This is a genomic window from Streptomyces hokutonensis (genome assembly GCF_042751305.1).
GTDB classification, from domain to species: Bacteria; Actinomycetota; Actinomycetes; order Streptomycetales; family Streptomycetaceae; genus Streptomyces; species Streptomyces hokutonensis_A.
In genome coordinates this window covers 94,328-138,218 of the sequence record NZ_JBHYWD010000004.1, presented here as the reverse complement: position 1 = coordinate 138,218, position 43,891 = coordinate 94,328, and the positions used below count along the sequence as shown (strand labels likewise).

Here is a 43,891-nt window from a genome sequence, read left to right as displayed (position 1 = left end):
CGCCCCCCCCTCCCCACCACCCCCGCGCCCCCCCCCCCCCCCGCCGTTTTTTTTGGTTGGTTGTGCGGGGGGGGGGCGGGGGGGGGGCGCGCCCCCCCCCCCCCCCCCCACGTCTGTTGCTCAGCCGGCCAGGCAGGCCGGGCCTAGCAGCACCTTCAAGTCGCCGAACAGCGCCGGGTCCGGCTTCACCCGGTGCCGGTCCAGACGCAGCACCGTGGTCTTGGTCGGGCCCTGGAGCCTGATGCGGACCTCGCTGTCGCCGCGGTGGTGGCTGAGGATCTCACCGAGCCTGCTCACCATCGGCGGGGTGACCCTGGTCGCCGGGATGGTGAGGATCACGGGCGCGTTGGTGCCCGCGTTCGACAGGTCCGGGACCTGCATCTCCATCGCGACCAGACGGGGCACGTCCTCGCGCTTGTCGAGGCGCCCCTTGACGAACACGATGGTGTCCTCGACGAGTTGGGTCGAGATGAGCTGGTAGGTCGCCGGGAAGAACATGCACTCGATGGAGCCCGCGAGGTCCTCGACGGTGGCGATCGCCCAGGCGTTGCCCTGCTTGGTCATCTTGCGCTGGAGGCCCGAGATGATGCCGCCGATGGTGACGACCGCGCCGTCCGCGTGCTCGCCTCCGGTGAGCTGGGCGATGCCCGCGTCGGCCTTGTCGGTCAGCACGTGCTCCAGGCCGAACAGCGGGTGGTCGGAGACGTAGAGACCGAGCATCTCCCGCTCCTGGGCGAGGAGATACGTCTTCTCCCACTCGTCGGTGGTGAACTCCACGTCGAGTCCGAAGCCGGGCTCGCTGGTGTCCTCGTCGCCCATGCCGCCGAAGAGGTCGAACTGCCCCTCGGCCTCCTTGCGCTTGACCGCCACCACGTTGTCGATCATCGGCTCGAAGTGCGCGGTGAGGCCCTTGCGGGTGTGCCCCAGGGTGTCGAACGCGCCTGCCTTGATGAGGGATTCGGTGGTGCGCTTGTTGCAGGCGGCGGCCTCGACCTTGTCCAGGTAGTCGGGGAAGGAGGCGTACTTCCCCTTCGCCTTGCGGGACCTGATGATCGAGTCGACCACGTTCGTACCGACGTTGCGCACGGCCTCCAGGCCGAAGAGGATCACGTCGTCGCCCTGGGCGGCGAAGTTGTGCACCGACTCGTTGACGTTCGGCGGGAGCACCTTGATCTTCATGCGCCGGCACTCGTTCAGGTAGATCGCGGACTTGTCCTTGTCGTCCTTGACCGAGGTGAGCAGCGCCGCCATGTACTCGGCCGGGTAGTTGGCCTTGAGGTAGGCGGTCCAGTACGAGACCAGGCCGTACGCGGCGGAGTGCGCCTTGTTGAACGCGTAGCCGGCGAAGGGGACCAGGACGTCCCACAGGCCCTGGATCGCCTCGTCGCTGTAGCCGTTCTTCCGGGCGCCCTCCTGGAAGATGGTGAAGTTCTTCGCCAGCTCGTCGGGCTTCTTCTTGCCCATCACGCGGCGCAGGATGTCGGCCTCGCCGAGCGAGTAGCCGGCCACGATCTGGGCGGCCTTCTGCACCTGCTCCTGGTACACGATCAGGCCGTAGGTGACCGCGAGGACCTCTTCGAGGGGCTCCGCGAGTTCCTTGTGGATCGGGGTGATCTCCTGGCGGCCGTTCTTGCGCTCGGCGTAGTTGATGTGCGAGTTCATGCCCATCGGGCCGGGCCGGTACAGGGCCGAGACTGCGGAGATGTCCTCGAAGTTGTCGGGCTGCATCTGGCGCAGCAGCGAACGCATCGGGCCGCCGTCGAACTGGAACACGCCCAACGTGTCGCCGCGGCACAGCAGTTCATAGGTCTTGGGGTCGTCCAGCGCGACGTCCAGGAGCTGGAGCTTGACGCCCTTGTTGCTCTCCACCATCTTGACGGCGTCGTCCATGATGGTGAGGTTGCGCAGGCCCAGGAAGTCCATCTTGATCAGGCCGAGCGACTCGCACTGCGGGTAGTCCCACTGTGTGATGGTCACGCCGTCCGTGTGCCGCACCCAGATCGGGGCGTGGTCGACGATGGGCTCGCTGGACATGATGACGCCGGCCGCGTGCACACCCATCTGCCGGACCAGGCCCTCGACGCCCTTGGCGGTGTCGATGACCTTCTTGACGTCCGGCTCGTTCTCGTACATCCCGCGGATCTCGCCCGCCTCGCCGTAGCGGGGGTGCGAGGGGTTGGTGATGCCGTCGAGGTCGATGCCCTTGCCGAGGACGTCGGCGGGCATCGCCTTGGTGAGGCGGTCGCCCATCGCGTACGGGTAACCCAGCACGCGCGCGGAGTCCTTGATGGCGTTCTTGGCCTTGATCTTGCCGTAGGTGCCGATCATGGCGACCTTGTCGGCGCCGTACTTCTCCGTCACGTACCTGATCACCTCGACGCGCCGACGCTCGTCGAAGTCGATGTCGACATCGGGCATGGAGACGCGCTCGGGGTTGAGGAACCGCTCGAAGATCAGGCCGTGCGGGATCGGGTCGAGGTCGGTGATGCCCAGGGCGTACGCGACGATCGAGCCGGCCGCGGAGCCTCGGCCGGGGCCGACCGCGATGCCGTTGTTCTTGGCCCACATGATGAAGTCGGCGACCACGAGGAAGTAGCCCGGGAACCCCATCTGGATGATGACGTCCAGCTCGTACTCGACCTGCTTCTGACGGTCCTCGGGGACACCGCCCGGGAAGCGGCGCTCCATGCCCAGGCGCACCTCCTCCTTGAACCAGGTGACCTCGGTGTAGCCCTCGGGGATGTCGAACTTCGGCATGAGGTTCTTGGCCTCGAACATGCCGGTGGTGTCGATCTGTTCGGCGACCAGGAGGGTGTTGCGGCAGCCCTCCTGCCAGGCGTCCGAGGAGTCCACGGCGTACATCTCGTCCGTCGACTTCAGGTAGTAGCCGGTGCCGTCGAACCGGAAGCGGTCCGGGTCGGAGAGGTTCTTGCCGGTCTGGATGCACAGCAGGGCGTCGTGGGCGGTCGCCTCGTGCGCGTACGTGTAGTGCGAGTCGTTCGTCACCAGGGGCGGGATGCCGAGCTTGCGACCGATGTCCAACAGGCCGTCACGGACCCGGCGTTCGATCTCGATGCCGTGGTCCATCAGCTCCAGGAAGTAGCGGTCCTTGCCGAAGATGTCCTGGTACTCGGCCGCCGCCTTCAGGGCCTCCTCCTCCTGCCCGAGGCGCAGCCGGGTCTGCAGCTCGCCCGAGGGGCAGCCGGTGGAGGCGATGAGCCCCTCGGACCACTGGGAGATGGTCTCCTTGTCCATGCGCGGCCACTTCTGGAGCCAGCCCTCGGCATACGCGTCCGAGGACAGCTTGAAGAGGTTGTGCAGGCCCGTCTTGTTCGCCGCCCAGATCGTCTTGTGGGTGTAACCACCGGAACCGGACACGTCGTCGCGCTTCTGGTGCGGCTGGCCCCACTGGATCTTGCGCTTGTTGCGCCGGGACTCGGGGGCGACGTACGCCTCGATGCCGATGATCGGGGTGACGCCCGCCTTCTTCGCTGTGTGGAAGAAGTCGTAGGCACCGTGGAGGTTGCCGTGGTCGGACATCGCGATGTGGGTCATGCCCATCTCGTTGCACGCGTTGAACATGTCCTTGAGCCGCGCGGCACCGTCCAGCAGCGAGTACTGGGTGTGGACGTGCAGGTGCGTGAACGGCGGCTTTGACACGGCTTGGCCTCCAGGGGAAACGATCGACAAAGTGCGGCGGACGGTCTGGGGGGACGAGACCGAATCCTATGCCTCGGGACTGACATCTGAGATGAGTACTGTGACGCGGAGCGTCTCGTTGGGGGGTGGTGGCCGGGTGACGGGTGGGCGGGCACTCCCACGTACCTTCGAGCGTTGGAAGGTGACGACAGACCCGTCACATGTCACGCACCACCCGTACCAGGAGGCACAGAGCGATGTCGGTTCCGCAGCTCAACGACGAGCACCGCGGCGAGGAGATCCTCGCTGTCTTCGACACCGCCTTCGGCGAGCTCCTGGCCGCCGACCCGGCCGCGTTCCGCGTGAAGTTCCGGAAGATGGCGGCCTCCGCCTTCGCCTTCTACCGGGGCACGGCGGCCCTCTTCTACCACGACCTCGACGCGGAGAAGCGGGGCGGCCCCTACCTGGACGACCGCACCTCGCGCGTGTGGATCCACGGCGACCTGCACGCCGAGAACTTCGGCACGTACATGGACTCCAACGGCCGCCTGGTCTTCAACGTCAACGACTTCGACGAGGCCTACGTCGGCCCGTTCACGTGGGACCTGAAGCGCTTCGCCGGCTCGGTCGCGCTCCTCGGGTACGCGAAGGCGCTCAGTGACGAGCAGATCACCGAGCTGGTGAAGATCTACGCGGGCGCCTACCGCGAGCGGGTGCACGCGCTGGCGACCGGCGCGAAGAGCGACGAGGTGCCGCCGTTCACGCTGGACACCGCCGACGGCCCGCTCCTGGGCGCGCTGCGCACGGCCCGCTCGCTGACCCGCTTCGAGCTGCTGGACTCGATGACGGAGATCCGGGACTTCGAGCGCCGGTTCGCGTCGGGCGGCGGCTCCATCGAGCTGGACGCGGCCACCCGCTACAAGGTCCTCGCGGCCTTCGACGGCTACCTGGAGACGCTCCCGGAGTCCTCCCTCGACCGCCCCGACTCGTACCGCGTGAAGGACGTCGTCGGCCGCCGCGGGATCGGCATCGGCTCGGCCGGGCTGCCGTCGTACAACATCCTTCTCGAGGGCAACAGTGATGCCCTGGAGAACGACGTGGTGATCTACATCAAGCAGGCCCAGACACCGGCCGTCTCCCGCCACATCACGGATCCGGCGATCCGGGACTACTTCCAGCACGAGGGCCACCGCACGGTGATCTCGCAGCGGGCCCTCCAGGCGCACGCGGACCCGTGGCTGGGCTGGACCGAGCTGGACGGCTCGGGGCAGCTGGTCGCCGAGGTGTCGCCGTACGCGGTGGACCTGGACTGGAGCGACATCGACGACCCGGAGGAGATCGCCGCCGTGGTCGCCGACCTGGGCAGGGCCACGGCCACCATGCACGCGGCGGCCGACGACCAGTCCGGCGAGTCCCTGGTGCCGTTCTCCACCGAGCGGGCCATCGACGCGGCGATCGCGGCCGACGAGGACGGCTTCGCGGGCGTGCTCGTCGACTTCGCGCACGACTACGGCGCACGCGCGCGTGCCGACCACCAGATCTTCGTCGACCTGTTCCGCAACGGCCGGATTCCGGGTCTGTAACCATCCGTACGCTCACAGGAACCCTTTAGGGGTCCCTTACCGGAGCACATGACAGACTCACCTCCGCTATGGACATATCCGGGATCCAGCTCAGGGCCGTACGCGCGGCGCTGTTCACGGCACTGGTCGTGACGCTCAGCACCGCGTCGCACGTGCTGCTGTCCCGGGTCCCCCTTCCGTTCGGCACGGTGGCCGCGATCGCGGCCACCGTGTTCGTCCTCGCGTACGCGCTGGCGGGCCGCGAGCGCGGCTTCGGCCGGATCGCCGCCCTGCTGATCCCGCTGGAACTGGCCGCCGACACGGTCTTCACCACCGGCCAGCACGCCTGCTACGGCAGGGCGGGCGGCCCGGTCGCCGGACCGCTGCGCGCGGTCGGCCTGGACGTGCTGTGCAGCGGCGGCAGCGTGGGCACCCCGCTGGCCCGGATGACCGACAACCCCCAGCAGGCGGCGGCGCTGCTCGCGCACACCGACGCCACCGCCGCCTGGCTGCTGCTCGGCGCGCACATCGGCGTGGGACTGCTGGCCGCCGCGTATCTCCGCCGCGGCGAGCGCGCGCTGACCGAACTGCTGCGCGCGGCGACGGCGGTGGGCTTCCGGCCGCTGCTGGTCGCCGTCACCGCGATGACGGGCCGGCGCACCCCGACGGTCGGCCGGCTGCCGCGCACCATCCACCGCAGCGCCGGCGCCCGTGAGCGCCTGCTGGTGCACTCCCTGGGACGGCGTGGACCGCCGTGCTCGGTCCTCCTCGCGGTCTGAACACGACCGCGCGCCTGCACCTGAGCACCCCGAAGCAGTCAGTCCCCCCATACGTATTCCGCGCACGACACGTGCGCGTCCCTGATGGAGAACACCACCATGAGCAAGCGGAACAGCGCGGCGGCGAAGACGGCGGCCCGTGAGCGGCTGCGTGCCGAGCGCGAGCGCCAGGCCAAGCGCGCGAAGGTCAGGCGGCAGCTCATAGTCGCCGGTTCGGTCGTCGGCGTCCTCGCGATAGCCGGCGGCATCGGCTACGCGGTCGTGCAGGGCAGCAAGCCCGGCTACTGGGAGGCGGCGAAGGACGACAAGCTCGTCAAGCCGGCCAACACCACCGGCACCAACGGCACCACCGTCGTCCTCGGCAAGAGCACCGCCAAGAAGACCCTCGTCATGTACGAGGACCCGCGCTGCCCGATCTGCGCCCAGTTCGAGCAGACCGTCGGCTCGACCGTGAAGAGCGACTTCGACGCCGGCAAGTTCAAGATCCAGTACGTCGGCGCCACCTTCATCGACAACAAGGACAACGGCGAGGGCTCCAAGAACGCGCTGAGCGCCATGGGCGCCGCGCTGAACGTCAGCCCCGAGGCCTTCCTCGAGTACAAGACCGCGCTCTACTCGACGAAGTACCACCCGGACGAGACGACCGACAAGTTCAAGGACGACGCGTACCTGATCAAGGTCGCGAACACGGTCCCCGCCCTGAAGAACAACGCGGCCTTCCAGAAGGCCGTGAAGGACGGCACCTATGACAAGTGGGCGCTGGACATGTCCGCCACCTTCGACAAGAGCGGGGTCACCGGCACCCCGACCCTGAAGATGGACGGCAAGACGCTGACCGGCTCGGACGGCACGAACGCGCCGATGACGGTGGCCGACTTCACCACGGCGATCACGGCGGCCCTCAAGGCCTGAGCCTTGTTGTAGGACGCCGCCGCAAGACGCGCGGCCGAAGAGCGGGCGAACTTTTACGAGTTCGCCCGCTCTCGTTAATACCGATCAGTAACCTGTTCGCTCGTGACCAGTCGATACAGAGCAACCGAGAGCGTCAACTCGCCCTCCCCGCGCCGCCGTACGGTCGTCAAGGCCGCGGCCGCCACCGCCGTTCTGGCCGGCCCGCTCGTCGCCGCGCTGCCCGCCGGGGCCGCCACCGAGACCCCCGCCTTCCTGCACGGGGTCGCCTCCGGGGACCCGCTGCCGGACGGCGTCCTGCTGTGGACCCGGGTGACACCCACCGCCGAGGCGGTCCCGGGTTCGGGGCTCGGCCCGGACACCGAGGTGAGCTGGACCGTCGCCACCGACAAGGCGTTCACCAACATCGTCTCCAGGGGCTCGCTCACCGCGACCGCCGCCTCCGACCACACCGTCAAGGCCGACATCCGCGGCCTGGCCCCGGCCACCGACTACTTCTTCCGCTTCTCGGCCGGCGGCACCGACTCCCCGGCGGCGCGCACCCGCACCGCGCCGGCGGCGGACGCCAACGTGACCGGCCTCCGCTTCGGTGTCGTCACCTGCGCCAACTGGGAGGCGGGCTACTTCTCCTCGTACCGCCACCTCGCGGCCCGGGGCGACCTCGACGCCTGGCTGCACCTCGGGGACTACATCTACGAGTACAAGTCCGGCGAGTACGCGGCGCGCGGCACGGTCGTACGGCAGCACGCGCCGACGAACGAGATCATCACGCTCGCCGACTACCGCACCCGGCACGGCAAGTACAAGACCGACCCCGACCTCCAGGCGCTGCACAGCAAGGCGCCGGTCATCGCGATCTGGGACGACCACGAGTTCGCGGACAACGCCTGGTCGGGCGGCGCGGTCAACCACACCGAAGGCGCCGAAGGCACCTGGACGGCGCGCCAAGCAGCCGCGAAACAGGCGTACTTCGAGTGGATGCCGGTCCGCCCGGCCATCGAAGGCACCACCTACCGCCGCCTCCGCTTCGGCAAACTGGCGGACCTCTCCCTCCTCGACCTGCGCTCCTTCCGTTCGCAGCAGGCGAGTTCGGGCAGCGGTGCGGTCGACGACCCGGACCGTACGATCACGGGACGTGCCCAACTCGACTGGCTTAAGGCCGGGTTGAAGGCGTCGGACACCAAGTGGCGCCTTGTCGGCAACTCGGTGATGATCGCGCCGTTCGTCATCGGCTCGCTCACAGCGGACCTCCTCAAGCCGCTCGCCAAGCTGCTGGACCTGCCGCAGGACGGCATCGGCGTCAACACCGACCAGTGGGACGGCTACACCGACGACCGCCGCGAACTCCTCGCCCATCTGCGCTCGAACGCGATCGGCAACACGGTCTTCCTCACCGGCGACATCCACATGTCCTGGGCCAACGACGTGCCCGTGGACGCCGGCACATACCCGCTCTCGGCGTCCGCGGCAACGGAGTTCGTGATCACCTCGGTGACCTCCGACAACCTCGACGACATAGTCAAGGTGCCCGAGGGCACGGTCTCCGCCCTCGCCGCACCGCTCATCCAGCTCGCCAACCGGCACGTCCACTGGGTCGACACGGACCGCCACGGCTACGGCGTCCTCGACATCACGGCCGACCGGGCGCAGATGGACTACTACGTCCTGTCCGACCGCACCTCGGCCACCGCGACCTCGTCCTGGGAGCGCTCGTACCGCACGCGCAGCGGCACGCAGAAGGTCGAGCGGACGTACGACCCCGTGTAGTTACAGCGTTTCGAGGAAGCCGAAGGCCACCCGCCAGGTGGCCTCGGCGGCCTCCTCGTCGTAGTCCGGGAGGCCGGGGTCGGTGTACAGGTGGCCGGCTCCGGCGTACCGGTAGATCTCCACATCCGCACCCGCCCTGCCCATCTGCAGATACCAGGAACTGAGCCAGTCGTCGGTCTCGAACTGGTCCGGCTCGGCGACATGCAGCTGCACCGGGAGGTCGTCGACGGTGGCGGTGGCCGCGATGTCCGAGGTTCCGTGCAGGAGCAGCAGCCCGCGCGCCTTCTCGTCGCCGAGGGCGAGGGTCTGGGCGATGGAGGCGCCGAGCGAGAACCCGGCGTAGACGAGCCCGCGCTCGGAGTAGGGGGCGGCGGCCAGCACGGCCCGCTTCAGCAACTCGTCCTTGCCGATCCCGTCATTGAAGGCCATGCCCTCCTCGACCGTCTCGAACGTATGCCCCTCGAAGAGGTCCGGCGTCCACACCTCGTGGCCCGCGGCGCGCAGCCGGTCTGCGGCCTCGCGGACCGCCGGCCGGAGTCCGTACGTGGAGTGGAAGAGCATGATGTTCATGAAGCCATCGTGCCAGTACGGTCGGACACATGGAGAACGTACTGCGCCCGCTGATCGTCATCGGCGGCTCCGTCGTCCTCACGCTGCTCATCGGCTGGGTCACCGACCTGCTGCTGCGCAAGGCGGACGCCCGGCACGACGACACCACCCTGTGGGGCCTGCTGCGCCGAGGCCGTGTCCCCTACCAACTCCTGCTCTGCGCGGCCTTCCTCAGAGGCTCCTACGACCAGGCGCAACTCCTTGAGGAACACCGGGTCGGCATCGGCCAGGCCCTGACCCTGGTGCTGATCGGCGCCACCGCCTGGCTGATGATCCGGGTCGCGGCGGCGATCGTGGAGTCGTCGTACGCGCGCTACGCCCGCGCCTCCCGCGACGCGGCCCGGGTCCGCCGGGTGCGGACCCAGGTGACGTTGATCACGCGGGTGGTGGCCGCGATCGTGGGTGTGGTGGCGGTCGCCGCGATGCTGCTGACGTTCCCGGCGATGCGCGCGGCCGGCGCCTCGCTGCTGGCCTCGGCGGGTGTCCTCGGCATCGTCGCCGGTGTGGCGGCGCAGTCCACGCTCGCCAACCTCTTCGCGGGGCTCCAGATCGCGTTCGGCGACATGGTCCGCATCGGCGACACCGTCGTCGTGGACGGGGAGTGGGGCACGATCGAGGAGATCACCCTGACCTTCCTCACGGTGCGGACCTGGGACGAGCGCCGGATCACCATGCCGGTGTCGTACTTCACGTCCAAACCCTTCGAGAACTGGTCGCGCGGCACCCCGCAGATGACCGGCATCGTCTACTTCCAGGTCGACCACTCGGCCCCGGTCGACGCGATGCGCGAGCAGTTGCGGGAAATCCTCCGCGCCTGCCCGGCCTGGGACGGCCGCAGCTACGGCCTGGTCGTCACCGACACCACCCCCAACACCATGGAGGTCCGGGCCCTGGTCACGGCCAAGGACGCCGACGACATCTGGACGGTACGGGTCACGGTCCGCGAGCAGATGATCCGCTGGCTGTACGTGGAACACCCTTACGCGCTGCCCCGCGTCAACACGGCGGACGCGGCGCCGGTGCCGGGCGAGGACCCCTCTCCGAACGGCGGAGGCCCGCGCCACCCTCAAGGACCATCGGGCCCGAACCGGGACGGCACCCACTCCTCCCAGGAACCCTCGGGCCCCAACCGCGGCTGAACGACTCCGGCTCCGGGGCCCTCAACGCCCCCGCTCGGCCCCGCCGTTGACCTGGATCACCTGCGAGGTGACATGCCCCGCGGCCGGTGAGGCGAGCCAGTGCAAGGTACCGGCGACATCCCCGGGGGTCCCGGCCCGCCCGGTCGAGGTGTCGCGGATCATCCGCTCCCGCCGGGACTCCGCGATCTCGGGCCCGAAGAACTCGGTGTCCTCGATGTACCCGGGCGCGACCACGTTCACGGTGATGCCGCGCGGCCCGAGATCCCGGGCCAGATCATGGGCGTACGGGTGCAACGCGGCCTTGGCCCCGCCGTACGCCCCGCTCCCCGACCCCCGGTACGCGGCGATGGAACTGACGAACAGCACCCGCCCGCCCGGCTCCGCGAGCCGCGACTTCAGGGCCTCGGTCAGGAGCGCGGCGCTCAGGGTGTTGATGCGGAAGTTGACGGTCCAGTCGTGCGCGACGGCGTCCAGCGCGTCGCCGCTGCCGCTCGCCGGTTCCAGGCTCCCGTTGCCACCCGCGCTGTGCACCAGCACATCCACGGTGCCGAACTCCTCGGCCACGAACCGCGCGACGCCGCGCACCACCTCGGGCTCACTCAGATCCCCGGCATACGTCAGCGCTCCGGGCACCCCGGCCTTCTCCAGCACCTCACGGCGCCGCCCGAGCAGCAGCACCCGATCCCCGCCGGCCGCGAAGGCATACGCCGCGGCGAGCCCAATTCCCGTACCACCACCACTGATTACGACATTGCGAGTCATGAAACGACCCTACAAAGACGGCAAGGCCGAGCGCGCGGCAATTCGACCGGCAGCCGCCGACGGCGCCCGGCCCCCACGGGAAACGCCCGCCTCTTGGCCGACAGTAAACGGGGGGTGCGTGGGCGGGCAATCATCGCAAACTACGCACGTCCAGATGCCGAAGCACCCGGTCCACGATCTCCGGATCCGCCCCCGGCTCACTCCGCGCCGCCAGCACCTCGTGCCGCGCCGCGCTCATCATCTCGCCCTGGATCCGCCGCATCCGCTTCACCCGCTGCACCCGCTTCTCGTACGCCTCCCGCCGCTCCCCGTCCCCCACCTCGGGAGAGATCCGCACCCCGATGTCGAACGCCCGCCGCAGCAACTGCTCGGACACCTCCTCCGGCAGCTCCTCCACGTCCTCGATCTCCCGCAGCCGCCGCTTCGCGGCCTTCGCCGCCCGCACCGCGAGCTCCTTCTCGAACGCCTTCTCGCTGTCGGTGTCGGCCCGTACCCCGAGCTTCTTCACCAGCCACGGCAGCGTGAGCCCCTGGATCACCAGCGTCGCCATGATCACCCCGAACGCGATGAACACGATCTCGTCCCGGTCGGGGAAGGCCGACCCGTCGTCCATCGTGAGCGGAATCGCCAGCGCCAGGGCGACGGACGCCACCCCGCGCATCCCCGACCACCACATGATCACGGTCTCCCGCCAGGAGGTCGGGATCTCCTCGTCGTAGTCCCGCTTGGCGTGCAGCCGCTTGGTCAGCCAGGTCGCCGGCATCAGCCACGCCAGCCGTACGACCACGACCACGCCGACGATCGCGCCGGCCCAGCCGAGCATCTCGCCCCACCGCCCGGACGCCGTACGGATCGCGTTGTGCAGTTCCAGCCCGATGAGCCCGAACGCGACCCCGGTGACCAGCGTGTCCACCACGTCCCACACGGTCGCCCCGGCGAGCCGGGTCAGGACGTCGTCGGCGCCGAGGGCGTACTCGGCCAGGAACAGCGCGGTGGTGAGCACGGCGAGCACCCCGGAGCCGTGCAGTTCGTCGGCCAGGACGTACGAGGCGTACGGGACCAGCAGCGTCAGCCCGATCTGCAGGGTGGCGTCGTCGAGCAGTGACATCAGCTTGTTGGCGGCCCAGCCCAGGGCCAGTCCGACCGCCACGGCGACGACGGCGGACAGCACGAAGTCGAGCCCCGCGCGCCAGGCGTTGAAGGAGCCGCTCACGGCCGCGGCGATCGCCACGTGGTACAGCACGATGGCCGTGACGTCGTTGAAGAGACCCTCGCCCTCCAGGATCGACACCAGCCGCCGCGGCAGCCCGAGTTGCCCGGCGACGGCGGTCGCGGCGACCGGGTCGGGCGGTGCCACCAGCGCGCCGAGCGCCACGGCGGCGGCGATCGGCAGCCCGGGCACGATCGCGCTCGCGACGGCGGCCACGGCGAGGGTGGTGACGAACACCAGCGCCACGGCCAGCAGGAAGATGGGCCGGATGTTGGCGGTGAACTGCCGCCAGGAGGTGCGCCGTACGGCCGCGTACAGCAGCGGTGGCAGCAGCAGGGGCAGGATCAGGTCGGGCGGGACGTTCACGTTCGGCACGAAGTCGGCGATCGCGAGGGCCATCCCGAGGAGCGTCATGAGCACCGGCGCCGGCAGACCGAGCCGGTCCCCCAGCGGGACGCTCACCACGGCCCCGAGCAACAGGACGAAAAGCAGGGCCAATTGATCCACGGTCAGTGCTCCGGCGGGATCTAGACGTTCGGTTCACACGGCGGATGCCCCAGCCTGCCACGCCGCCCGCCGGACCAGCCTTTTCGACGCCCTACGGCCGCAGGACGCGCCGCACTACAGGGCGCGCCGCATCGCCCGGTGCGGGATGCCCGCGTCCGGGAACTCCGGGCCGTACGCCTCGTAGCCGAGCCGTTCGTAGAACCCGAGCGCGTGGGTCTGGGCGTGCAGGTCGACCGCGGCCAGTCCACGCGCGCGTGCCGCGTCCTCGATGGCCCGCACCAGCGCGACCCCGACCCCGAGCCCCCGCGCCTCCTTGGTGACGGCAAGCCGTCCCAGGGAGCCCACCGTGAGATCCCCGTCGGTCTTGGCCGCAGCCGCCTCGCCGTACAGCAGCCGCCCGGTACCGAGCGGCATCCCGTCGTCCCGCACGGCGAGCACATGCGTCGCCACGGCGTCGTAGTCGTCGTACTCGATCTCCTGGGGCACGCCCTGCTCGACGACGAAGACCTCCTTGCGCACGGCGAAGCAGGCCTCCTGGTCGGCCGGGTCCTCGGCGACGCGCACCGCGTAGGGCGTGGGACTCATGCGTACGTCTCCTCGCGCACCAGGTCCAGGGCCTGCTGGAGGTCGTCCGGGTAGGTGCTCTCGAACTCGACCCACTGGCCGTCGGCGGGGTGCTCGAAGCCGAGCCGTACGGCGTGCAGCCACTGGCGGGTCAGGCGCAGCCGCTTGGCGAGCGTCGGGTCGGCGCCATAGGTCAGGTCGCCGACGCACGGGTGCCGGTGGGCGGCCATGTGCACGCGGATCTGGTGGGTGCGGCCGGTCTCCAGCTTCACATCGAGCAGGGAGGCCGCGCGGAAGGCCTCGATGAGGTCGTAGTGCGTGACCGACGGTTTGCCCTCGGCGGTGACCGCCCACTTGTAGTCGTGGTTCGGGTGGCGGCCGATGGGGGCGTCGATGGTGCCGCTGGTCGGATCGGGGTGGCCCTGGACCAGCGTGTGGTAGCGCTTGTCGACCGTGCGCTCCTTGAACTGGCGCTTCAGCGAGGTGTACGCGCGCTCCGACTTGGCTACCACCATCAGGCCGGAGGTGCCCACGTCGAGGCGGTGCACGATGCCCTGGCGCTCGGCGGCACCGGAGGTGGAGATGCGGTACCCGGCGGCGGCCAGCCCGCCGATGACGGTCGTGCCGGTCCAGCCGGGGCTGGGGTGGGCGGCGACGCCGACCGGCTTGACGATCACGATCACATCGTCGTCGTCGTAGACGATCTCCATGCCCTCGACCGGCTCGGCGACGATCTGCACGGGCGCGGGCGCCTGCGGCATCTCGACCTCCAGCCAGGCCCCGCCGTGCACGCGCTCGGACTTCCCGACCACCGAGCCGTCGACCGTGACCTTCCCCGCCGCGGCCAGCTCGGCGGCCTTCGTACGGGAGAAGCCGAACATGCGGGAGATGGCGGCGTCGACACGCTCGCCCTCCAGGCCGTCGGGCACGGGCAGGTTTCGGATCTCGGGAACTGTGCTCACTCGGTCGAGTATGCCGGACGGGTCCGACACCGCCTTACCTCAGCCCGCGGGCTCAGTCCTTGTGGACCGTGCCGTCCGGGTCGAGGCCGCGGAAGGAGAGCAGCACGATCAGGATGCCGCCGCAGACGATCGCCGAGTCGGCGAGGTTGAAGACGGCGAAGCCCTTGGGCGCGATGAAGTCGACGACCTCGCCCTGGAAGATGCCGGGCGAGCGGAAGATCCGGTCGGTCAGGTTGCCGAGGGCGCCGCCCAGCAGCATGCCGAGCGCGATCGCCCAGGGCAGGCTGTAGAGCTTGCGGGCCAGCCGGGCGATCACCACGATCACGGCGGCGGCGATCATCGTGAAGATGACCGTGAAGGCCGCGCCGAACCCGAAGGCCGCCCCGGGGTTGCGGATCGCGTGGAACTCCAGCCAGTCCCCGAAGACCTCGATCGGCGCGTGGTGCTCCAGCCTGGCCACCACGAGCAGCTTGCTGACCAGGTCGAGGGTGTACGCGAACGCGGCCACCGCGAACAGCACGGCGATCCGGCGCTTTCCCCTGGGGCGCGCGGTCTCGCCCCGCTCCGGCTCGGCCCCCGCCGCCTCTGGGGTATCCGGCGTACCGATGATGCGCTCCGCCTCTGCCACGTGAGTCCCTCGAACCTAGGTACCTGACTGAGGAAGAGGGTACGGCACACCTCTCGGCACCCTCTGTACCGGCGTTCAGTACCGGCGTTCCTGCTTCTGCTTGCACTCGACGCACAGGGTGGCCCGCGGGAAGGCCTGCATGCGCGCCTTGCCGATCGGGTTGCCGCAGTTCTCGCACAGGCCGTAGGTGCCCGCGTCCAGCTTCCCGAGGGCGCGCTCGGTCTGGATCAGCATCTCGCGCGCGTTGGCGGCCAGCGCCATCTCGCTCTCCCGCGTGATGTTCTTGGTTCCGGTGTCGGCCTGGTCGTCGCCGGCGCCGTCCCCGGAGTCCCGCATCAGGCCGGCCAGCGCCCGCTCGGTGGACGTGATCTCCTCGCTCAGCCGCTCGGCGTCGGCCTGCAGCTCGGTGCGGGCCTCCTCGACCTCCTGAGGCGTCCAGGGATCCTCGCCCGGGCGGACCGCCAGCTCGCCCGGCCCGGCCGCCGCGGCGAGCCGTGCCTTGGGAACCGGTGTCTTCGCCGCCGTGGCCGTGCCAGGAGTCTTCTTCGCAACCACCGTCGTGGCTCCCGTCTGCTCCGCGGCCCGCGCCGCGCCCGCCGTTGCCTTCTTGGCCGCACTCTTCGTGCGCTTCGCGCTGTTCGTCGTCTTGGCGGTCGCCGTCGACCCGGCCGTCGACTTCGCGGCCGACTTCTTCGCAGCCGGCTTCTTCTCGGTCGATTTCGTGGCCGTCCTCGTGGCGGTGCCCTTCGGGGACTCGTTCAGGGCGACGGCCGCCTTCGGGGTCGCCGTCTTCTTCACGGCCCCTTTCTTCACGGCCGTCTTCTTCGTGTTCGCGGCCGTCGTCTCCGCGGCCGTTCTCCTCGCTGCCGTTCTCTTCACGGTCGTCTTCTTCGAGCCGGTCACCTTCTCGGAACCGGTCGCTTTCTCAGAACCGGTGGTCCTCTTCGCGCCGGTCGCCTTCTCCGAACCAGTGGCTTTCTCCGAACCGGTAGTCCTCTTCGCGCCGGTCGTCCTCGAACCGGTCGTCTTCTCCGAAGAAGCCGCCTTCGTAGCGACCGCCTTCTTCGCCGCGGTCTTCTTCGTTGCGGTCTTCTTCGCCACCATGGCCGCGGCCCCTTCACATTTTGTGATCACGCACGCGAATCGTGCTGGGACGATAAATCGACTTGAGTCCCGCGGCAACGGGGCACGCCGCCCGATTCGTCCACCCCTCCGGCCACGCGCGGCGAGCCTTCATGCGTTGTGCCCAGCTCCCCGCCGGGTAATCCGCCGAGCTCGGCGCCCTGGACCTCGAACGCGCGTTCAGCGCCATTCGGGTCATACGGTGGGCCGGGAAGCCCCGGGCCGAGGCGCCCGCAAAACCGGTCGGCCGCTGTCGGCGCGGGCCCGTACACTGGGCGGAGCGAGAAGCGTGGATGGGGACGAGTAGCGGCGTACGCAGCCCAGAGCGACCCGGGGACGGTGGAAGCCCGGGGGCGAGCGCGACGTGAAGATCACCCCGGAGCCGCCGGAAGAAAGCCGCAGCACACCCGCCGCGGCGAGTAGACCCGGTATCGCGACCCCAATGAGGGGGCTCATTGGTGCGCAGGATGCACCGGGGAGCCAAGGAGGGTGGTACCGCGGGAGCGCGCCGCATACGGCGTACGGAAATTCGTAGCTCTCGTCCCTCCGGACGGAAGGCAGAAAGTCCGCCGGAGGAAGCTCGCTGATGACAACGCCGACGTACCGCCAGGTGCCCGCCCAGGTCGACCTGCCCGCGCTCGAGCACGCCGTGCTCGACTTCTGGCGCGAGCAGAAGATCTTCGCCAAGACCCTGGACCAGTCCGAGGGGCGCCCCGAGTGGGTGTTCTACGAGGGCCCGCCCACGGCCAACGGCATGCCGGGCGCCCACCACATCGAGGCGCGGGTCTTCAAGGACGTCTTCCCCCGCTTCCGCACCATGCGCGGCTACCACGTGGGCCGCAAGGCCGGCTGGGACTGCCACGGCCTCCCGGTGGAGCTGGCGGTCGAGAAGGAGCTGGGCTTCACCGGCAAGCAGGACATCGAGGCGTACGGCATCGCCGAGTTCAACGACAAGTGCCGCGCGTCCGTGACCCGGCACACCGACGCCTTCACCGAGCTGACGAACCGCATGGGGTACTGGGTCGACCTCGACGACGCCTACCGGACCATGGACCCGGAGTACATCGAGTCGGTCTGGTGGTCCCTCAAGGAGATCTTCAACAAGGGCCTGCTGGTCCAGGACTACCGCGTCGCCCCGTGGTGCCCGCGCGACGAGACGGGCCTCTCGGACCACGAGCTGGCGCAGGGCTACGAGACCGTCGTCGACCCCTCCGTATACGTCCGTTTCCCGCTCACCTCCGGTCCGCTGGCCGGTCGTGCCGCGCTCCTGGTCTGGACGACGACGCCCTGGACGCTGGTGTCCAACACCGCCGTCGCCGCCCACCCCGAGGTCACCTACGTCGTCGCGACGAACGGCGAGGAACAGCTCGTCGTCGCCGAGCCGCTGCTCGCCAAGGCCCTCGGCGAGGGCTGGGAGACCACCGGCGAGACCTTCACCGGCGCCGAGATGGAGCACTGGACCTATCAACGTCCGTTCGAGCTGGTGGAGTTCCCGGAGCCGGCCCACTACGTGGTGAAGGCCGAGTACGTCACGACCGAGGACGGTACGGGTCTGGTCCACCAGTCCCCCGCCTTCGGCGAGGAGGACCTCAAGGTCTGCCGCGCGTACGGCCTCCCGGTCGTGAACCCGGTCCGTCCCAACGGCACCTTCGCCGAGGACGTACCGCTGGTAGGCGGTGTCTTCTTCAAGAAGGCCGACGAAAAGCTCACCGAGGATCTCAAGGACCGCGGTCTGCTCTTCAAGCACGTGCCGTACGAGCACAGTTACCCGCACTGCTGGCGCTGCCACACCGCGCTCCTGTACTACGCGCAGCCCTCCTGGTACATCCGCACCACGGCGGTCAAGGACCGTCTCCTCGAGGAGAACGAGAACACCAACTGGTTCCCGGACACCGTCAAGCACGGCCGGTACGGCGACTGGCTGAACAACAACATCGACTGGGCGCTGTCCCGCAGCCGCTACTGGGGCACCCCGCTGCCGATCTGGCGCTGCGCGGACGACCACCTCACGGTCGTCGGCTCCCGCGCGGAGCTGACCGAGCTGACCGGCACCGACCAGTCGAACCTCGACCCGCACCGCCCGTTCATCGACGCGGTCACCTTCGCCTGCCCCCAGTGCGGCGAGAGCGCCACGCGCGTGCCGGAGGTCATCGACGCCTGGTACGACTCGGGTTCGATGCCGTTCGCGCAGTGGGGCTACCCGTACAAGAACAAGGAGATGTTCGAGTCCCGCTACCCGGCGCAGTTCATCTCCGAGGCGATCGACCAGACCCGCGGCTGGTTCTACACGCTGATGGCCATCGGCACGCTGGTCTTCGACAAGTCGTCGTACGAGAACGTCGTGTGCCTCGGCCACATCCTCGCCGAGGACGGCCGCAAGATGTCCAAGCACCTGGGCAACATCCTGCAGCCGATCCCGCTGATGGACCAGCACGGCGCGGACGCGGTGCGGTGGTTCATGGCGGCGGGCGGTTCCCCGTGGGCGGCACGCCGGGTGGGCCACGGCACCATCCAGGAGGTCGTCCGCAAGACCCTCCTGACGTACTGGAACACGGTCGCCTTCCAGGCCCTGTACGCGCGCACGTCCGACTGGGCGCCGAGCGCGGCGGACCCGGCCCCGGCCGACCGCCCGGTCCTGGACCGCTGGCTGCTGTCCGAACTCCACGCGCTCACCGACCAGGTGACGCAGGCTCTGGAGTCCTACGACACCCAGCGCGCCGGCAAGCTCCTGTCGGCGTTCGTCGACGACCTGTCCAACTGGTACGTCCGCCGCTCCCGTCGCCGCTTCTGGCAGGGCGACAAGGCCGCGCTGCGCACCCTGCACGAGGTCGTCGAGACGGTCACCAAGCTGATGGCCCCGCTGACCCCGTTCATCACCGAGCGGGTCTGGCAGGACCTCATCGTCCCGGTGACCCCGGGCGCCCCGGAGTCCGTCCACCTGTCCTCGTGGCCGGAGACGGACCTGTCCGTCATCGACCCGGAGCTGTCCCAGCAGATGGTCCTCGTACGGCGGCTGGTGGAGCTGGGCCGGGCCACGCGCGCGGAGTCGGGCGTCAAGACGCGCCAGCCGCTGTCCCGCGCGCTGATCGCGGCGACGGGCTTCGCCGCCCTGGACCGCGAACTGCACGCGCAGATCACGGAGGAGCTGAACGTGGAGGGGCTCGCCTCGCTGAGCGAGGTCGGCGGCTCGCTGGTCGACACCACGGCGAAGGCCAATTTCCGAGCCCTGGGCAAGCGGTTCGGCAAGCGCGTCCAGGATGTGGCGAAGGCCGTCGCGAACGCCGACGCGGCTGCCCTGTCCCTCGCCCTGCGCGAGGGCACGGCGACCGTCGAGGTGGACGGCGAGACCATCACGCTGGCTCCGGATGAGGTGATCATCACAGAGACCCCGCGTGAGGGCTGGTCCGTGGCCTCCGACTCGGGTGCGACGGTCGCCCTCGACCTGGAGATCACAGAGGAGCTGCGGCAGGCGGGCCTGGCCCGTGACGCGATCCGGCTGATCCAGGAGGCCCGCAAGAACAGCGGCCTGGACGTGGCCGACCGGATCGCGCTGCGCTGGACGTCGACCGACCCGGAGGTCATCTCGGCGCTGGCCGAGCACGCGGGGCTGATCGCCGACGAGGTTCTCGCCACGGACTTCGCCCAGGGTGAGGCGGACGACAGCTACGGCGACCCGTTCACGGACGAGGGGCTGTCGCTGGTGTTCCGCCTGCGTAAGGCGTAAGCACCACTGGTGTGAGAGAGGGCCCGGTCTCCATGGAGGAGGCCGGGCCCTGTCTCATGCCTTCAGGTAGGGGCGGAAGCCGTGAGCGGTTCCCCGCGCCCCCAAAGAAAAGGGCGGGACCCCCGGATGATCCGGGGGCCCCGCCCTTTGAACGCTGCCGACGCCTGAGGCGTACTACAGGCCGATCAGTTGTCGTCCTCGTCGATCAGGAAGCCGCGCATCGGCGAGGGTGCCTGGCCCATCGGGGACGGGCCCTGCGGGCGTACCGGAGCCATCGGCTGGGTCATCGCCGGGGACATCTGCTGCTGGCCGCCGTAGGACGGACCGGCCGGGGCCGGGCCTCCCATGCCACCCATGCCCTGCGGGCCGCCGTACGACGGGGCGCTCGCGCCGGCCGGAGCCATCGAGGGCGCCGGGGACGGCGGAAGCGACGCGGCGGCCGGAGCGCGCGGCGGGGCCAGCGAGTCGTCGGCCTGGGTCTCCAACTGGCGCAGCTGGGACTCCAGGTAGGACTTCAGACGCGTGCGGTACTCGCGCTCGAAGCCGCGCAGGTCCTCGACCTTGCGCTCCAGCGTGGCGCGGGCGGACTCCAGGGAGCCCATCGCGACGCGGTGCTTCTCCTGCGCGTCCCGCTCCAGGGCGTCGGCCTTGGCACGGGCGTCCCGCTCGAGACCCTCGGCGCGGCTGCGGGCCTCGCCGACGATCTTGTTGGCCTCGGAACGGGCCTCGGCGATCGCCTGGTCGGCGGTCTGCTGGGCCAGCGAGAGGACACGGGCGGCACTGTCGCCACCGGGGCCCTGCTGCGGCATGCCGCCGCCCATCGGTCCGCCCATGCCCATCTGCTGCTGCATGGGGGGCTGGCCCATCTGACCCTGCATCGGGCCCTGGCCCATCTGCTGCATCTGGCCCTGCATGGGCCCCTGGCCCATCTGCCCCTGCATCGGACCCTGGCCCATGGGGCCCTGGCCCATCGGACCCTGGCCCTGCGGGCCACCCTGGCCGGGGCCGGGCGGCAGCTGCGGGGCACCGCTCGGCAGCTGGGGCGGGCCGCCCATGGGGCCGCCCATCTGCTGCTGCGGCGGGCCCGATATGCCGGCGGGCACCGGGGCGCCCGGACCGCGCATGCCCTGCTGCGGCATGCCTTGCGGGGGCATGCCCTGCTGGGGCATCCCCTGTTGCTGCATGCCGCCCTGCTGCTGGTCCTGGTCCGGGGGCTTGCGCATGTTCTGCTGGTTCTGGGCAGCGGCACGCGTGGCCGCGGCCAGTTTGGCGCGCAGGTCCTCGTTCTCGCGGAGCAAGCGCGTCAGTTCGGCTTCGACCTCGTCGAGGAAGGCATCAACCTCGTCCTCGTCATAGCCTTCTCGGAGGCGGACGGTCGTGAACTGCTTGTTCCGCACGTCCTCGGGGGTCAACGGCATCTCTTCACCTCAACGTAGTCATCGGCAGTCGGCAAGACCGTATCGTCCACTGTCACCCCGCGAGATTGCCCACGATAGAGATCAAGATGTAGACGATGATCATCAGGACGAAGAAGGACAGGTCGAGCGCCACGCCCCCGAGACGCAACGGCGGAATGAACCGCCGTAGAAGCTTCAACGGTGGATCGGTGACAGTGTAGGCGGCCTCCAGAACGACCACCATCGCCTTGCCGGGTTGCCATGAGCGGGCGAACTGGAAGACGTAGTCCATGACCAACCGGAAGATGAGCACGATGAGGAACACCATCAGCGCGATGTAGATCACCTGCGCGAACACGCTCATGGTCTGTCTTTCCCTCTCCCCTGTTCCGTGCTTCCTAGCGGCTGTCTGTCTCAGCTCTGATTGAAGAACCCGCCCTCTGCGATGCGGGCCTTGTCCTCCGCCGTGACATCGACGTTAGCAGGCGACAACAGGAACACCTTCTGCGTCACCCGCTCGATGCTGCCGTGAAGACCAAACACCAAACCGGCCGCAAAGTCGACAAGTCGCTTCGCGTCTGTGTCATCCATCTCAGTCAGATTCATGATCACCGGGGTGCCTTCACGGAAGTGTTCCCCGATGGTACGGGCCTCGTTGTAGGTCCGGGGGTGAAGTGTGGTGATCCGGTAAGGCTCTCGTTCGGACACGACCTTGGGCATGATCACCGGTGCGTTCTTCTCCAGGGACTGGCGTTCTTGTGTGATGGATGCCACGGGCGCGATGCGCGCCGGACGCCCTGATTCCGCACCCAGTGAAGCGGAATGGGACACCGGGTCGCGAGGGGCCGGAGGCTGCACCACTCGTACCGGTTCGTCCCTTTGGGACTGATGTGAACTGTGCGCCTGGTGCGACGGCTCGTGCCGCCGCCGGTCCCGCTCGGGCTCCGGGTCCAGTTCGGGTTCGAAGTCGTCATCGGGGTCGAAACCCCGGCCGTCGTACCCATCGTCCTCCACGAGGCCGAGGTAGACCGCCATCTTGCGCATCGCGCCGGCCATTCTCTGAGTCCTCCGCTCTGTGGTGGATCGGCTGACGACTGCCAAGTGCCCGCGATCCACGAGGTCGTTACGCCCGCCTTCGGCGGCAATGACCATATTTTCTGCTGTGGTCCGACTTCCTGGCGACGTTACCCGAGCCCGGGGCGGACGCCGAGTACCGCAGTGCCGACGCGTACATGTGTCGCTCCGGCTGCCACGGCCTGTTCGAGGTCCGCACTCATCCCTGCCGACACCATGTTCGCAGCCGGATGGGCTCGGCGCAGGTCAGTCGACAAATCCATCAACCGCCCGAACGCCTCCAGTTGGCGTCCCGCGTACTCCCCGGTGAGCGGGGCGACGGTCATCAGACCGTCGAGCCGCAGCCCCGGGGAGGCGGCCACCAGGTCGGCCAACTCCCCTACGCCGCCCGGCCCCACGCCACCGCGCTCGCCCCGCCCGCTCACTCCCGCGTCGAGCGCGACCTGGATGAGACAGCCCAGTTCGCGCCCGGACCGCTCGGCCTCCTTCGACAGCGCGGTCACCAGCCGGGCCCGGTCGACCGACTGCACGACATCGGCGTAACCGACCACGGATCGCACCTTGTTGGTCTGCAACTGGCCGACGAAGTGCCAACTCAGCGCCAGATCCGCGCATTCGGCCGCCTTGGGGGCGGCGTCCTGGTCCCGGTTCTCGGCGACATGACGCACACCGAGTTCGGCCAACGTTCTTACGTCGCTCGCCGGATAGGTCTTGGTGACCACGATCAGGGTCACCTCGTCGCGCTTCCGCCCGGCCGCGGCACAGGCGGCGGCGATGCGCTCCTCGACTCTCGCCAGATTCACGGCGATTTCTTGCCTACGGTCCGTCATGCCCGATCAGTCCAGCCACACATAGCTCGCGAGCCGCCCGGTCGTGCGGTCGCGGCGGTACGAGAAGTGGTCGCCCGATTCACGGGTGCACACCGGCGACTGCTCCCGGTCGTACACCCCGAGGCGGTCGAGCTGCGCGAGCGCTCCGGCGGTCACGTCGACCGCGGGAGTGCCCCAGCTCGTCTCGGCGTACGCCGCGGGTTCCACGGCGGCGACGTCGGCGCGCATGTCCGCGGGCACTTCGTAGCACCGGCCGCAGACGGCGGGTCCGGTGCGGGCGACGATCCGGGCGGGATCGGCGCCGAGTTCCGTCATGGCCCGTACGACGGCGGGTACGACCCCCGCCACCATGCCCGGGCGTCCGGCGTGGGCCGCGCCCGCGATCCCGGCGACCGGGTCGGCGAGCAGGACCGGGGTGCAGTCGGCGGTCAGGACCGCGAGGGCGAGTCCGCGCCGGGCGGTGACGAGCGCGTCCACGGACGGGATGCCGTCGGCGCCCCAGGGCGCGTCGACGACCGCCACGTCAGCGCCGTGCACCTGGTTCATCCAGACCACCAGCGCCGGGTCCAAGCCCAGTGATTTGGCGGCCAGTTCGCGATTTGTACGGACCGCTCCGGGGTCGTCGCCGACCGCGCCGCCGAGGTTGAGCTCCTCGTACGGAACGGCGCTCACCCCGCCCCACCTGTCGGTGAAGGCGAAGTGCGCGCCGCTCACGGTGTCGAACTGTCCTATCACTTCAGGAAGTCCGGTACGTCCAGCTCCTCGGCGGCGCTGTCCGAGTACGTCCGCGACGGCGGGACCGGCGGGGCCACCGGGAGGTCGGCGACCGGCTCCTGGGCGGGCTCCGGCTCCTCCTTGGGCTTGACGCTGCCGAGCGAGCCGAAGGACGGACGGCTCTCGTTCTGCCGTACCGGAGTCGGCTCGTCGCGGCGGGCCGAGGACGAACCCATGGTCGACTCGCGGCGGGTCGGCGGCTGGCCGCCGTCGAATCCGGCCGCGATCACGGTGACCCGGACCTCGTCGCCAAGGGCGTCGTCGATGACCGCGCCGAAGATGATGTTGGCCTCGGGGTGGGCCGCCTCGCTGACCAGTTGGGCCGCTTCGTTGATCTCGAACAGGCCGAGGTCGGAGCCGCCGGAGATGGAGAGCAGGACGCCGCGGGCGCCGTCGATGGAGGCCTCGAGGAGCGGCGAGGAGATCGCCATCTCGGCCGCCGCCACCGCGCGGTCGTCGCCGCGGGCCGAGCCGATGCCCATGAGGGCCGAACCGGCCTCGGACATCACGGACTTGACGTCGGCGAAGTCGAGGTTGATCAGGCCGGGCGTGGTGATGAGGTCGGTGATGCCCTGGACGCCGGAGAGCAGGACCTGGTCCGCCGACTTGAAGGCGTCGAGGACCGAGACCTGGCGGTCCGAGATGGACAGCAACCGGTCGTTCGGGATGACGATGAGGGTGTCGACCTCTTCGCGGAGTTCGGCGATGCCGTCCTCGGCCTGGTTGGCCCTGCGCCGTCCTTCGAAGGTGAAGGGGCGGGTGACCACGCCGATGGTGAGGGCGCCGAGGGAGCGGGCGATGTTGGCCACGACGGGGGCGCCGCCGGTGCCGGTGCCGCCGCCCTCGCCGGCCGTCACGAAGACCATGTCGGCCCCCTTGAGGACCTCCTCGATCTCCTCGCGGTGATCCTCGGCGGCCTTGCGGCCGACGGCCGGGTTGGCGCCGGCGCCGAGTCCGCGGGTGAGTTCGCGGCCGACGTCGAGTTTGACGTCGGCGTCGCTCATCAACAGCGCCTGCGCGTCGGTGTTGATGGCGATGAACTCGACGCCCTTGAGACCGACCTCGATCATCCGGTTGATGGCATTGACACCACCGCCGCCGACACCGATGACTTTGATGACTGCGAGGTAGTTCTGCGGTGCTGCCACGTCGAAGGCCTCTCGCCTCGAGTTACGTGTCGTCGATCGCGGTGTTCCGCGACCCGACGACGGATGCCGAATGGGACGGTCCGTAGCGCCGACCCGAACCCTAACGTTGAAGTTTAGGGTTACCAGTGTGTCCGTTCCTTGAAGTCTTCTGAACAGGACACTAAGTCGACAAGTGGCGCACGTTCAACGAACACGCCGAACCTCCCGTTTTTCTTTTCACCCTATGTGATCAGCCATAGCGCTGCCCAACCAGGGTGCTGGCCTGCGCGAATGTGCGTCAACTCCCGGCTGACGCAGGGGCGGTGGGCACACTTACGTCGAAGTGCCGGGCTCCGGAAGCTGCTTTCATGAGAGCGGTGAGCGTACGCGCCTTCGCCGCGCCCTTGTCGCCACTTCCCCAGGAGACGGTCCGGCCGCCGCTCAACTCCAGTGAGATGTCGTCGTAGGAACGGACCTTGACGACCTGTGTGTCGCGCGCGACCGCGGCCGGAATGTCACCCGTGACGCGCACCGCCTCGCGGATGAGTCGGTCCTCGCCGAAACGGCGCAGGCCGGCCGCGGAGGAAGCCGTGGGAGAGAGCGCCAATTCGAGGGTGGGGATGGACTTCGGTTGCGTGGAAACGGTGGCGAATCGCACGCCCTCGTCGTCCACTTCGATGAAGTTTCCGCCCTTTTTCACCACCAGGACCGGGCTGCGTTCGGTCACTTTCAGCCCGATTCCATGAGGCCAGGAACGCACTACGTCAACGGTGTCAATTCGGGGCAATTTACTGCGAAGTCGGGCTTCGATCGCATCGGTGTCGACGGAAATGAGCGGTCCGCCGACCGGAACTCCGGCGGCTTCGCGCACCTGCTCCGGCGTCAGGACCTTGGTACCGGAGACCGACACCTTCTCGACCCGGAGCCACTGCGAGCCGTAGAGCAGCCAGACCGTGGCGGCGCCCAACAGGGCTGCGGCGAGGGCGAGTACGACAATCAGACGAAGGCGTCGGGGCCCCAGGCGCCGGACAAGGGGCGGGCCGGACGACTCCTGTTGGCGTTCACCGCGTTCGGCGGTGCTCGGTCCGGCCACGCTCCCCTGCCTCTCTCACATATGACTAGCGATGCCGCGAGGCGATCGCCTCGTACACCATGCCGACGAGCAGGTCGTCGGCGTCCCGGCGGCCGAACTCGCTTGCCGCGCGCGACATCTCGTACAGCCGGTGCGGGTCGGCGAGCACGGGCAGGACGTTGCCCTGGACCCACTCGGGCGTCAGTTCCGCGTCGTCGACCAGGAGTCCGCCGCCGGCCTTGACCACCGGCTGGGCGTTCAGCCGCTGTTCGCCGTTGCCGATGGGCAGCGGGACGTAGGCGGCCGGGAGTCCGACGGCGGAGAGTTCGGCGACGGTCATCGCGCCCGCGCGGCAGAGCATCATGTCGGCCGCGGCGTACGCGAGGTCCATCCGGTCCACGTACGGTACCGGGATGTAGGGGGGCATCCCCGGCATCTGGTGCACCTGCGGCAGTTCGTTCTTCGGGCCGACCGCGTGCAGGATCTGGATTCCGGCCTGTTGGAGGTAGGGCGCGACCCGCTCGATCACCTCGTTGAGGTGCCGGGCGCCCTGCGAGCCGCCGGAGACCAGCAGCGTCGGCAGGTTCGGGTCGAGGCCGAACGCGGCCCGGGCCTGGGGCCGTACGGCCGCGCGGTCCAGGAGGGCGATGGAGCGGCGCAGCGGGATGCCGATGTAACGGGCGCCCCGCAGCTTGCTGTCCGGGGTGGAGACGGCGACCTGGGCCGCGTAGCGCGAGCCGATCTTGTTGGCCAACCCGGGCCTGGCGTTGGCCTCGTGGATCACGATCGGCACCCCGAGGCGCTTGGCCGCGAGATAGCCGGGCAGTGCCACATAGCCGCCGAAGCCGACGACACAGTCCGCCTTGGTGCGCTCCAGGATCTGCTCGGCGGCCTTGATCGTGCCGCGCAGCCGGCCCGGCACGGTGATCAGTTCCGGGGTGGGCTTGCGGGGCAGCGGTACGGCGGGGATCAGCGCGAGTTCGTAGCCCCGCTCGGGTACGAGGCGGGTCTCAAGGCCGCGTTCCGTGCCCAGGGCCGTGATCCCCACGGTGGGGTCCTGCCTGCGCAGTGCGTCCGCGAGGGCGAGCGCGGGCTCGATGTGGCCGGCGGTCCCCCCACCGGCGAGTACGACATGCACCGAAATTCACCGCTCTCCGGACGGACGCGCCGCCGAGGCACGCCGTCTCATCGTGTTCCATCTCCGGGGACTCCGGCCGGAACCGGGTCCCCTGCCCCCACGCTTTCTACCAAAGCGGGGTTGCCGCATCGCAAGCGCCGCCCGCGCAGCGGGGTCGTCGCGCGCGAAGGCGATCAGCAACCCGATGGCGAACATGGTCGGCAGCAGGGCGGAACCCCCGTAGGAGAACAGCGGGAGCGGGACGCCGGCGATCGGCAGCAGGCCGAGCACCGCACCGATGTTGATCACCGCCTGAGCGGTGATCCAGGTGGTCACGCCTCCCGCGGCATACCTCACGAAGGGGTCCTCCGTGCGTCCGGCCACGCGGATACCCGCATAGCCTAGAGCCGCGAAGAGGGCGAGGACCGACAGCGTGCCCGCGAGGCCCAGTTCCTCACCGGTGACGGCGAAGATGAAGTCGGTGTGGGCTTCGGGGAGTTGACCCCATTTCTCCACACTCGCGCCGAGCCCGGAGCCGAAGATCCCGCCGGACGCGAGCGCGTAGATCCCGTGCACGGCCTGCCAGCAGTCGGCGACCCCGGTCTTGGGCTCGGTGGCGCCGATGCAGGCGAGCCGGGCCATGCGGTTGGGGCTGGTCTTGATGAGGATCACACCGATCACGCCCGCGATCGACAGCACGCCGGCGAAGAGCCGGGTCGGCGCTCCGGCCAGCCAGAGCAGGCCGAACAGGATCGCGGTGAGGATGATCGCCGTGCCCATGTCGCCGCCGAGCATGATCAGTCCGAGCAGCATGAACGCGACCGGCACCAGCGGCACCAGCATGTGCTTCCACTGGGACAGCATCGCCTTGTCCTGCTTGCGGGCGAGCAGGTCGGCCCCCCACAGGACGAGGGCCAGCTTGCCGAACTCGCTCGGCTGGATCTGGAACGAGCCGCCGAGGGAGATCCAGTTGCGGTTGCCGTTGACCGACATCCCTATCCCCGGCAGCTGCACCAGCGCCATCATGAAGACGGCGCCCGCGAGGATCGGATAGGCCAGCGCCCGGTGCAACTTGACCGGCATCCGCGAGGCGGCCAGCGCCAGCACCCCGCCGATACAGGCGGCGAGGAACTGTTTGCGGAAGAAGTACGAGCCGGGCAGCGACAGTTGGAGCGCCGTGATCTGGGAGGCCGAGTAGACCATCACCAGACCGAGCACGGTGATCAGCACGCTGCCGCCGGCGATCAGGTAGTAGGCGGTCAGCGGCCGGTCCCAGGCCCGCCGCGCGTTGGCGTACAGCCGGCGTACGGGGTTGTCCCGTACGGTCCGTGCGGCGGCGGGACGTCTGGGGGGCCGCTGCTGCACGGGCGGCCGGCCGGTACGGCTACTGGGCATCAGCGCCTCCGCTCACGTCGGTCAGGCGCCGAGTTCGCGAACCGCCTGGGCGAACGCGTCACCGCGCTTGTTGTAGTTGGCGAACATGTCCATGGAGGCGCAGGCCGGGGCGAGCAGCACCGTGTCGCCGGCGGCGGCGAGCCGCTGTGCCTCCTGGACAGCCGCGAGCATCGCCCCAGTGTCGGTCCGGGCGAGGTCGACGACGGGTACTTCCGGGGCGTGTCGCGCGAGGGCTTCCCGGATGAGCGCCCGATCGGCGCCGATCAGCACCACGCCCCGAAGTCGCTTTGCCGACTTGGCGACGAGTTCGTCGAAGGTGGCGCCCTTCGCGAGTCCGCCCGCGATCCACACGATCGACTCGTAGGCCGCCAACGAGGCTTCCGCCGCATGGGTGTTGGTGGCCTTGGAGTCGTCGATGTACGCGACGCCGTCCACATCGGCCACGTGCGCGATGCGGTGCGCGTCGGGCGTGAAGGCCCGCAGCCCGTCCCGTACGGCCTTGGCGGGCACCCCGAAGGCGCGCGCGAGGGCGGCGGCGGCAAGGGCGTTGGCGATGTTGTGCGGGGCGGGCGGGTTGACGTCCGAGACCTCGGCGAGCTCCTGCGCGTTCCGCTGCCGGTCCTCGACGAAGGCGCGGTCGACCAGGATGCCGTCCACGACGCCGAGTTGGGACGGCCCGGGGCTGCCCAGTGTGAACCCGATGGCCCGGCACCCCTCCTCGACGTCGGCCTCGCGGACGAGGTCCTCGGTGGCCTTGTCGGCGACGTTGTAGACGCAGGCGACCCGATTGCCTTCGTAGATACGGCCCTTGTCGGCGGCGTACGCCTCCATGGAGCCGTGCCAGTCGAGGTGATCGGGCGCCAGGTTCAGGACGGCGGCGGAGTGGGCACGCACCGAAGGTGCCCAGTGGAGCTGATAGCTCGACAGTTCGACGGCGAGGACGTCGTACTGCTCGTCCCCGAGTACGGCGTCCAGGACCGAGACGCCGATGTTGCCGACGGCCGCCGTGCGCAGGCCGCCCGCCTTCAGGATGGAGGCGAGCATCTGGACGGTGGTGGTCTTGCCGTTGGTGCCGGTGACGGCGAGCCAGGGGGCCGCGTCGGGGCCGCGCAGGCGCCAGGCCAGCTCCACGTCGCCCCACACCTCGACGCCCGCCTCACGGGCCGCCGTGAACAGCGGCTTGTCGGGCTTCCAGCCGGGGGTGGTGACGATCAGTTCGGTGCCTTCGGGCAGGGTCGCGCCGTCGCCGAGGCGCACGGTGATGCCGAGTGCCTCCAGGTCGGCCGCCTGGGCCCGGGAGCGCTCGTCGTCGCCGTCGTTGACGACCGTGACGAGCGCGCCGAGGCCGTGCAGGACCTTGGCCGCCGGGATGCCGGAGACTCCGAGTCCGGCGACGGTGACGTGCTTGCCCTCCCAGGAGAGCCCCTGCCCATCGGTCACTTTTCCGCTGCCCATCCCGCGTAGAAGAGGCCCAGGCCGACGATCACGCAGATGCCCTGGATGATCCAGAAGCGGACCACCACGAGCACTTCGGACCAGCCCTTGAGTTCGAAGTGGTGCTGGAGCGGGGCCATTCGGAAGACCCGCTTGCCGGTGAGCTTGAAGGAGCCGACCTGGATGACCACCGACATGGTGATGAGGACGAAGAGGCCGCCCATGATGGCGACGAGCAGCTCGGTGCGGGAGAGGATCGCCAGACCGGTGAGGACACCGCCGAGGGCCAGCGAACCGGTGTCCCCCATGAAGATCTTGGCCGGCGAGGTGTTCCACCACAGGAAGCCCAGGCAGGCGCCCATCAGCGCGGAGGCGATGACCGCGAGGTCGAGCGGATCGCGCACTTCGTAGCAGGCGTTCGGGTTGGTCAGGGTCGTCGCGTTGGCGCAGGACTCCTGGAACTGCCAGACACCGATGAAGGTGTAGGCGCCGAAGACCAGGACGGATGCGCCGGTGGCGAGGCCGTCCAGACCGTCCGTCAGGTTCACGCCGTTCGACATCGCGAGGATCATGAACAGCGCCCAGATCACGAACAGGATCGGGCCGATCTTCCAGCCGAAGTCCGTGATGAACGACAGCTTCGTCGAGGCCGGGGTGTTGCCGCGGGCGTCCTGGAACTGCAGGGCGAGCACCGCGAAGCTGATGCCGACGATCAGCTGGCCGGCCATCTTCGCCTTGGCCCGCAGGCCCAGCGAACGCCGCTTGACGATCTTGATGTAGTCGTCGAGGAAGCCGACCAGGCCCATGCCGACCATCAGACCGAGCACCAGCAGACCCGAATAGGTCGGCGCGTAGCCGGTGATGACCTTGGACAGGAAGTACGCGGCGACCGTTGCGAAGATGAAGGCGATACCGCCCATCGTCGGCGTACCGCGCTTGCTGGCGTGCTCGCGCGGGCCGTCGTCGCGGATGTACTGGCCGTAGCCCTTGCGGGCCAGCAGCTTGATCAGCAGCGGGGTGCCCACCAGGGTCAGGAACAGGCCGATGACTCCTGAGAACAGGATCTGCTTCATCATCGGACGGCAACCTCACCCTCGGTACCGGCCTCGACGAGCGCCTGCGCCACGCTCTCCAGACCGACCGACCGGGACGCCTTCACGAGAACGACGTCTCCCGGGCGCAACTCGCTGCGCAACAGGTCGACCGCCGCCTGTGCGTCGGACACGTGCACCGACTCCTCACCCCACGAACCCTCGTTATATGCGCCCAGTTGCAGCCAGGACGCTTCCCTGCCCCCGACCGCGACGAGCTTGCCGACATTGAGCCGGACGGCCAGCCGTCCGACCGCGTCGTGCTCGGCGAGCGCCTCGTCCCCCAGCTCGGCCATCTTGCCGAGCACCGCCCAGGTCCTGCGTCCCTTGCCCATGGCCGCGAGCGCGCGCAAGGCGGCTCGCATGGACTCGGGGTTCGCGTTGTAGGCGTCGTTGACGATGGTCACGCCGTCCGGTCGCTCGGTGACCTCCATCCGCCAGCGGGAGAGGGAGCCCGCCTCGGAGAGCGCGGTGGCGATCTCGTCTGCGGACATGCCCAGCTCATGGGCGACGGCGGCCGCGGCGAGCGCGTTCGACACGTGGTGCTCACCGTACAGGCGCATGGTCACTTCGCTGCACCCGGAGGGTGTGTGGAGGCTGAAGGCGGGCTGTCCGCTGTCCGTGAGTCTCACGTTCTCGGCCCGTACGTCCGCTTCGCCGGACTCTCCGAAAAGGATCACCTTCGCCTTCGTACGGGATGCCATGGCCCGTACGAGCGGATCGTCGGCGTTGAGGACCGCGACACCGCCGTCCTCAACTGAAGGGAGTGCCTCTACGAGTTCGCCCTTTGCCTGCGCGATCTGCTCCCGGCCGCCGAACTCCCCGATGTGGGCGGTGCCGACGTTGAGGACGAGGCCGATCTGCGGGGGCGTCAGCTCCGTGAGGTAGCGGATGTGACCGATCCCGCGGGCGCCCATCTCCAGGACGAGGAACCTCGTCTCTTCGGTGGCGCTCAGCGCGGTCAGCGGCAGCCCGATCTCATTGTTCAACGATCCCGGTGTGAACACCGTGGGCGCCTTGCGGGCGAGCACCTGGGCGATGAGGTCCTTGGTGCTGGTCTTGCCCGCCGAGCCGGTGAGGGCGACGAGGGTCGCGCCGAGCCGTCGTACGACATGGCGGGCGAGGGCGCCCAGGGCGCTCTGGACGTCGTCCACGACGATCGCGGGCACGCCGACCGGGCGGGACGCCAGGAGGGCCACCGCACCCGCCTCGACGACCGCGGGTCCGAAGTCGTGGCCGTCGACTCGCTCGCCGACGAAGGCGACGAAGAGGCTGCCTGGTTGCACTTCCCTGGAGTCGCGGACCACCGGGCCGGTGACCTGGACGGACGGATCCGGTATGTCGTGCGTCTGCCCGCCGACGACTTCTGCGATCTCGGCGAGGGAGAGGGCGATCACAAGTTCATCCCTGGGTCTTCTGGATAGCTTCGCGAAGCACCTGGCGGTCGTCGAAGGGACGGACCACTCCGGCGATGTCCTGGCCCTGCTCGTGGCCCTTGCCCGCGACCAGCACGGTGTCCCCCGGCCGCGCGCGGACGACGGCGGCGGCGATGGCGGCGGCCCGATCCTCGAAGACCAGGACCTCGCCGCGCTCGTGCGCCGGCACGGAGGCCGCCCCCTGGAGCATGGCCGCGAGGATCGCGAGGGGGTCCTCGGAGCGGGGGTTGTCCGACGTCAGTACGGCGGTGTCGGCCAGCCGGGCCACCGCGGCGCCCATCGGCTCGCGTTTCGTCTTGTCCCGGTCCCCGCCGCAGCCGAGCACCACGTGCACCTTGCCCTCGGTCACCTTGCGCAGCGCGCGCAGGACCGACTCGACGGCGTCCGTCTTGTGGGCGTAGTCGACGACCGCGAGATACGGCTGCCCGGCGTCCACGCGTTCCAGGCGCCCCGGCACGCCCGGCACCTCGGCGACGCCGTCGGCGGCGAGCTGCGGGTCGAGGCCCGCGGTGGCCAGGGCGGCGATCGCGGCGAGGGTGTTGGCCACGTTGAAGGAGCCGGCCAGCGGCGATCTCGCGGTGATCAGCTCGCCCTTGGGGCCGACCGCGGTGAACGTCGAGTCCATCGGGCCGACCTGGACGTCCTCGGCGCGCCAGTCGGCGTCCGGGTGGCCCTCCGCGGAGTAGGTGATCACGGGAACCGTGGCCTCGGCGGCGAGCCTGCGGCCGTACTCGTCGTCGAGGTTGACCACTCCCTGCCGGCTGCGCAGCGGCGTGAACAGCTGGGCCTTGGCCTGGAAGTAGTCCTCCATGCCGGAGTGGAACTCCATGTGCTCCGGGCTGAGGTTGGTGAAGACCGCGACGTCGAAGATGCAGGCGTCGACCCGGCCGAGGACCAGCGCGTGGCTGGAGACCTCCATGGCGACCGCGTCGACCCCGCGCTCGCGCATGACCGCGAACAGGGCCTGGAGATCGGTGGCTTCGGGGGTCGTGCGCTCCGACTTCATGCGGTCGTCGCCGATGCGCGTCTCGACCGTGCCGATCAGCCCGGTGGACCGGACCGTTTTCAGCCCGCCCTCCACGAGGTAGGCGGTGGTCGTCTTCCCGGAGGTGCCGGTGATGCCGATCTGGAGCAGATCGCGGCCGGGGTGGCCGTAGATGGTGGCCGCCAGCTCGCCCATCTGCCCGCGCGGATCGGCTACGACCAGTACCGGCAGGCCGGTCGCGGTCGCGCGGTCGGCGCCTGCCGGGTCCGTCAGGACCGCGACGGCACCGAGGCCCGCGGCCTGGGTCACGAAGTCGGCGCCGTGCACACGGGCGCCGGGCAGCGCGGCGTACAGGTCGCCGGGGCGGACGGCGCGCGAGTCATGGGTGATGCCCGTGACCTCGGCGGTGGACACCGGCTCGGCGGCGCCCAGTTGGTCGGCGAGTTCCGCGAGGGGTGTGGCGGAGAGCTGCGCCGGCCTGGGCGGCCCCGGGTATGTCACGGATGCGCCCTTCTGGGGTGGTTGGGACTGATCGGCGGTTGGCACGGCGGTGAGCGTACCGGGCGCACCGGCCTCCGAGCGAAGCGAGGGGCGGGGCTCGCCCTGGTTCCCGGAATGGGAAGTGATCATGGTCACGGATCGGTTCCTGGCTGTTGCGCTGATCAGGGAGTGAAGGTCACGGGCAGGTTCGCGGCCTTCGCCCCGGTGGGCGGGACCTGGAGGGTCTTGAGGGCGAACTCCATCACCTGCTTGTAGATCGGTCCGCAGATCTGACCGCCGAAGTAGCTTCCGCTGGTGGCGTTCTGGATCGCGCAGTAGACGGTGATGCGGGGGTTGTCGGCGGGCGCGAACCCGGCGAACGACGAGGTGTAGCCCTTGTACTTGCCGGTGGCCGGATCCACGCGGTTGGCGGTGCCGGTCTTGCCCGCGACCCGGTACCCCGGAATCGCGGCCTTACCGCCGGTGCCCTGCTCGTCGTCCACCACGGACTCCAGCATCTGGGCGAGGGTCTTCGCCGTCTTCGCACTGATGACCCGGGTCTTCTTGGGCGTGGCGGCCGGGGTGAAACGGCCGTCGGGGCCCTTCGTGCCGCGCACCAGGGTGGGTTCGACGCGGACTCCGCCGTTGGCGACCGTCGAGTAGACGGAGGCCGCCTGGAGCGCGTTGAGGGACATGCCCTGGCCGAAGGGAATCGTGTACTGCTGCGAGGTCGACCACTTGTCGGGGGTCGCGAGGATGCCCTTCGTCTCGCCGGGGAAGTCGAGCCCGCTGTAGGTGCCGATGCCGAACTTGTGCAGATACGAGTACAGGACCTCGTTGGCCTGCGCCTGCGTCTTGCCGAGCTGGCCGGCCGCCTCGATGGTGCCGATGTTGCTGGACTTGGCGAGGACGCCGTTGAGCGTGAGGTTCCAGGTGGCGTGGTCGACGTCGTCCTGGAAGAGGCGGTCGCCGCGGTGCAGCCGGTTCGGCACGACGACATGCGTCAGCGGGGTGGCCACGTTCTCCTGGAGTACGGCGGCCATCGTCATGACCTTGGCGGTGGAGCCGGGCTCGTAGGCGTCCTGGAGGGCCGCGTTGCCCAGGGAGGCCGCGTTGGCCTGCGCGAGGTCGTTCGGGTCGAAGCCGGGCGCGTTGGCCATGGCGAGGATCTCTCCGGTGCGGGTGTCCTGCACTATCACGTACCCGCGATCCGCCTTGGACTTCTTCACCTGCTCCGTGATGGCGTTCTGCGCGGCCCACTGGATGTCGCGGTCGATGGTCAGCTCGACGTCGGAACCGGGCACGGCGGGCGTCTCCGTGGAGCCCGCGGTGGGCACCTGGAGGCCGCCGGACTGGGCGTAGCGGACCTTGCCGTCCTTGCCGGTCAGGTCCTTGTTCAGCTGCTGCTCGACCCCGCCGCCGCCCTTTCCGTCGGCGTTGACCCAGCCCAGTATCCCGGCGGCGAGATCACCGTTCGGGTACACGCGCTTGGTGGTGGGGACGGCGAGGACACCTGCGAGGACGTTGACCGTGGTCGGGTCGGTTCCGGACTTGGTGGTGAGCGCGCTCTTCAGGTCCTTGATCTGCTTCCAGACCTGCGGGGTCTGCCGGTTGGCGAGCACCACGTAGCGCAGGTTCTTGTTCGCGGGCCTGAGCTTCTTGACCAGCCCGGCCTGGTCCACGCCGAGGATCGGGGCGAGGAGGGCGGCCGCCTGCTCCGGCCCGTCGTCGATCTTGAGCTGCTTGCGGGTGAACAGCGTCGGGTCGGCGGTGATCGTGTACGCGTCCACGCTGGTCGCCAGGGCCACCCCGGAGCGGTCGGTGATCTCGCCGCGCTCGGCGGCCAGGACGTAGTCGACGTACCGGTTCTGCGCGGCCTTGGCGGCGTACGCGCTCGCGTCGACGGCCTGCACCTGGAGCAGCCGTACGACGAACGCGATCAGGACGAGGGTCAGCGCGAGGCTGATCATCCGCAGCCGGGGGCGGGGGCTGCCGAGCCGGAGGGAGCGCGGGCCGCCTGGGCGGGCGGCGGGAGGGGCCGGTGCCGGGCGGCGGGCCGGGCGGGCGCCGGGCCCGGGGCGGCGCCGGGCGTCGGGCCGTTCGGGCCTGGCCGGTCCGGGCACTCGGCGGCGCGGCGGTTCCCTGTCGGACACTTCCGTCACCTGCCGGGTGTAGTCGGGGTGGAGGACTGAACTGCCGTGGACCGCACGGGCGGTACGGACCGGGCCGGGGTGGGGGTGGCCACGGGTGCTGTCGCGCCGCGCGCGGGGGTCGGGCTCGGGCTCGGCCTGCTGATGAGCGCCTCCGGGGCGAGGACCACCGGTGTGTCCGCCGAGGTCTTCTCGGCGGTGGCCTGCTCCGGGACACCCTTCACCGTGCCGTTCGGGTCGAGGAAGGCGGGGTCTCCCCCGGGCACCATGCCGAGTTCGTGTGCGCGGCGCTGGAGGGCGTCGGGGGCGGAGTAGGCGTCGACGTCCCGCTGGAGGGCCTGTTCCTCGTCGGTGAGGCTCTTGGTCTGCTTCTGGAGGTCGTCCAGCTTGAACTGCCCTTCGCTGAGCGCGGAGTTCAGCACGAGCAGTCCGATCAGGCCGCCACCGAGGAGGAGCACGACAAGGAGGACGAACGGGGTACGGGCCGCCTGTCCGGGGCCGGTCGGGAAGAGCCGCGCGAGCCGGGCGGCCCTGCCCCTCAGTTCGGGTTTCCTACTCACTCACGCACCCCGCGCCCCACACCGACTTGGTACGTACTCACCCGATGTCCTCCCTGATGCGCTCGGCCCCCCGCAGCCGCGCGGGTGCCGCCCGCCGGTTCTCGGCGACCTCTTCCTCGGTGGGAAGTTCGGCACCGCGCGTCAGGAGCTTGAGCCGGGGCTGGTACTGCTCGGGCACCACCGGCAGTCCAGGAGGCGCGGTGTTGGCGGCGCCGGCCGCGAACACCTGCTTCACCAGGCGGTCTTCGAGCGAGTGGTACGACAGGACGGCGATCCGGCCGCCCACGGCAAGGGATTTCACGGCGGCGGGAATCGCCCTCTCCAGGACGGACAGTTCGCCGTTGACCTCGATCCGCAGCGCCTGGAAGGTGCGCTTGGCCGGGTTGCCGCCGGTGCGCTTGGCGGCCTGGGGCAGCGAGTCGCGGATCAGCTCGACGAGCCGCGCGCTGTTGCTGAACGGCTCCTTGTCGCGTTCCCGGACGACCGCGGACACGATCCGCTTGGCCTGCTTCTCCTCGCCGTACGCCCGCAGGATGCGGACGAGTTCGCCCGCCGGGTAGGTGTTGAGGACCTCGGCGGCGCTGATGCCGGTCGTCTGGTCCATGCGCATGTCCAGGGGCGCGTCCTGGGCGTAGGCGAAGCCGCGGTCGGCCTCGTCCAGCTGCATGGAGGAGACGCCGAGGTCGAACAGAACGCCCTCCACGCGCGCGAGGCCGAGCCGCTCCAGCACCTCGGGCAGCTCGTCGTAGACGGCGTGCACGAGGGTGGCGCGCTCCCCGAAGGGGGCGAGGCGTTCACCGGAGAGACGCAGGGCCTCCTTGTCGCGGTCGAGGGCGACGAGGCGGGCCTCGGGGAAGCGGGCGAGCAGTGCCTCGCTGTGGCCGCCGAGGCCGAGCGTGCAGTCGACGACCACGGCACCCGGCCGCTCCAGGGCGGGTGCCAACAGGTCCAGGCACCGCTGGAGCATCACCGGGACGTGTCGACTGTTGCTCAAGGGGCCCTCTCAGGTCCGGCGGGCCCGTACGCACCGCCGGGTCCCCGCCCGCTCAGGAAGGGGAAGGCCTGCCGGCGCCGGAAGCGTCAGCCGACCGGGAGCGGGAGGAGGCCGAGCCGTACGTACGCGCCGCGCACGTGGGGAGAATCCGGAAGGTCGCCGGGGTCTCCGGGAAAAGTCCAGCAGGGAGGCCTCGCCTCCCGCTCCGCGCAACTTTAGTCCACGCTGTCTCACGGTCAATCAACCGGCCTGCGCGTCGCGGACCGGGGCGCGTGCGAAGCCTCAAAACGGGAACAATCACCCACGCGGGCGCACCCCCGCCACCCGTGTGGGTTACCTCACAAGAGGACACGATGACGCTCTTTTTCCCATCTCACAGCAAGACCGCACCGCCGGTGACCAGTACCGTCATAGGTATGACGACCTCCGCATCCGTACCCACAGAGTCCGAAGGCGCCATAGCCCACGGCGGGACCGTGACGGACCGCCTCGTCGAGGCCAACGCCCAGTACGCCGCCGCGTTCACCGACCCCGGGATGGATGCCCACCCCGTCCTCCAGGTGGCCGTCGTGGCCTGCATGGACGCCCGTCTCGACCTGCACAAGGCGCTCGGCCTCCAGCTCGGCGACTGCCACACCATCCGCAACGCGGGGGGTGTGGTCACCGACGACGTCATCCGCTCCCTCACCATCAGCCAGCGGGCGCTCGGCACCCGCAGCGTCGTGCTCATCCACCACACCGGCTGCGGGCTGGAGTCCCTCACCGAGGAGTTCCGGCACGACCTGGAGATGGAGGTCGGCCAGCGCCCCGCCTGGGCGGTGGAGGCCTTCCGGGACGTGGAGCAGGACGTACGGCAGTCCATGCAGCGTGTGCGCACCTCACCGTTCCTGCTGCACACTGACGATGTGCGCGGCTTCGTGTTCGACGTGAAGTCGGGTCTGCTGCGCGAGATCGACCCCGCCTGACACACCCGCCCGCCCCGAAACTTCGAAAAGTTCGCCCCTCGGACCGCCCAAAAGGTCGTAAGACCCGACAAAGCGAAGGCAGTTGTCCACAGGCGAGTGACACGAACCGGTAACGGCAACAAGAATGCGGGTGTGGCGTCACGCGGAACTTTTCCCGCGTGCCGTCCGTGTTTCGGGGTGGGCCGGTCCGCGGTAGCGCGTCGGCCCATGGAAAGAACGGGCCGAGGAGGGCCGGGTGACGACCTATGACGATCGAGCGAGCCTTACAGATCTGACCGCCACTGTGGAGCGAGTCCGCAGTTCGGTGGAAGGAGTGATCGAGGGCAAGCCCGAGGTCGTACGGCTTTCGCTGACCGTGCTGCTCGCCGAGGGACATCTTCTGATCGAGGACGTCCCGGGCGTGGGCAAGACAATGCTGGCCAAGGCGCTGGCGCGGTCGATCGACTGTTCGGTGCGGCGAATCCAGTTCACGCCGGACCTGCTGCCCTCGGACATCACCGGTGTGTCCATCTGGGACCAGCAGCGGCAGGACTTCGAGTTCAAACCGGGCGCCATCTTCGCGCAGATCGTGATCGGCGACGAGATCAACCGCGCCTCGCCGAAGACGCAGTCCGCGCTCCTGGAGTCGATGGAGGAGCGGCAGGTCACCAGCGACGGCCAGACCTACGAGCTGCCCAGCCCCTTCATGGTGGTCGCCACGCAGAACCCGGTCGAGATGGAGGGCACCTATCCGCTGCCCGAGGCCCAGCGCGACCGCTTCATGGCCCGGGTCTCCATCGGCTATCCCAGCGCGGAGGCCGAGCTGCAGATGCTGGACATCCACGGCGGGGTGAGCCCGCTGGACGACCTCCAGCCCGTGGCCCACGCGCACGACATCGTCAAGCTGATCGAGGCGGTCCGCGGCGTCCATGTCGCCGACGCGGTGCGCAGATACGCGGTGGACCTGGTCTCCGCCACCCGCACCCACCCCGACCTCAGACTCGGCGCCTCCCCGCGCGCGACGCTGCATCTGCTGCGCGCGGCGAAGGCGTCCGCCGCCCTGAGCGGCCGCGAGTACGCGCTGCCGGACGACATCCAGGCGCTCGCGATCGCGGTCCTGGCCCACCGCCTGCTGCCCACCGCCCAGGCGCAGCTGAACCGCCGTACGGCGGAGCAGGTCGTCCAGGAGATCCTGCAGCGCACCCCCGTGCCCGCGGCGCCCCCGCAGCAGAGCGGCTTCGGCATGGGCCGCGGCCCGGCGTCCTACGGCGAGCAGCCGCCCCGGAGGCTGTGATGACCGCCGGGGGGCCGGGGGTCCCGGAGCCCGAGCGGGACGAGAAGGGCGGTGTCCGCACGGCCCTGGCGGGGCTGACCACCCGCGGTCGCTCGTTCCTGGCCGCCGGTATCGCGGCGGCCGTCTGCGCTTACGTCCTGGGGCAGGGCGATCTGCTCCGGGTCGGACTGCTGCTGGCCGTGCTGCCCCTGGTCTGCGCGACCGTGCTCTACCGCACCCGCTACCGGGTCGCCGGCAGCCGCCGGCTCTCCCCCGCGCGCGTGCCCGCCGGCAGCGAGGCCCGCGTCCATCTGCGGATGGACAACGTCTCGCGGCTGCCCACAGGCCTGCTGATGCTCCAGGACCGGGTGCCGTACGTGCTCGGCCCGCGCCCCCGCTTCGTCCTGGACCGGGTGGAGGCGGGCGGCCGGCGCGAGGTGTCCTACCGGGTCCGCTCCGACCTGCGGGGCCGCTATCCCCTGGGCCCGCTGCAGCTGCGGCTGACGGATCCGTTCGGGATGTGCGAACTGACCCGCTCCTTCTCGACGTTCGACACCCTGACCGTGATCCCGCGCGTGGAGGCCCTGTCCCCGGTCCGCCTCAGCGGCGAGGCCAAGGGGTACGGCGACGGACGCAACCGCTCGCTGGCCCTGGCCGGCGAGGACGACGTGATCCCGCGCGGCTACCGCTACGGCGACGACCTGCGCCGCGTGCACTGGCGCTCCACCGCCCGCTACGGCGAGCTGATGGTGCGCCGCGAGGAGCAGCCGCAGCGCGCCCGCTGCACCGTGCTCCTCGACACCCGGGGCATCGCCTTCGCGGGCCAGGGCCCGGACTCGGCCTTCGAGTGGGCCGTCTCTGGCGCCGCCTCCGTCCTGGTGCACATGCTGGAACGGGGCTTCTCCGTACGGCTGTTGACCGACACCGGCAACTCGGTGCCCGGTGAGGGCGCCGACGGCTTCGCGGGCGCGAGCCAGGAGTCGGCGGACGCGGCCGGGCTGATGATGGACACCCTCGCGGTGATCGACCACTCGGACGGCGCCGGCCTGTCCCGGGCCTACGACCTGCTGCGCGGCGGAAACGAAGGAATGCTGGTGGCCTTCTTCGGCGACCTCGACGAGGAACAGGCGGCGATCGTCGCCCGGATGCGGCAGCGCAGCGGTGGCGCCCTCGCCTTCGTGCTGGACAGCGACGGCTGGGTGCGCGAGCCCACCGACGTACCCGGACCGGAGAACGAGCAGGAGGAGCGGCTGCGGATGCTGCGTGACGCGGGCTGGACCGTCCTGGGCGTGCCGCGCGGCGCGTCCCTGAACCAGCTGTGGCAGCAGGCCGACCGGGAGCGCAACGGCATCACCGCGGCCGGTCTCGGGGAGGGATGGGGATGAGCGGGCGGGCACGACTGGCGCTCTGCGCCTGGGCGGCGACGATGCTGGCGTCCACCGCGCTGATCCCCCTGGTCTCCCCGGCGATCTGGATCTTCCAGGCCGGCTTCATGCTGGCGATCCAGGCCGGGGTGGGCGCGGCGACCCGGCGGGTCCCGCTGGCCCGGCCGCTGACCGTCGCGGCGCAGGCCCTGGTCACGCTGCTGATGCTGACCCTGGTCTTCGCGCGGGCGCAGGCCTTCGCGGGGATCATCCCGGGCCCCGAGGCCTTCCAGCACTTCGGCGACCTGCTGCAGCAGGGCTCGGACGACGTCTCCCGGTACGCGATCCCGGCACCGCTGCACGACGGCATCCGGCTGATGATCATCGGCGGGGTGCTGGTGATCGGCCTCGCGGTGGACACGCTCGCGGTCACCTTCCGCAGCGCGGCCCCGGCCGGGCTGCCGCTGCTCGCCCTGTACTCGGTGGCCGCCGGGCTGTCGAACAGCGGCTACGACTGGCTGTGGTTCCTGTTCGCGGCGGCGGGCTATCTGATGCTGCTGCTGTCCGAGGGCCGGGACCGGCTCGCCCAGTGGGGCCGGGTCTTCGGCGGGGCACCACGCACCGCCCCGGGTTCGGACTCCTCCGGGCCGCTCGCCCCGGTGCGCACCGGGCGGCGGATCGGCGCGGTCGCGCTGGCCGTCGCCCTGCTGCCGCTGCCCACGATCTCGGGCGGCCTGCTGGACGCCGCCGGGACCGGTGTGGGCGTGGGTACCGGAGGCGGCGGCACCATCTCCGCCGTCAACCCGCTGGTCTCGCTGCGCGACAGCCTGAACGTGGACGAGAACCGCCAGGTCCTGTCCCTGCGCACCGACTCGAACGACCTCTCGGACATGTATCTGCGGATCGTGTCCCTGGACGACTTCGACGGCATCACCTGGAAGCCGTCACAGCGGCACATCCAAAGCGTGCCGAACCCGTTCCCCACGCCGACCGGCCTCGGCGCCGACATCAAGCGCTCGAAGATCACGACCCGGATCTCGGCCGCCGACTGGTACGCCCAGGACTGGCTGCCGATGCCGTACCCGCCCAGCGGCGTGAACATCGACGGCAGCTGGCGCTACGAGCCCGTGGGCATGACGGTCGTGGGTGACCACGGCCAGAACACGCGCGGGGTGACCTACACGGTCACCAGCCTGAACGTGGAGCCGACCGCGGAGCAGCTGGCCACCGCGCCGGCCCCGTCGAAGGCCCTGGAGACCCAGTACACGAAGGTGCCGGACTCGTTGCCCGCGGTGGTGGCCCAGACCGCCCGCCGGGTCACCGCGGGCTCGGCCAACGCGTACGAGCAGGCGGTCAAGCTCCAGGACTACTTCGCGGTGACCGGCGGCTTCCAGTACGACACCCAGGTGGACGTCGGTACCGGCCGCAACGCGATAGCGAAGTTCCTCAAGGACAAGCAGGGCTTCTGCGTCCACTTCTCCTTCGCGATGGCGGCGATGGCCCGCACCCTGGGCATCCCGGCCCGGGTAGCGGTGGGCTTCGCGCCCGGCACGCCGGAGGCCAACCAGACGGTGTCGGTGGGCCTGAAGGACGCGCACGCCTGGCCCGAGCTGTACTTCGAGGGCATCGGCTGGACCCGCTTCGAGCCGACCCCCAACCGGGGCTCGGTGCCGTCGTACACCCAGTCGAACACCCCCGGCAGCGACATCCCGGACCCGGCCGGCTCCTCGTCCGCGACGAGCGCTGCGCCCTCGGCCGCCCCCTCGGCGAGCGAGAGCTGCACGGCCCAGCTGAAGAAGATCGAGGGCTGCACCAGCCAGGCCCCGGCGCTCGCGGCGGGCGACGACGGCAGGGGCCCGTGGTGGTATCTGCGGGTGTCACTGCTGAGCCTGGGGGCGCTGCTGCTGCTGGCGATCCCGTTCTCTCCGATGCTCTGGCGGACCCGGACGCGCTCGGCACGGCTGGGCGCGCACGGTCGTACGGCGGCCGACGCGGCCATGCACACGCTGGCGGTCTGGGAGGAACTGACCGATACGGCCTGGGACTTCGGGATCTCGCCGGACGATTCGCTGACCCCGCGCAAGGCCGCCGCCCGGATCGTGCGGCTCGGTCATCTCGATCCGCCGACCGCCGCCTCGGTGCACCGCGTGGCGGACGCCGTGGAGCAGGTCCTCTACGCCCCCAGGCCGCAACTGGCGGCGGGACTCGCGCAGGACGTGCGCCAGGTGGTCGTCGGTTTCCAGGACACGGCGAGCCGCTCCACGCGGCTGCGCGCAGTGGTCGCCCCGCGCTCGACCGTCCGGGTGGTGTGGGCGCTGTCGGCCTGGTGGGCGTCCGTGACGGCGCGGGCGGCGGAGATCCGGCCGACCCTGCGCAAGCCGTCCGGGCAGCAGGGCTGAGAAGCAGGGCATACGGGAGGGGGGGGGGGCCCCGGGGGGGGGGGGCCCCCCCCCCGGGGGGGGGGGGGGGGCGCCCGGGGGGGCGGGGGGGGGGGGGCCGCCAGGGGCCGGC

34 protein-coding genes are annotated in these 43,891 nt (G+C 70.1%); 10 read left to right on the top strand and 24 right to left on the bottom strand.

The window, feature by feature from the left end:
• Window positions 1-120: 120 nt before the first annotated feature.
• Complete coding sequence (gene dnaE, locus ACFXC1_RS12985; protein ID WP_381242112.1) at window positions 121-3,660, bottom strand: DNA polymerase III subunit alpha; 3,540 nt, start codon at window positions 3,658-3,660, stop codon at window positions 121-123.
• A 236-nt stretch (window positions 3,661-3,896) separates the two neighbouring features.
• Between dnaE and ACFXC1_RS12980 the strand changes: the two genes are divergently transcribed.
• The 4 genes from ACFXC1_RS12980 to ACFXC1_RS12965 all read left to right on the top strand — a co-directional run bounded on the left by ACFXC1_RS12980 (window position 3,897) and on the right by ACFXC1_RS12965 (window position 8,656).
• A complete protein-coding gene (locus ACFXC1_RS12980; RefSeq protein WP_381242110.1) occupies window positions 3,897-5,222 on the top strand; it encodes a DUF2252 domain-containing protein in 1,326 nt (441 codons plus the stop codon).
• Window positions 5,223-5,290: 68 nt separating this feature from the next.
• Complete coding sequence (locus ACFXC1_RS12975; protein WP_381242108.1) at window positions 5,291-5,980, top strand: hypothetical protein; 690 nt, start codon at window positions 5,291-5,293, stop codon at window positions 5,978-5,980.
• Window positions 5,981-6,079: 99 nt separating this feature from the next.
• A complete protein-coding gene (locus tag ACFXC1_RS12970; RefSeq protein ID WP_381242106.1) occupies window positions 6,080-6,892 on the top strand; it encodes a thioredoxin domain-containing protein in 813 nt (270 codons plus the stop codon).
• 102 nt (window positions 6,893-6,994) lie between these two features.
• A complete protein-coding gene (locus ACFXC1_RS12965) occupies window positions 6,995-8,656 on the top strand; it encodes an alkaline phosphatase D family protein (protein WP_381242104.1) in 1,662 nt (553 codons plus the stop codon).
• On the opposite strand, the gene ACFXC1_RS12960 is transcribed toward ACFXC1_RS12965, so the two are convergent.
• The gene (locus ACFXC1_RS12960; RefSeq protein ID WP_381242102.1) at window positions 8,657-9,226 is read right to left on the bottom strand and encodes a dienelactone hydrolase family protein; all 570 of its coding nucleotides are present in this window, start codon (window positions 9,224-9,226) and stop codon (window positions 8,657-8,659) included.
• Window positions 9,227-9,255: 29 nt separating this feature from the next.
• Between ACFXC1_RS12960 and ACFXC1_RS12955 the strand changes: the two genes are divergently transcribed.
• The gene (locus tag ACFXC1_RS12955; RefSeq protein ID WP_381242100.1) at window positions 9,256-10,404 is read left to right on the top strand and encodes a mechanosensitive ion channel family protein; all 1,149 of its coding nucleotides are present in this window, start codon (window positions 9,256-9,258) and stop codon (window positions 10,402-10,404) included.
• A 21-nt stretch (window positions 10,405-10,425) separates the two neighbouring features.
• Here the strand turns inward: ACFXC1_RS12955 and ACFXC1_RS12950 are convergent, their stop codons facing one another.
• The 6 genes from ACFXC1_RS12950 to ACFXC1_RS12925 all read right to left on the bottom strand — a co-directional run bounded on the left by ACFXC1_RS12950 (window position 10,426) and on the right by ACFXC1_RS12925 (window position 16,141).
• Window positions 10,426-11,166: an SDR family NAD(P)-dependent oxidoreductase gene (locus ACFXC1_RS12950; RefSeq protein WP_381242098.1), complete on the bottom strand. Its 741-nt coding sequence runs from the start codon at window positions 11,164-11,166 to the stop codon at window positions 10,426-10,428.
• Between the two features lie 130 nt (window positions 11,167-11,296).
• Window positions 11,297-12,883: a Na+/H+ antiporter gene (locus ACFXC1_RS12945; protein ID WP_381242096.1), complete on the bottom strand. Its 1,587-nt coding sequence runs from the start codon at window positions 12,881-12,883 to the stop codon at window positions 11,297-11,299.
• 114 nt (window positions 12,884-12,997) lie between these two features.
• Window positions 12,998-13,468, bottom strand: a complete 471-nt coding sequence (locus tag ACFXC1_RS12940) for a GNAT family N-acetyltransferase (RefSeq protein WP_381242094.1) — start codon at window positions 13,466-13,468, stop codon at window positions 12,998-13,000.
• Window positions 13,465-14,409 (bottom strand): RluA family pseudouridine synthase, encoded by a 945-nt coding sequence (locus tag ACFXC1_RS12935; RefSeq protein ID WP_381242092.1) that lies wholly within the window; start codon window positions 14,407-14,409, stop codon window positions 13,465-13,467. The genes ACFXC1_RS12940 and ACFXC1_RS12935 overlap by 4 nt, the downstream gene beginning before the upstream one ends.
• Window positions 14,410-14,461: 52 nt before the next feature.
• The gene (lspA, locus tag ACFXC1_RS12930; protein ID WP_381242091.1) at window positions 14,462-15,037 is read right to left on the bottom strand and encodes a signal peptidase II; all 576 of its coding nucleotides are present in this window, start codon (window positions 15,035-15,037) and stop codon (window positions 14,462-14,464) included.
• A gap of 75 nt (window positions 15,038-15,112) precedes the next feature.
• Window positions 15,113-16,141 (bottom strand): TraR/DksA family transcriptional regulator, encoded by a 1,029-nt coding sequence (locus ACFXC1_RS12925; protein ID WP_381242089.1) that lies wholly within the window; start codon window positions 16,139-16,141, stop codon window positions 15,113-15,115.
• Between the two features lie 604 nt (window positions 16,142-16,745).
• Between ACFXC1_RS12925 and ileS the strand changes: the two genes are divergently transcribed.
• Window positions 16,746-19,883 carry an isoleucine--tRNA ligase gene (gene ileS / locus ACFXC1_RS12920; protein WP_381242087.1) on the top strand — a complete coding sequence of 1,046 codons (3,138 nt, stop codon included), beginning with the start codon at window positions 16,746-16,748 and terminating at the stop codon, window positions 19,881-19,883.
• 185 nt (window positions 19,884-20,068) lie between these two features.
• Here ileS and ACFXC1_RS12915 read toward each other — a convergent pair whose 3' ends face one another.
• The 16 genes from ACFXC1_RS12915 to rsmH form a co-directional block, all read right to left on the bottom strand.
• Window positions 20,069-21,301 carry a DivIVA domain-containing protein gene (locus tag ACFXC1_RS12915; RefSeq protein WP_381242085.1) on the bottom strand — a complete coding sequence of 411 codons (1,233 nt, stop codon included), beginning with the start codon at window positions 21,299-21,301 and terminating at the stop codon, window positions 20,069-20,071.
• Between the two features lie 52 nt (window positions 21,302-21,353).
• Window positions 21,354-21,644, bottom strand: coding sequence for a YggT family protein (locus tag ACFXC1_RS12910; RefSeq protein ID WP_019067748.1), 291 nt, complete (start codon window positions 21,642-21,644; stop codon window positions 21,354-21,356).
• A gap of 50 nt (window positions 21,645-21,694) precedes the next feature.
• Window positions 21,695-22,336, bottom strand: a complete 642-nt coding sequence (locus ACFXC1_RS12905; RefSeq protein WP_026178397.1) for a cell division protein SepF — start codon at window positions 22,334-22,336, stop codon at window positions 21,695-21,697.
• Between the two features lie 128 nt (window positions 22,337-22,464).
• On the bottom strand, window positions 22,465-23,184 hold the full coding sequence (locus ACFXC1_RS12900; RefSeq protein WP_381242082.1) for a YggS family pyridoxal phosphate-dependent enzyme: 720 nt from the start codon (window positions 23,182-23,184) through the stop codon (window positions 22,465-22,467).
• A 6-nt stretch (window positions 23,185-23,190) separates the two neighbouring features.
• Window positions 23,191-23,919 (bottom strand): peptidoglycan editing factor PgeF, encoded by a 729-nt coding sequence (gene pgeF, locus ACFXC1_RS12895; protein ID WP_381242080.1) that lies wholly within the window; start codon window positions 23,917-23,919, stop codon window positions 23,191-23,193.
• Window positions 23,916-25,106: a cell division protein FtsZ gene (ftsZ, locus tag ACFXC1_RS12890; RefSeq protein ID WP_019067752.1), complete on the bottom strand. Its 1,191-nt coding sequence runs from the start codon at window positions 25,104-25,106 to the stop codon at window positions 23,916-23,918. The genes pgeF and ftsZ overlap by 4 nt, the downstream gene beginning before the upstream one ends.
• A 277-nt stretch (window positions 25,107-25,383) precedes the next feature.
• A complete protein-coding gene (locus ACFXC1_RS12885; RefSeq protein WP_381242077.1) occupies window positions 25,384-26,178 on the bottom strand; it encodes a cell division protein FtsQ/DivIB in 795 nt (264 codons plus the stop codon).
• A gap of 25 nt (window positions 26,179-26,203) precedes the next feature.
• On the bottom strand, window positions 26,204-27,295 hold the full coding sequence (murG, locus tag ACFXC1_RS12880) for an undecaprenyldiphospho-muramoylpentapeptide beta-N-acetylglucosaminyltransferase (RefSeq protein WP_381242075.1): 1,092 nt from the start codon (window positions 27,293-27,295) through the stop codon (window positions 26,204-26,206).
• 6 nt (window positions 27,296-27,301) lie between these two features.
• A complete protein-coding gene (gene ftsW / locus ACFXC1_RS12875) occupies window positions 27,302-28,669 on the bottom strand; it encodes a putative lipid II flippase FtsW (protein WP_381242073.1) in 1,368 nt (455 codons plus the stop codon).
• 21 nt (window positions 28,670-28,690) lie between these two features.
• Window positions 28,691-30,124: a UDP-N-acetylmuramoyl-L-alanine--D-glutamate ligase gene (gene murD / locus ACFXC1_RS12870; protein ID WP_381242071.1), complete on the bottom strand. Its 1,434-nt coding sequence runs from the start codon at window positions 30,122-30,124 to the stop codon at window positions 28,691-28,693.
• Window positions 30,106-31,179, bottom strand: a complete 1,074-nt coding sequence (gene mraY, locus ACFXC1_RS12865) for a phospho-N-acetylmuramoyl-pentapeptide-transferase (protein WP_381242069.1) — start codon at window positions 31,177-31,179, stop codon at window positions 30,106-30,108. The genes murD and mraY overlap by 19 nt, the downstream gene beginning before the upstream one ends.
• Window positions 31,176-32,591 carry a UDP-N-acetylmuramoyl-tripeptide--D-alanyl-D-alanine ligase gene (locus tag ACFXC1_RS12860; protein WP_381242067.1) on the bottom strand — a complete coding sequence of 472 codons (1,416 nt, stop codon included), beginning with the start codon at window positions 32,589-32,591 and terminating at the stop codon, window positions 31,176-31,178. Before ACFXC1_RS12860 ends, mraY begins: the two co-directional genes overlap by 4 nt.
• A gap of 4 nt (window positions 32,592-32,595) precedes the next feature.
• A complete protein-coding gene (locus ACFXC1_RS12855; protein WP_381242688.1) occupies window positions 32,596-34,116 on the bottom strand; it encodes a UDP-N-acetylmuramoyl-L-alanyl-D-glutamate--2,6-diaminopimelate ligase in 1,521 nt (506 codons plus the stop codon).
• A 161-nt stretch (window positions 34,117-34,277) separates the two neighbouring features.
• Window positions 34,278-36,248, bottom strand: coding sequence for a peptidoglycan D,D-transpeptidase FtsI family protein (locus ACFXC1_RS12850; protein ID WP_381242065.1), 1,971 nt, complete (start codon window positions 36,246-36,248; stop codon window positions 34,278-34,280).
• Window positions 36,249-36,253: 5 nt separating this feature from the next.
• Window positions 36,254-36,805, bottom strand: a complete 552-nt coding sequence (ftsL, locus tag ACFXC1_RS12845) for a cell division protein FtsL (protein WP_381242063.1) — start codon at window positions 36,803-36,805, stop codon at window positions 36,254-36,256.
• Window positions 36,806-36,842: 37 nt separating this feature from the next.
• Window positions 36,843-37,799 carry a 16S rRNA (cytosine(1402)-N(4))-methyltransferase RsmH gene (gene rsmH, locus ACFXC1_RS12840; RefSeq protein WP_078532411.1) on the bottom strand — a complete coding sequence of 319 codons (957 nt, stop codon included), beginning with the start codon at window positions 37,797-37,799 and terminating at the stop codon, window positions 36,843-36,845.
• Window positions 37,800-38,215: 416 nt separating this feature from the next.
• Here rsmH and ACFXC1_RS12835 point away from each other — a divergent pair, with 416 nt between their 5' ends.
• From ACFXC1_RS12835 to ACFXC1_RS12820, 4 genes are all read left to right on the top strand, one after another.
• Window positions 38,216-38,764, top strand: a complete 549-nt coding sequence (locus ACFXC1_RS12835) for a beta-class carbonic anhydrase (protein ID WP_381242062.1) — start codon at window positions 38,216-38,218, stop codon at window positions 38,762-38,764.
• A gap of 235 nt (window positions 38,765-38,999) precedes the next feature.
• A complete protein-coding gene (locus tag ACFXC1_RS12830) occupies window positions 39,000-40,037 on the top strand; it encodes an AAA family ATPase (RefSeq protein WP_381242061.1) in 1,038 nt (345 codons plus the stop codon).
• Window positions 40,037-41,401, top strand: a complete 1,365-nt coding sequence (locus ACFXC1_RS12825; protein WP_381242060.1) for a DUF58 domain-containing protein — start codon at window positions 40,037-40,039, stop codon at window positions 41,399-41,401. The genes ACFXC1_RS12830 and ACFXC1_RS12825 overlap by 1 nt, the downstream gene beginning before the upstream one ends.
• On the top strand, window positions 41,398-43,779 hold the full coding sequence (locus ACFXC1_RS12820) for a transglutaminase TgpA family protein (RefSeq protein ID WP_381242058.1): 2,382 nt from the start codon (window positions 41,398-41,400) through the stop codon (window positions 43,777-43,779). Before ACFXC1_RS12825 ends, ACFXC1_RS12820 begins: the two co-directional genes overlap by 4 nt.
• The last annotated feature ends 112 nt before the right edge of the window (window positions 43,780-43,891 follow it).

Bases quoted from the DNA above. Each gene is read 5' to 3' on its own strand.
- ACFXC1_RS12905 (WP_026178397.1), bottom strand. From the start codon at position 22,336: ATGGCCGGCGCGATGCGCAAGATGGCGGTCTACCTCGGCCTCGTGGAG.
- ACFXC1_RS12960 (WP_381242102.1), bottom strand. From the start codon at position 9,226: ATGAACATCATGCTCTTCCACTCCACGTACGGACTCCGGCCGGCGGTC.
- mraY (WP_381242069.1), bottom strand. From the start codon at position 31,179: ATGATGAAGCAGATCCTGTTCTCAGGAGTCATCGGCCTGTTCCTGACC.
- ACFXC1_RS12975 (WP_381242108.1), top strand. From the start codon at position 5,291: ATGGACATATCCGGGATCCAGCTCAGGGCCGTACGCGCGGCGCTGTTC.
- ACFXC1_RS12955 (WP_381242100.1), top strand. From the start codon at position 9,256: ATGGAGAACGTACTGCGCCCGCTGATCGTCATCGGCGGCTCCGTCGTC.
- ACFXC1_RS12820 (WP_381242058.1), top strand. From the start codon at position 41,398: ATGAGCGGGCGGGCACGACTGGCGCTCTGCGCCTGGGCGGCGACGATG.
- ACFXC1_RS12940 (WP_381242094.1), bottom strand. From the start codon at position 13,468: ATGAGTCCCACGCCCTACGCGGTGCGCGTCGCCGAGGACCCGGCCGAC.
- ACFXC1_RS12950 (WP_381242098.1), bottom strand. From the start codon at position 11,166: ATGACTCGCAATGTCGTAATCAGTGGTGGTGGTACGGGAATTGGGCTC.
- ACFXC1_RS12980 (WP_381242110.1), top strand. From the start codon at position 3,897: ATGTCGGTTCCGCAGCTCAACGACGAGCACCGCGGCGAGGAGATCCTC.
- ACFXC1_RS12900 (WP_381242082.1), bottom strand. From the start codon at position 23,184: ATGACGGACCGTAGGCAAGAAATCGCCGTGAATCTGGCGAGAGTCGAG.
- murD (WP_381242071.1), bottom strand. From the start codon at position 30,124: ATGGGCAGCGGAAAAGTGACCGATGGGCAGGGGCTCTCCTGGGAGGGC.
- ACFXC1_RS12915 (WP_381242085.1), bottom strand. From the start codon at position 21,301: ATGCCGTTGACCCCCGAGGACGTGCGGAACAAGCAGTTCACGACCGTC.
- ACFXC1_RS12925 (WP_381242089.1), bottom strand. From the start codon at position 16,141: ATGGTGGCGAAGAAGACCGCAACGAAGAAGACCGCGGCGAAGAAGGCG.
- ACFXC1_RS12835 (WP_381242062.1), top strand. From the start codon at position 38,216: ATGACGACCTCCGCATCCGTACCCACAGAGTCCGAAGGCGCCATAGCC.
- ACFXC1_RS12970 (WP_381242106.1), top strand. From the start codon at position 6,080: ATGAGCAAGCGGAACAGCGCGGCGGCGAAGACGGCGGCCCGTGAGCGG.
- ACFXC1_RS12910 (WP_019067748.1), bottom strand. From the start codon at position 21,644: ATGAGCGTGTTCGCGCAGGTGATCTACATCGCGCTGATGGTGTTCCTC.
- ftsW (WP_381242073.1), bottom strand. From the start codon at position 28,669: ATGCCCAGTAGCCGTACCGGCCGGCCGCCCGTGCAGCAGCGGCCCCCC.
- ileS (WP_381242087.1), top strand. From the start codon at position 16,746: ATGACAACGCCGACGTACCGCCAGGTGCCCGCCCAGGTCGACCTGCCC.
- ACFXC1_RS12825 (WP_381242060.1), top strand. From the start codon at position 40,037: ATGACCGCCGGGGGGCCGGGGGTCCCGGAGCCCGAGCGGGACGAGAAG.